This is a genomic window from Paucidesulfovibrio longus DSM 6739, from assembly GCF_000420485.1.
GTDB classification, from domain to species: domain Bacteria; phylum Desulfobacterota; class Desulfovibrionia; order Desulfovibrionales; family Desulfovibrionaceae; genus Paucidesulfovibrio; species Paucidesulfovibrio longus.
Map to the genome: position 1 here is coordinate 1 of NZ_ATVA01000015.1, position 56,078 is coordinate 56,078.

The 56,078-nt window shown below is 62.8% G+C and carries 57 protein-coding genes and 1 tRNA gene (1 of these 58 running past the window's edge); 32 read left to right on the top strand and 26 right to left on the bottom strand.

What is annotated here, in order from left to right; genetic code table 11:
- Positions 1–14: 14 nt before the first annotated feature.
- The 10 genes from G452_RS21955 (at position 15) to G452_RS19195 (ending at position 7,188) form a co-directional block, all read left to right on the top strand.
- Positions 15–176: an integrase core domain-containing protein gene (locus G452_RS21955; protein WP_081650419.1), complete on the top strand. Its 162-nt coding sequence runs from the start codon at positions 15–17 to the stop codon at positions 174–176.
- A gap of 275 nt (positions 177–451) precedes the next feature.
- Positions 452–1,066, top strand: a complete 615-nt coding sequence (gene rdgC / locus G452_RS0111050) for a recombination-associated protein RdgC (protein WP_022662323.1) — start codon at positions 452–454, stop codon at positions 1,064–1,066.
- Between the two features lie 9 nt (positions 1,067–1,075).
- On the top strand, positions 1,076–1,603 hold the full coding sequence (locus G452_RS0111055; RefSeq protein WP_022662324.1) for an SH2 domain-containing protein: 528 nt from the start codon (positions 1,076–1,078) through the stop codon (positions 1,601–1,603).
- A 2-nt stretch (positions 1,604–1,605) separates the two neighbouring features.
- Entirely contained in the window at positions 1,606–2,169 is a 564-nt protein-coding gene (locus tag G452_RS0111060; protein ID WP_022662325.1) for a GDSL-type esterase/lipase family protein, read from the top strand.
- 94 nt (positions 2,170–2,263) lie between these two features.
- Positions 2,264–2,893, top strand: coding sequence for a hypothetical protein (locus G452_RS0111065; RefSeq protein WP_022662326.1), 630 nt, complete (start codon positions 2,264–2,266; stop codon positions 2,891–2,893).
- Positions 2,894–2,933: 40 nt separating this feature from the next.
- On the top strand, positions 2,934–4,628 hold the full coding sequence (locus tag G452_RS0111070) for a YcaO-like family protein (RefSeq protein WP_022662327.1): 1,695 nt from the start codon (positions 2,934–2,936) through the stop codon (positions 4,626–4,628).
- A gap of 276 nt (positions 4,629–4,904) precedes the next feature.
- Positions 4,905–4,992 (top strand) — tRNA-Leu (locus G452_RS0111075).
- Between the two features lie 16 nt (positions 4,993–5,008).
- The gene (locus G452_RS21500) at positions 5,009–5,683 is read left to right on the top strand and encodes a hypothetical protein (protein ID WP_155887680.1); all 675 of its coding nucleotides are present in this window, start codon (positions 5,009–5,011) and stop codon (positions 5,681–5,683) included.
- 423 nt (positions 5,684–6,106) lie between these two features.
- Positions 6,107–6,544 carry a DsrE/DsrF/DrsH-like family protein gene (locus G452_RS0111080; protein WP_022662328.1) on the top strand — a complete coding sequence of 146 codons (438 nt, stop codon included), beginning with the start codon at positions 6,107–6,109 and terminating at the stop codon, positions 6,542–6,544.
- A gap of 119 nt (positions 6,545–6,663) precedes the next feature.
- Positions 6,664–7,188: an OmpA family protein gene (locus G452_RS19195; protein WP_022662329.1), complete on the top strand. Its 525-nt coding sequence runs from the start codon at positions 6,664–6,666 to the stop codon at positions 7,186–7,188.
- A 129-nt stretch (positions 7,189–7,317) separates the two neighbouring features.
- Here the strand turns inward: G452_RS19195 and G452_RS0111090 are convergent, their stop codons facing one another.
- From G452_RS0111090 to G452_RS0111120, 7 genes are read right to left on the bottom strand one after another with little or no spacing between them, the layout of a single operon-like run.
- Positions 7,318–7,746, bottom strand: a complete 429-nt coding sequence (locus G452_RS0111090) for a response regulator (protein ID WP_022662330.1) — start codon at positions 7,744–7,746, stop codon at positions 7,318–7,320.
- Positions 7,747–7,778: 32 nt separating this feature from the next.
- The gene (locus G452_RS20655; RefSeq protein WP_155887681.1) at positions 7,779–8,456 is read right to left on the bottom strand and encodes a sensor histidine kinase; all 678 of its coding nucleotides are present in this window, start codon (positions 8,454–8,456) and stop codon (positions 7,779–7,781) included.
- A gap of 29 nt (positions 8,457–8,485) precedes the next feature.
- Complete coding sequence (locus tag G452_RS0111100; protein WP_022662332.1) at positions 8,486–8,836, bottom strand: response regulator transcription factor; 351 nt, start codon at positions 8,834–8,836, stop codon at positions 8,486–8,488.
- A 4-nt stretch (positions 8,837–8,840) separates the two neighbouring features.
- The gene (locus tag G452_RS0111105) at positions 8,841–10,559 is read right to left on the bottom strand and encodes a sensor histidine kinase (protein WP_040368652.1); all 1,719 of its coding nucleotides are present in this window, start codon (positions 10,557–10,559) and stop codon (positions 8,841–8,843) included.
- Between the two features lie 25 nt (positions 10,560–10,584).
- Positions 10,585–11,805, bottom strand: a complete 1,221-nt coding sequence (locus G452_RS0111110) for a response regulator (protein WP_022662334.1) — start codon at positions 11,803–11,805, stop codon at positions 10,585–10,587.
- A gap of 24 nt (positions 11,806–11,829) precedes the next feature.
- On the bottom strand, positions 11,830–13,956 hold the full coding sequence (locus tag G452_RS0111115) for a SulP family inorganic anion transporter (protein ID WP_022662335.1): 2,127 nt from the start codon (positions 13,954–13,956) through the stop codon (positions 11,830–11,832).
- Positions 13,957–13,963: 7 nt separating this feature from the next.
- Positions 13,964–14,554, bottom strand: coding sequence for a TetR/AcrR family transcriptional regulator (locus G452_RS0111120; protein ID WP_022662336.1), 591 nt, complete (start codon positions 14,552–14,554; stop codon positions 13,964–13,966).
- Positions 14,555–14,716: 162 nt separating this feature from the next.
- Between G452_RS0111120 and G452_RS0111125 the strand changes: the two genes are divergently transcribed.
- On the top strand, positions 14,717–16,081 hold the full coding sequence (locus G452_RS0111125) for a sensor domain-containing phosphodiesterase (protein ID WP_081650585.1): 1,365 nt from the start codon (positions 14,717–14,719) through the stop codon (positions 16,079–16,081).
- 68 nt (positions 16,082–16,149) lie between these two features.
- Here the strand turns inward: G452_RS0111125 and G452_RS0111130 are convergent, their stop codons facing one another.
- The 3 genes from G452_RS0111130 to G452_RS0111140 form a co-directional block, all read right to left on the bottom strand.
- Positions 16,150–16,584: a flagellar protein FlaG gene (locus G452_RS0111130; protein WP_022662338.1), complete on the bottom strand. Its 435-nt coding sequence runs from the start codon at positions 16,582–16,584 to the stop codon at positions 16,150–16,152.
- Positions 16,585–16,742: 158 nt separating this feature from the next.
- Positions 16,743–17,846: an AI-2E family transporter gene (locus G452_RS0111135; RefSeq protein ID WP_022662339.1), complete on the bottom strand. Its 1,104-nt coding sequence runs from the start codon at positions 17,844–17,846 to the stop codon at positions 16,743–16,745.
- 24 nt (positions 17,847–17,870) lie between these two features.
- Positions 17,871–18,080: a hypothetical protein gene (locus tag G452_RS0111140; protein WP_027189200.1), complete on the bottom strand. Its 210-nt coding sequence runs from the start codon at positions 18,078–18,080 to the stop codon at positions 17,871–17,873.
- Positions 18,081–18,242: 162 nt separating this feature from the next.
- Here G452_RS0111140 and G452_RS0111145 point away from each other — a divergent pair, with 162 nt between their 5' ends.
- The 7 genes from G452_RS0111145 to G452_RS20660 all read left to right on the top strand — a co-directional run bounded on the left by G452_RS0111145 (position 18,243) and on the right by G452_RS20660 (position 23,632).
- Entirely contained in the window at positions 18,243–19,232 is a 990-nt protein-coding gene (locus tag G452_RS0111145) for a hypothetical protein (RefSeq protein ID WP_022662341.1), read from the top strand.
- A complete protein-coding gene (locus tag G452_RS0111150) occupies positions 19,229–19,621 on the top strand; it encodes a Rid family detoxifying hydrolase (RefSeq protein WP_022662342.1) in 393 nt (130 codons plus the stop codon). The genes G452_RS0111145 and G452_RS0111150 overlap by 4 nt, the downstream gene beginning before the upstream one ends.
- Positions 19,622–19,843: 222 nt before the next feature.
- Positions 19,844–20,644: a 2-amino-3,7-dideoxy-D-threo-hept-6-ulosonate synthase gene (locus G452_RS0111160; RefSeq protein WP_022662343.1), complete on the top strand. Its 801-nt coding sequence runs from the start codon at positions 19,844–19,846 to the stop codon at positions 20,642–20,644.
- Between the two features lie 340 nt (positions 20,645–20,984).
- Positions 20,985–21,365 (top strand): chemotaxis response regulator CheY, encoded by a 381-nt coding sequence (locus G452_RS0111165; RefSeq protein WP_022662344.1) that lies wholly within the window; start codon positions 20,985–20,987, stop codon positions 21,363–21,365.
- Between the two features lie 212 nt (positions 21,366–21,577).
- Complete coding sequence (locus G452_RS0111170) at positions 21,578–22,021, top strand: hypothetical protein (protein ID WP_022662345.1); 444 nt, start codon at positions 21,578–21,580, stop codon at positions 22,019–22,021.
- Positions 22,022–22,031: 10 nt separating this feature from the next.
- Positions 22,032–22,340: an SHOCT domain-containing protein gene (locus G452_RS0111175; RefSeq protein ID WP_022662346.1), complete on the top strand. Its 309-nt coding sequence runs from the start codon at positions 22,032–22,034 to the stop codon at positions 22,338–22,340.
- Positions 22,341–22,342: 2 nt separating this feature from the next.
- Positions 22,343–23,632, top strand: coding sequence for an HD-GYP domain-containing protein (locus G452_RS20660; protein WP_022662347.1), 1,290 nt, complete (start codon positions 22,343–22,345; stop codon positions 23,630–23,632).
- Here G452_RS20660 and G452_RS0111185 read toward each other — a convergent pair.
- From G452_RS0111185 to G452_RS0111195, 3 genes are all read right to left on the bottom strand, one after another.
- Positions 23,601–23,957 carry a hypothetical protein gene (locus G452_RS0111185; RefSeq protein WP_022662348.1) on the bottom strand — a complete coding sequence of 119 codons (357 nt, stop codon included), beginning with the start codon at positions 23,955–23,957 and terminating at the stop codon, positions 23,601–23,603. The genes G452_RS20660 and G452_RS0111185 overlap by 32 nt on opposite strands.
- Positions 23,954–24,565, bottom strand: a complete 612-nt coding sequence (locus G452_RS0111190; RefSeq protein WP_022662349.1) for a hypothetical protein — start codon at positions 24,563–24,565, stop codon at positions 23,954–23,956. Before G452_RS0111190 ends, G452_RS0111185 begins: the two co-directional genes overlap by 4 nt.
- An 84-nt stretch (positions 24,566–24,649) precedes the next feature.
- Complete coding sequence (locus tag G452_RS0111195; protein WP_022662350.1) at positions 24,650–26,230, bottom strand: glycosyltransferase family 9 protein; 1,581 nt, start codon at positions 26,228–26,230, stop codon at positions 24,650–24,652.
- 321 nt (positions 26,231–26,551) lie between these two features.
- On the opposite strand from G452_RS0111195, the gene acs reads away from it, so the two are divergent.
- From acs to G452_RS0111235, 8 genes are all read left to right on the top strand, one after another.
- The gene (gene acs, locus G452_RS0111200; RefSeq protein WP_022662351.1) at positions 26,552–28,534 is read left to right on the top strand and encodes an acetate--CoA ligase; all 1,983 of its coding nucleotides are present in this window, start codon (positions 26,552–26,554) and stop codon (positions 28,532–28,534) included.
- A gap of 75 nt (positions 28,535–28,609) precedes the next feature.
- Positions 28,610–28,861, top strand: a complete 252-nt coding sequence (locus G452_RS0111205; protein ID WP_022662352.1) for a DUF4212 domain-containing protein — start codon at positions 28,610–28,612, stop codon at positions 28,859–28,861.
- A 42-nt stretch (positions 28,862–28,903) separates the two neighbouring features.
- Positions 28,904–30,712 (top strand): sodium:solute symporter family protein, encoded by a 1,809-nt coding sequence (locus G452_RS0111210; protein WP_022662353.1) that lies wholly within the window; start codon positions 28,904–28,906, stop codon positions 30,710–30,712.
- Between the two features lie 104 nt (positions 30,713–30,816).
- Positions 30,817–32,736: a putative nucleotidyltransferase substrate binding domain-containing protein gene (locus G452_RS0111215; RefSeq protein ID WP_022662354.1), complete on the top strand. Its 1,920-nt coding sequence runs from the start codon at positions 30,817–30,819 to the stop codon at positions 32,734–32,736.
- A 75-nt stretch (positions 32,737–32,811) separates the two neighbouring features.
- Positions 32,812–33,537, top strand: coding sequence for a 3'-5' exonuclease (locus G452_RS0111220; protein ID WP_022662355.1), 726 nt, complete (start codon positions 32,812–32,814; stop codon positions 33,535–33,537).
- A gap of 13 nt (positions 33,538–33,550) precedes the next feature.
- A complete protein-coding gene (locus G452_RS0111225; protein ID WP_022662356.1) occupies positions 33,551–33,943 on the top strand; it encodes a hypothetical protein in 393 nt (130 codons plus the stop codon).
- 99 nt (positions 33,944–34,042) lie between these two features.
- Positions 34,043–34,393 carry a hypothetical protein gene (locus G452_RS0111230; RefSeq protein WP_022662357.1) on the top strand — a complete coding sequence of 117 codons (351 nt, stop codon included), beginning with the start codon at positions 34,043–34,045 and terminating at the stop codon, positions 34,391–34,393.
- Positions 34,394–34,471: 78 nt separating this feature from the next.
- A complete protein-coding gene (locus tag G452_RS0111235) occupies positions 34,472–37,054 on the top strand; it encodes a TIGR03960 family B12-binding radical SAM protein (RefSeq protein ID WP_022662358.1) in 2,583 nt (860 codons plus the stop codon).
- Between the two features lie 89 nt (positions 37,055–37,143).
- Here the strand turns inward: G452_RS0111235 and G452_RS0111240 are convergent, their stop codons facing one another.
- The 4 genes from G452_RS0111240 to G452_RS0111255 all read right to left on the bottom strand — a co-directional run bounded on the left by G452_RS0111240 (position 37,144) and on the right by G452_RS0111255 (position 41,122).
- A complete protein-coding gene (locus tag G452_RS0111240; RefSeq protein WP_022662359.1) occupies positions 37,144–37,557 on the bottom strand; it encodes a hypothetical protein in 414 nt (137 codons plus the stop codon).
- Positions 37,557–39,266 (bottom strand): FAD-dependent oxidoreductase, encoded by a 1,710-nt coding sequence (locus tag G452_RS0111245; RefSeq protein ID WP_022662360.1) that lies wholly within the window; start codon positions 39,264–39,266, stop codon positions 37,557–37,559. The genes G452_RS0111240 and G452_RS0111245 overlap by 1 nt, the downstream gene beginning before the upstream one ends.
- Positions 39,267–39,364: 98 nt before the next feature.
- A complete protein-coding gene (locus G452_RS0111250) occupies positions 39,365–40,552 on the bottom strand; it encodes an aminotransferase-like domain-containing protein (protein ID WP_022662361.1) in 1,188 nt (395 codons plus the stop codon).
- A gap of 225 nt (positions 40,553–40,777) precedes the next feature.
- Entirely contained in the window at positions 40,778–41,122 is a 345-nt protein-coding gene (locus G452_RS0111255) for a DVU0772 family protein (protein WP_022662362.1), read from the bottom strand.
- Positions 41,123–41,376: 254 nt separating this feature from the next.
- Here G452_RS0111255 and G452_RS21510 point away from each other — a divergent pair, with 254 nt between their 5' ends.
- Positions 41,377–41,616 carry a hypothetical protein gene (locus G452_RS21510; protein WP_155887686.1) on the top strand — a complete coding sequence of 80 codons (240 nt, stop codon included), beginning with the start codon at positions 41,377–41,379 and terminating at the stop codon, positions 41,614–41,616.
- A 242-nt stretch (positions 41,617–41,858) separates the two neighbouring features.
- On the opposite strand, the gene G452_RS21745 is transcribed toward G452_RS21510, so the two are convergent.
- The 6 genes from G452_RS21745 to G452_RS0111285 form a co-directional block, all read right to left on the bottom strand.
- Complete coding sequence (locus tag G452_RS21745; protein ID WP_022662363.1) at positions 41,859–42,029, bottom strand: hypothetical protein; 171 nt, start codon at positions 42,027–42,029, stop codon at positions 41,859–41,861.
- Between the two features lie 88 nt (positions 42,030–42,117).
- Positions 42,118–42,669, bottom strand: coding sequence for a Fe-S-containing hydro-lyase (locus G452_RS0111265; protein ID WP_022662364.1), 552 nt, complete (start codon positions 42,667–42,669; stop codon positions 42,118–42,120).
- A complete protein-coding gene (locus G452_RS0111270; protein ID WP_022662365.1) occupies positions 42,669–43,505 on the bottom strand; it encodes a fumarate hydratase in 837 nt (278 codons plus the stop codon). The genes G452_RS0111265 and G452_RS0111270 overlap by 1 nt, the downstream gene beginning before the upstream one ends.
- A gap of 15 nt (positions 43,506–43,520) precedes the next feature.
- On the bottom strand, positions 43,521–44,273 hold the full coding sequence (locus G452_RS0111275) for a fumarate reductase iron-sulfur subunit (protein ID WP_022662366.1): 753 nt from the start codon (positions 44,271–44,273) through the stop codon (positions 43,521–43,523).
- Positions 44,274–46,163, bottom strand: coding sequence for a fumarate reductase flavoprotein subunit (locus G452_RS0111280; protein WP_022662367.1), 1,890 nt, complete (start codon positions 46,161–46,163; stop codon positions 44,274–44,276).
- A 10-nt stretch (positions 46,164–46,173) separates the two neighbouring features.
- Complete coding sequence (locus tag G452_RS0111285) at positions 46,174–46,830, bottom strand: fumarate reductase (protein WP_022662368.1); 657 nt, start codon at positions 46,828–46,830, stop codon at positions 46,174–46,176.
- 206 nt (positions 46,831–47,036) lie between these two features.
- Between G452_RS0111285 and G452_RS0111290 the strand changes: the two genes are divergently transcribed.
- Both G452_RS0111290 and G452_RS0111295 read left to right on the top strand, forming a co-directional pair.
- Positions 47,037–49,712 (top strand): M16 family metallopeptidase, encoded by a 2,676-nt coding sequence (locus tag G452_RS0111290; RefSeq protein ID WP_022662369.1) that lies wholly within the window; start codon positions 47,037–47,039, stop codon positions 49,710–49,712.
- A 181-nt stretch (positions 49,713–49,893) separates the two neighbouring features.
- On the top strand, positions 49,894–50,229 hold the full coding sequence (locus tag G452_RS0111295) for a hypothetical protein (protein ID WP_022662370.1): 336 nt from the start codon (positions 49,894–49,896) through the stop codon (positions 50,227–50,229).
- A 6-nt stretch (positions 50,230–50,235) separates the two neighbouring features.
- Here the strand turns inward: G452_RS0111295 and G452_RS20665 are convergent, their stop codons facing one another.
- Genes G452_RS20665 through G452_RS20670 form a run of 3 tightly spaced genes read right to left on the bottom strand, consistent with a single transcriptional unit; the run spans position 50,236 to position 52,869 of the window.
- Positions 50,236–51,642, bottom strand: a complete 1,407-nt coding sequence (locus tag G452_RS20665; protein ID WP_162141303.1) for a sensor histidine kinase — start codon at positions 51,640–51,642, stop codon at positions 50,236–50,238.
- A 56-nt stretch (positions 51,643–51,698) separates the two neighbouring features.
- The gene (locus G452_RS19215; RefSeq protein WP_022662372.1) at positions 51,699–52,394 is read right to left on the bottom strand and encodes a cobalamin B12-binding domain-containing protein; all 696 of its coding nucleotides are present in this window, start codon (positions 52,392–52,394) and stop codon (positions 51,699–51,701) included.
- Positions 52,384–52,869, bottom strand: coding sequence for a hypothetical protein (locus G452_RS20670; RefSeq protein ID WP_022662373.1), 486 nt, complete (start codon positions 52,867–52,869; stop codon positions 52,384–52,386). The genes G452_RS19215 and G452_RS20670 overlap by 11 nt, the downstream gene beginning before the upstream one ends.
- 142 nt (positions 52,870–53,011) lie before the next feature.
- Between G452_RS20670 and G452_RS0111315 the strand changes: the two genes are divergently transcribed.
- From G452_RS0111315 to G452_RS0111325, 3 genes are all read left to right on the top strand, one after another.
- Positions 53,012–53,797: a LytR/AlgR family response regulator transcription factor gene (locus G452_RS0111315; RefSeq protein WP_022662374.1), complete on the top strand. Its 786-nt coding sequence runs from the start codon at positions 53,012–53,014 to the stop codon at positions 53,795–53,797.
- Positions 53,798–53,828: 31 nt separating this feature from the next.
- Entirely contained in the window at positions 53,829–55,577 is a 1,749-nt protein-coding gene (locus tag G452_RS19225; RefSeq protein ID WP_022662375.1) for a LytS/YhcK type 5TM receptor domain-containing protein, read from the top strand.
- Positions 55,578–55,739: 162 nt separating this feature from the next.
- A protein-coding gene (locus G452_RS0111325; RefSeq protein WP_022662376.1) for a carbon starvation CstA family protein crosses the window boundary here: on the top strand, positions 55,740–56,078 show its beginning. Its footprint extends 1,083 nt past the window's final position; 339 of the gene's 1,422 nt are visible here — the first part of the coding sequence; it begins with the start codon at positions 55,740–55,742; its stop codon lies off the right edge, out of view.

A 56,078-nucleotide genomic window follows, 5' to 3' on the forward strand; every position in this document is an offset into this window, starting at 1 on the left:
GGCTGTGGTGGACGGTGAAATACGAAGATGTTTACCCCAAGGCGTATTCCGATGGGATCGAGCTATATCATGGCCTGACACGGTATTTTCACTACTACAATGAGGAACGCAGACATTCGTCGTTGGACAAGAGGACTCCAGCGGATGTATACAGGGGCAGTTTCAATGTTCATTGACTTGGCTCGTATCCGTTGTTCCGCTCCGCCCTCGGCCCTTCGGGCCGCCCCTACGGGGACGGGCTACGCTCCACAACGGATACGGCAAATCGCCTCCTCGGAGGCTCGAACTCGGACGCCGGGCTCCACCTTAAAATGACCGCTCAGTGGTCCAAAGGATGGGGGAAGGCGCATTACGATGCTCCGAATCGAAACGCAAGACCACCAGAGCCCTTTACAGGACCACGTTTTGAATCTACCCATACCGGACCATCCCGAAACAAGGAGGAAACGTTTTGGGCATCCTTTCGGCAAGCACGGGCCTGACCCGTTACCGCATCATGGACGACGTCACCAACGAGCTGCTGCGCGACGTTCCGGCACGGCTCAAGCAATATCGCTTCGTGGACATAGACGACTCCGCCGAGGAACGCTCCTTCGGCTGGACCAACATCGACGACATGCTCGACGTGGACTGGCGCCAGTCGCCCCCGGAGAAAGCGAGCTACATCGCGTTCACCCTGCGCCTGGAAACCCGCCGCGTCCAGCCCGCCGTCTTCAAGAAGCATTTCCAGATCGCCCTGAAGAAGGATCTGGCCCAGGCCAAGGAACAGGGCAAGACCTTCGTTTCGCGCGCGCGAAAGCAGGAGATCAAGGAGCAGGTCATGCTCCGGCTGCGGGCACGCTCCCTGCCCATTCCCGCCGTCTTCGACGTGGTCTGGAACACCCAGAACCACCACCTCTATCTGGACACGACCAACGCCAAGGCGCGGGCCTTGTTCGAGGACCACTTCTTCGCCACCTTCGAGCTGCGCCTGGAGCCGCTGACGCCCTTTTTCCTGGCCATGGACCAGCTCGGCGAAGACGCGGCCAAAGCGCTCGAAGACCTCGAACCTTCCATCTTTATTTAAGGATTCGCCATGGACCTGCAACTCGTTGAACGCGAGAACCGCATCATCGGCCAGGAATTCCTGACCTGGCTTTGGTTTTATTCGGAAACCACCGGAGGAAACTTCACCACCTCCGGCGGGAAAGGCTTCGGCATCACCGTGGAACAGCGCATCTCCGTGCAAGGCGGCGAGGGCGAAAACCTGGCCACGGCCACGGTCAGCAGTCCCCTCGGCGAGCTGACCGAGGCTTTCAGCGGTCTGCGCATCGGCAAGAAGGTCAACAAGGCCCAATTGCGCCTGGAAAGCGACGGCGAAACCTGGATGGTCACGATCAAGGCCGAGGATTTCTGCCTCAGCGGACTGAAAACTCCCAAAATCGAAACCAGCCACGGCAAGGACGACGAAGATCCCGACGGTGCGTTCCTGGAAAAGATTTTTCTCATCGAAAATTGCCTGGAAATGCTCGATGCGGCCTTTGCTCGCTTTTTGTCCATCCGGCTCAGCAAGGACTGGCCCGATGAAATCAAGGGACTTTCCGGCTGGGTCGCAGGAAGATAACCATGAGCGGCTCATTCTGCATCGCCTGCTTCGGCGACAGCCTGACCGAGGGATTCGGCCTGCGCGCCAGCCAGGCCCTGCCCAGCGTGCTCGAAAGCCTGCTCCGGGATCGCGGGTTTGATGTCCGCTGCCACAACTTCGGCGTTTCCGGAGACACCGCGGGCGATGGCCTCCAGCGGCTCAAAAAGGTGCTCCAGGCCAAACCCGATCTCTGCATCGTGGCTTTCGGGGCCAACGACTTCTTCCTCGGCCTGGAACCCGGCCAGACCGATGACGACCTTGCGGCCATTCTGGAAGGACTCGCCGCCTGCAAGATTCCGGCGCTGCTGGCCGGGGTGCGCTGCCTGGCCGAGTTCGGCGAAGAATACAAGCGCGAGTTCGACATGATCTTTCCGCACCTGGCGGAACGCTTCGGCGTGGCGCTCCTGCCCGACCTCCTTTCGCTCTACCTGCGCGACCCCATGAAGGTGCTCATCGACCAGATCCATCCCAACGAGCAAGGCGTGCGCAGTATGGCCGAAGCGCTGGCCCCCCTGGTCGAGGCGGAGTTGGCGAAACGAAGGTGAGGCCGGGGGTGGCGGTTGCGCCGGGCGGATATTGACCCAGCATCCAGAAATAGCTACCCAAACGAAACAGTCGTCAGCCCGAGGAGGGGAATCCGTGTCCAGAGCGGACCGTTTTTTCATCTTCTTCTGCACCAGTCCCCTGCTCAAGGCCGCAAGCTGCTTTCCGCTCCTCGGCGCGGCCTGGCTCACGGGTTCCTGGTTCGGGCTGCTTCTGCTTCTGCTCGTCCCGCTGGCGGACTGCCATGGTGCGCGACTCATCCGCGGCATCTACCACCCTTCGCTGAAAGAAGACCTCCAGGAAAGCCTGACCGCCGCCTGCCAGAGCGCCTGCGCCATCCATCCGGGCGAACACCACTACGTCTTCCCGGAGACTTCCGGCACTGTCGGGCATTGGCTGCTGCACGGACTGCCGGACAGCATGAAGCTGACCGTGCTCGCGCCCAAGCGGGATTACGCGGTCATGGCCAAACGCGAAGGCCGCATCTTTCCCCCGCGCCAATTTCTGCCGCCGGAGTTCGACACCAGCGATCTCGGCTGCGTGGAAATATACTACCGGGACATCGAGATGGTGGAACTGGAAAACGGAACCATGCGCCTGCACACCCAGGGCGGCAGAGAACACGAATTTCCGGCCAAGGACGGCCCGGCTTCCGAGGCCGCGCTCTACCTGCGCCAGCGCCTGCGGGACTACAAGACCCGTTCCGGCGACGCCTTTTCCGCATGAACCCCGCGAACAGCCGCGCGCAAGCCTGTGAGGATTTCAGATGCTTTATGAGTTGAAACTGATGGACACCGTGGCCGGAGTGGGCTGCTTTTCCGCCATGCCCGGACCGAACCTGAGCCTGAACCAGGTGCTCGACCACCTGCGCGCCGCGCCCTTCGACGACTTCATGCACCACTTCGCCCTCCAGCAGCTCGGCAAGCTGCGCACGCGCAAGGTCGAGCAGTACATCGAAGCGGCCTGCGCGGCTCCGGACAAGGATCCCGCGCTGGCGGCGCTGCTCTATGAAGCCTGCCTGTCCCATTTCCGCTTCGCGCACCTGCGCGAGCGCATGGACGGCCTGGACCTGGCCATGCTGGCCCGCAACTCGCCCAGCGTGACCATCCGCTCGCACCTGCTCAAGGATCAGAAACTGCACCGGGAGTGGGCCAAGCGCTTCGCGGCGGAGAGCATGGACCATACGCCCCTGCCGAAACCGGATCAGGCCGGAATGCCCCTGCCCTACTCCGAAGAGGAACTGCGCCCCGCCCGGAAAAGCGTCGGTGCATCGGAGGTGCGCGCCGCCCTCGTGGACCGGCTTCCACCGGCCAAGGCGCGCAAGCCCGCCTTGGAAACGGCGCTCGACGCCCTGGAAAAGCTGGACAGGGCCGGAGCGTTCGCCACGCCGGAGATGCAGCACAAGGCCTGCCTGAGCCCCTTTGCCCGGCTCCGGCACTGGATGTTCAAGCTCAGCGTCCGCAACGGCCGCAACGAATACACCTTCAACGGCATGCAGACGAGCTACGGCAGAGGTTTCGACGCGGATTCCACGCGCGCATCCTACTCCATGGAGGTCGCCGAGCGCTTTTCCTCCTACGCATCCATCGGCCGCAAGAGCATCGGCGGCATCAGCGGCCCCGCCGACCTCTTCCAGGGCACCCTGGACCAGGCCCGCGCCGCAGGGCACGCCCTGGACCTCACGGCCCTGCGCACGGAAGTGCCCTACCAGGGGCAAAGCCTCTGCTGGATGCCGGGCGAATGCGCCACGCCCCAGGGGCCGACAGCGACCCGCATCCCCGTGCAGCTGGTCTATCTTTTCTGCAACCTCGACGAGCAGAATCTCTTCAGCGCGCTCGGCTCCACGGGCCTGGCTTCCGGCAACACCGTGAGCGAGGCGCGCGTCGCCGCCCTCTGCGAGGTCGTCGAGAGGGACGCGGACGCGGTCCAGCCCCTGGACATGCGCGACTGCTTCCGCATCGAGACGGACGACCCCAAGGTTCGCAAGCATCTCGACGCGCTGGCGGAATGCGGCATCCACGTCTGGTTCCAGGACATGACGTCGGAATTGGGCGTGCCCTGCTACAAATCCATCGTCCTCGGCATCCGGGGCGACGTGAACCAGGGCATGGGCTGCGGCCTGGACGGCAAACGGGCGCTGCTTTCGGCGCTGACGGAAACGCCTTACCCCTTCCCCGGCCCGGCCACGAGCCCCGCGCCGGATGGCCTGCCCCTGCGCAGGCTGGAAGACCTGCCCGACCTTTCCACGGGCAGCGCCGACGGCGACCTGATGGTGCTGGAACAAACGCTGCTGGCCAACGGCTACACCCCGCACTACGCCGACCTGACGCGCAAAGACCTGGACATCCCGGTCTGCCGGGCCGTTGTGCCGGGCCTGGAAATCGTCAGCGACTTCGACAGGTTCACGCGACTCAGCCCGCGCCTGTTCCGCAACTACCTGCGGCTCTTCGACAAGCCCTAGCCCCAAGGGGCAAACGGATTGACGCGGCCCGCACGGGCCGCTACACAGACTCACCCGTGCCCGGGTGGCGGAACTGGTAGACGCAAGGGACTTAAAACAATTTATGTCTACTATCCGCTAGCGCAATATATTCGCAGCACACAGGGGGTATCTATCTAAAATGTAGATACTCCCTAATTTGACAAATAATTACGACAGCGTAAGCATTGACTTCAGATTCATCAATGTTGCAGAATTGTTGCCGCAACAAGAAGATTTCTGTCGATATTTGATAGGGCCGGAGTGGTGGAACGGCAGACACAGGGGGCTTAAAACCCCTAGACCAGTAATGGTCGTGCGGGTTCAAATCCCGCCTCCGGTACCAAACAAAAATAAGAGCTATGTCTAACAACACGTGGGTTGCTGCTCCTGTCTGGAAAGATTGGCGAATATTAATGAGAACACTTTATTGTTCTCGCATTGCCTTCGATGCTGAAATCAGCAAGTGGAAAGCTCCTTCCGTCGAGTACGACGGCAAAACGCTCATACGTTTTTCTGATGGTCTATCCAATTACGAAACAGAACTAGATGAGCATATAGCGACCCTTTCTGATGGGGCATTTTTTTATTCCATGATTCTTTTGAGAGCGGTATCTCTACTTGAAAGTCATTCAAAACTCGTTTTGTACATAATTAACAATGGTAAATGGGATTTGTTTGAAAGGAATATTTCTGAACACGAGCATGAAGAGATTGATCAACTCAGGCTAGAAAATGGGATTGCAGTGTGGGGGACACAATTATTAGCTTCTGTCGGGCAATCATGGGATAAGGTCTACAAAAATCAAGCAGGCCTTGAAGAAGTTGTCCACATTAGAAATGCCATCGCGCATGGGTACAATACGTTTACTCCTAACCTATACAAAAAAATTACGAACGTAGCCCCAAGCTTCCCATTCAATGAAAATGATCATATTCAAATCACACATGATTTATTAAGAGAGTATACTGGCAGGATTAAATCACTACTCCGAATATTATGTGACGGAGTTTACCACACTAACAAATCACTTTAGAAAACATCTACGCTCTCAAAGTAGCCTTTTCCAGGCAAGAGACATTCATAGATATTGATATATCACAACTGCACATGTTGCAGTATTTGTTGCGGAAACCACAGACATTGCGCAACACACAAAATGCAAACCCATTGTAATTAAAGACAATATTTCACCCTCAACAGACTTAAAATCCCTCGGTGCTTGCACTGTACGGGTTCAATTCCCGTCCCGGGTACCAACCCTTCGAGCCTGTCCGGCTTGCCGGAATAGAAAAGCGGCCTTGACCTGCACGCGCGTGCATGGATCAAGGCCGCTTTCGTGTCCAATGCGCTTCGCAACGTTATTCCGCGTCCTCATCCCTTGAACAAACCGGAGCCGGGATGTAGGAAATAGGATCAGAGTTCCGCTTTGTCGGCAAAACAACCTGCGAGGTGCAAAATGGAAAAGGAAAAGGCCGGATTCGTCTGCGTCAAGGACACCCTCGACGGCGCGTACCCTTCCCTGGTGCTGGGCATCAACGCCGCCCGCATGGGCATGGAAAGCAAGATTTTCTATTCCTTCATGGGCCTGAACCTCGTCATTGAAGGCGGATTCGACCGCGCCAAGTATTTCCCCGAAGGCGCCATGGGCATCATTCCCGGCATGGCCAGCCTCGCGACCGGCATGATGAAGCGCAAGATCGAGAAGGCGAACATCCCCAGCCTGGCGGAATTGCAGGAAATGGCCCAGATCGAAGGGGTGGAGCTCATCGCCTGCAAAATGACCATCGACATGATGGAACTGGACGAAAGCAGGCTCATCCCGGACGTCAAGGTCTGGACCGCGGAGGACTTCATGCGCTTCGCCAAAGAGTGCAAGGTCTGCCTGTTCACCTGAGCAGGCGCTGTTGCCCACGAACGACGCGAAGGCGAACGGCAGGCGTCCGGGGCACGCCCCCCTCATTGCCGTTTCCCGTTGACCGGAGTACAAGGCCGGAAACCTCAACGGAGCGTACCATGCCGAGCCCGCGCCCCTTCAGAAGCTGCACCGATCCCGTATCCCGATTCGCGCTGCTTGTTTTTCTCGCAGCCGCCCTGCTCTTCTCCGCCTGCGCCATGCCCCTGGTCAGCGCAGTGAAAAAACTCGACGGCCAGGCCGAGCGCATTCGCGCGGAACTCTTCAACAAGGGCTCCGTCAACCTGGATATCCGCTTCGCCAGCGGCAAGGCCGAGATTCTTCCGATCTCCATTCCCCTGCTCAACGACGCGGCCAAAGCGCTCCAGGACATCGACAAGGACGACTACCTGCTCCAGATCATCGGCCACACGGACACGAGCGGCCCGTCGAGCTACAACGAGCAGCTCTCCCTGGAGCGTGCCCGGGCCGTGCTCGCCTATCTCCGCGACCAGAAGGACGTACCCTGGTGGTTCATGGTGCCGGTCGGCAGGGGCGAGTCCGAACCGCGCGTCAGCCCCGAGACCTCGGCAGCGGACCGCGCCGCCAACCGTCGCGTCGAATTGCGTTTGGTCCGCAAGGACTGACCCCACATAAAAAAAAAGGGACCGCGCGAAACGCGGCCCCTGATCCTGCGATTCGTGCGCGGCAGACGCACAAAACCCAACAGGAAGGACACCCTCTTGAGCGGAGCGGAAAACCCGCTCCGGGAGCTGCTACCAGCCCTTCGTATTCATGATTTCCTTGATCTTCTCTTCGGTCATCTTCTCCACGAGCACGATCTTGCGGGCCTGGGCCTTCTTGATCTTCTCGGTGAGGGCATTGATGTCCGCGGGCTTCTCCATGAAGTCCATGGCGCCGAGCTTCATGGCTTCCACGCCCTTTTCCAGCGTGGCGTGCCCCGTGAGCAGGATCACCTGCATCTCCGGGTGCTTCTCGCGAATGAACTTGAGCAGTTCAATGCCGTTCATGTCCGGCATCTGGAGATCGAGCACGATGGCGTCGTAGGAGTCCTCATCCACGGCCTTGAGCGCCGAAGCGGGGTTGTCGGCGGTGGACACGTTCATTCCGCGCATGGACATGCGCTCGGACAGATTTTCCAGGAACTCGGTTTCGTCGTCGACGAGCAGTACCTTTTCAGACATGGCAAATCTCCTTGATGAAGAAATGATGGTTGCTATATATGACCGTTCGCGTCGGGGAGCGCCCTGGGCAGGCGCACGACCACGATTCCGGCCTCGTCTCCCGGCTCCACGCTTGCGGCGAGGCGTCGGGTCAGGCGTTCAAGGCTATCCGGCAGCACAGCGGGCAGGCTCGCTCCCGTCAGCGTCACTTGCGCCCCGTCCGCCGGGGCTTCGGAAACCGGAGCGGCGCGCAGCGTGAACGTGGCCCCGCTCTCCGCGCCTTCCAGCGCCAGCATCAGGACGCCGTGCAAGAGCCTGCCAAGAGAATACGGGTCGGTGCGGATCGTTGCTGAACGGCTCTCGCCCAGTTCGAGCTGCACGCTCTTGGCTGCCGCTGCGCGGCGGGAGAGCTTGACGATCAGTTCCATTCCCGAGGCAAGATCCACGTCGCGTACGTCCTCGTCCACGCTGTGGGCAAAGGCGTTCATGTTCTTGACGATCTCGTCGCCGCGACGAATCTGTCCCAGAATGCTCTGCGCCACGCTCTGCAGCCGCTCCGGGTCGAGCGGGCGGCCCTTGGCCGCCAGCAGGCAAAGATCGTCGAGGAGCCCGGCCCCCTCATGGATCACGGCGAAAACGTTCTTGATCTCGTGGGAAACCGATGCGCTGACGCGGCCGAAGAACTTCAGTTCCTCGCGGTCCGCGTTGTCGTGTTGCATGTTCGGGGACACGGTGCGCTCCTTTGCCGCCGCCGGCGGCACTATTCAGCGGCCTCGCGGATCTTGGACACGAGATCCTCGATCCGGACCGGCTTGATCAGATAGGACTCCGCCTCTGCGGACCCCAGCTTGAAATCCTCTTCGGAGCCGTGCCCCGAAAGAAAGATAAACTTCATGGCGGCATCCAGCTCGGAAAGACGGCGACGAAGCTCCAGGCCGCCGATGCGGGGCATCTTCATGTCCAGTACGGCCACGTCGTAATGCTTGGCAACGGCCATCTTCATGGCCTGCTCCCCGGTTTCCGCCCAGTCCGCCTCCATGCCGCGCATGGCAAGGCGCTCGGCCATGGCAGAAACCAATTCCGCCTCGTCGTCTACCAGCAATATCCTCATGATCTCAAGCCCCCTTGATCTGCGCACGCAACGGCAGGGTGATGGTGAATGTCGTGCCTTTGCCCACCTCGCTCTCCACGGACATCTCGCCGCCGAGTTCCTGAACGAGTCCGTAGGTTATGGACAGGCCGAGCCCTGTGCCGCCGCGCTTCTTCTTCGTCGAGAAGAAGGGTTCGAAAATTCTCTTGCGGTCTGCCTCCGGAATGCCGCAGCCATTGTCGGACACGGCGAATAGCAGGGCGTCCTTGCCCTGGCGCCGCGCGGCGATGGAGAGTTTCCCGCCGTCGCTCATGGCCTGGAAGGCGTTGTTGACCAGATTCAGGAAAATCTGCTGCAACTTGCCCCGGTCCGACTCGAACTCCGGCAGATCGTCCGCGATGTCCAGCCCGATGGCGATGCTCCGATATTCGGCTTCCTTGTGCAGAAAGCTGAGCACCTCCTCGGTCAGGTCGCGGAAGCGGATCTTCTCGATCTGCACGTCGATGTGCCGCGCGAAGCCCAAAAGCCGCTTGGTGATCGCGCCGCAACGCTCAACGGACTTGATGATCGAATCGATGGTGGCGATGAGCCGTTCGTCGTGCTGGTATTCCTTCTTGTACGTGAAGAGGTCGCGGACCAGTCCGGCCTTTTCGTTGATGATCGCAAGCGGGTTGTTGATCTCGTGGGCCACTCCCGCCGCGAGTCGTCCTATGGAGGCCATGCGGTTGGTGTGCTCCATATGGTGCAGGGTCCGGGCGCGCGTCTGGTCCGCGATGTAGATCTTGCCGACCATGTAGGTGGCCACGCCCACGATGACCAGCATGATCAGGACGATGCTGACCACGAGCATCCAAAGCAGCTCGATGCGTATGGTCTGCCAGGGCTTCATCAGCTCCGCCGTGGGCTTCACGAGCAGCAGGATGAACGGCGTGTCCGTGATGTAGGCGTAGCCCACGATGAATTCCCGATCCGACTGGTCGCGGGTGATCAGGACATGCGTGGTGTCGGAATATTCGGGGATTTGCAGCGTGGTGCGCGAAAGCACCGGACCGTTCCAGCGGGAGGGAGTCTGCAGCACGCCGTCGGCGTCCACCAGAAACGCGTCCCCTCCGCCGGAAAGGTCCAGTCCGCCGAGGATGTTGTTGAACTGCTCCGTGTCCAAGGTGGCCCGGAGCACGTACTGTTCGCCGTCCACAAGACACCTGATGGCCACGATCAGGTGCGGCACGTCGCGATAGCCCAGGAAAACGCCGCTGGTGAAGGCCCCCTTCTCCAGGGTCCGCCGGAGCCAAGGCTGATTGCTGTAGTCTCTGCCCTGGAGCTGGTACGGTCCCACGTAGGCCACCTGCTTTCCGTGACCGTCGATGAGCCCCAGGTCCACGAACCCGCTGAAGCTGCCCATGAGCGCGTCCAGCACGCGCGCGAGCCGTTGCTGGTCCCGCAGGCCGCCCACATCCTCCTGGAGCACGATGTATTCCAGGGCGTTTTTGCGCTCATCCAGGAAGTAGCTCACGGCGCGGCGCGTGTTGGAGGTGGTCCTGGCCGCGCGCAGCAGGTTTTCGGACTCCAGGGAGGAGCGGGTCACGTTGTAGTCGATGAGCGTCATGACGATGAGCGGCACCAGCGCCACCACCGCGAGCAGGCCGATGGCCAGCCGCCAGATGCGGTGGTAGTTGAACAGGCTCTTGTATGGCCCGGCGTCGGGATCGGTGTCCCAGAATTCCGGAATGAGCCGGCGCAGCATCGTCAGGATCTTCACGACGGATACCTCAGCCTTCGTTGCGGCGGATTTTGTCGTTGGCGGCCTTGAGCGTCTCGCTGAGCACATCGATGTCCACGGGCTTGTGCAGATAGGCGAACGCCCCCAGGTCCATGCAGACCTTGCGGTCCTGCTCCGAGCCGTGGCCGGTGAGGATGATGACCTCGATCTGCGGCCTGGTCTCCTTGACGCGGCGCAGCACCTCGATGCCGTCGATGCCGGGCATCTTCAGGTCGAGAATCATGACTTCGGGTTCGTCGTCCTTGACCAGATCCAGCGCGGCTTCGCCGTCGTAGACCACTGCGGAGCCCATGTCGCGGAGCATGAGCCTCTCCGACAAAGTTTGCACGAATTCGCGCTCGTCGTCCACGAGAAGCACCTTGGAGGGCACCTCGAAGTCCACTTTGCGGTAGATGTCGGCCTGGTGAAAGCCCTTGCCGACACGGGACTCCACATTGCGAACCCCTTCCACGGCGCCGACGATCTCCTTGAGTTCGCGCTCCAGCCGCTCGAGCATGAGCACGTTCTTGTTGATGGTCAGGACGATCTTTCCGTGGTTGGCGGCGACCTCCACGTTGTGCCCCTCGCTGGCGAGCACGGTTTCCACCTTGGCCGCCAGCAGGAAGTCCTCCACGGCATCGCGCGAGGAGTGCGTGACCTTCACGGCCTCGTTGGCGGCCTGCTCGACGATGAGGTCGGCGGTTTCCTGGATGCCGGTCTTGGGCACGGGCACGACCATGTCGTAGATCGAAGGATCCCAGGGATCCTTGACTCCCTTGAGGGTCTTGACCCAGGCGGCGCGGTCCTCGTCGTCCTTGCGGATCAGCTTGTGCGCGTGCTTCTCGGCGAAGCCCTCCTCCTTTTCAGCCAGGGCCAGACGGTGCTTGATCTCGGCGATCAGGCAGACGCGCAGCAGGTGGCTGATGCTGCCGGGAGGCAGCTGGGAAGCGTAGCCGGAAAAGAGCAGCTTGTCGGAATCCAGAAGCTTCTGCGCCATGGCCAGCCGCAGCCAGGCCACGGAACGCTCCTTTTCATGGCTGAACTTGTTGAAGACCGATGTTCCGGCCTGGAAGGCGCGGGCGATCTTCTCCTCGGCCATGCCCGAAAGCCGGGCGGCGTCGGCCACGATTTCCTGATCGGTGACGAGCCTATAGCCGGTGGCGTCCAGTACCCGCTTGACCACAACGCCCGCTTCGCAAAACAGGCCGTTGAATACGGTGATTACGGACATGTATCTTCTCCCTTTTTGGTCCCGCTAGGCGAGACGGCAGAAAGTGGTCAGGGGGCAGGCATCCTCCCGCCCTTCCTTGTGCGCGTGCTCATGGGTGGCGCAAAGCGCGCTCTCCATGTTGGCGAAGACGTTCTCCTCGCCGATCTTCTCCAGCATGTGCGTGCGACGAAGCACGTCCATGACGGCCTCGTTTACGCCGGAAAGGCAGATGCCCAGGCCGTTGCTGCGCACGCGGTCGACGATCAGCGAAAGCGCCTCCTCGCCGGAGGCGTCCATATCATTGATGCCGTTGGCCACGATGATGATCTGCTTCAACTCGGGCATGCTCATCATGCGGTCGGTGATCTGGTCTTCCAGGAAGCTCGCGTTGGCGAAGAACAGCGGTCCGTCGAAACGGACCACGGCGATGTGCTCGCATTCCTTGAGGCCGTGCACGCTCGCGGCGCGCAGCGACTTGTCCGCCGAACGGGAGAGCGAGACGACGCGGGGACGCATGCTCTTGTAGAGAAACACGCCGAGGGAAAGGACCACGCCGACCATGATGCCCTTGTCCAGGTGCGGCGCGAAGGCCAGCGTGCAGACGAAAGTCAGGATGGAGATGGCGCCGTCGTACCACTGGGCCTTCCAGGCGTGAATGAAGCCGGAGGCGTTGATCAGGCCGATGACGGCCATCATGATGACCGCGGCCAGGACCGCCTGGGGCAGATGGTAGAGCAGCGGCGTGAAGAAGAGCAGCGCGATGACCACGGTCAGGGAGGTGAACACGCTGGACATGCCGGTGAGCGCCCCCGCCTGGAGGTTGACCGCCGAACGGGAGAAGGAGCCCGATGCCGGGTAGCTCTTGCCGCACGCGCCGATCATGTTGGCCAGCCCCTGGCCGATCAGCTCCTGGTTCGGGTCCAGGCGCTGGCCGGTCTTGGCGGCCATGGCCTTGGCGATGGAAATGGCCTCCATGAAGCCCAGGAGCGAGATGATCGCGGCAAAGGGCAGGAGGTGCAACATGACCTTCATGTCGATCTTGGGGACGGAAATGGTCGGGATGCCCGAAGGAACGGTGCCGACGACGGCGCCGCCGCCCATCATCTTCAAGGCGTTCGGGTCCAGGGCCTTGTTGCCGACCTTGATCCGCCACGTGCGGCCGTCCGAGGTCATGCCGGCGGGCACTTGATCCTGGGGATAAAACTCCAAACCGCCGTCGGCCGTCTCCACTCCGGCGAGCAGCAGCCCGCGAAGCTGCGCGCGGCTCATCGCGGCCTGCTCCTTGAGCCGGGCGATGCGCACGCCGAGCACGTCGAGGTCGTGCCTCTCATCCAAAAGCGCGACCGGATCGCCGGTTTCCTTGGCGGCCTCGAGGCGCTTGGTCAGCTGGGTCCGCTGCGCGGCCAGATCGTCCATGCCCTGTATGGCGGCGTTGAAGGAAACCACGGCGTCGTGCGCAAGGGGCAGCTTGACGGATTCCAGCGAGGCACTGGTGTCGTGGTTGAAGCCCAGGCCCCAGGACAGGCCCGTGGTGATCACGACGGCGACGAGCACGTTGGGAATCCGAGGATTGACGCGTTTGAGTCCGGCCATGATCCCGAACGCGAGCGCGCCCATGGCCAGCGTGGGCCAGTGGGTGTACTGCAACGCGCTCTGAACGACCCGGATGATCGTCTCGTAATGGTGCGAGGCGCTGTCCACATAGACCCCGAACATCTTGGAGAGCTGCGACGAGGCGATGATGATGGCCGCGGCGTTGGTGAAGCCGTTGACCACCGGGTGGGAAAGGAAGTTGACCACCAGGCCGAGACGCAGGACGCCCAGCGAGAACTGGAACGCGCCGACCATGAGCGCCAGAAGGATGGCGTAGGCGATGTACCCTTCGCTGCCCGCCGTGGCCAGCGGCTCCAGGGAGGCCGCCGTCATCAGCGAGACCACGGCCACGGGGCCTGTGGCCAGCTGCCGGCTGGAGCCGAACAGGGCCGCGATCAGCGGCGGCAGGAAGGAGGCGTACAAACCATAGTAGGCGGGCATTCCCGCCAGCTGGGCATACGCCATGGATTGCGGAATGAGCACGAGAGCCACCGTCAGCCCCGCAAGGGCGTCGGCCCGCAGCTTGGTGGCGTCATACCCCTTGAACCAGCCGATAAATGGGAAAAATTTTGTCAACATCCAGCCCCTACCTCACGTTAGCCTGCAACATTCTGCGGCACGACTGAAGCAACTCGTTGAACAGCGCGCCAGCATCATACAGATTGTAGTTCTTGAACCGCACCAGGCCGTCAACCATCGTATAAATGATCAGCGCGGATTTCCGGGGATGAACCTCGGTGGAGATGGAGCCGTCCCGGCGCCCCTCGGCCACTCCCCGTTCAAAGAAATCCACAAGACAATTGTAGATCGCTTCCAGATGCTCCCGGAACTCCAGATTCGTCTCTGCGAACTTGTAGAGATCGTGGCGATGCAGAAGCAAAAAGTGGTCTTCCATCAACCCTGCGAGATAAAGAAAAAAGGACACCGTCTCTTCCACCATGGCCATGCCGGATTCAAAGCCGCGATCCCTGTAGAAGTCCTCGAACTGATTGACGATGGTTTCGCGGGTGCGTTCCAGGATGGTCAGCAGAAGCCCTTCCTTGCTCTTGAAATGGTAGAAGATGGTTCCTTCCGCCGCTCCGGTGAGCCGGGAAATCTCCTGCACGGACGTTCCCGCGAACCCCTTGTTCGCGAAGAGCACCGTGGCGATCTTGAGAATGGCTTCCTTTTTCTTCATGCGCTTCCTGTTTCAACCTGAACTGATTGATCACTCAGTTTTCATTTTTCTAGTCACAACTCGGCAAAATGTCAAAAAAAGACCGAAAACTGAGTATTCGCTCAGTTTTCGGCAAATCCTGCTGATATTTTTTGTGATTCCATTCACAACTTCGGAGAGCCCATGCGCTTATCGAATATTTTTTTTATGGACCCGCCCACTCCGGGCTACTTCCTTCTTCCTCTTGGCGGGCAAACCCGATACATTCTGGCCATGAACGATCTGCAGCGGCCGCAGGCGGCCGTTCCATCTGATGAACCCACGCATTGCGTGCCGCAAGACATCGAAGACATCCTCTCCAAGGGAGAGGTGCAGACCTTTTTCCAGCCCCTTGTCTCCGTTTCGGACCGTGGGGTGCTTGGATTCGAGGCCTACGCGCGCGGAGTCGTTTCCGATCGGAACGCGATCATCAAGCCTCAGGTGCTCTTCGACGCCTGCCACTCTCTGGACACCCAGCTCAAGATCGACCGCATCTGTCGCCAAAGCGCCCTGGAAAAATTCCAAGGCATTTATGCGAAGCACAAGAACATCCTGCTGTTTCTGAACGTCAACGCAACGGCCCTGAAATCCGATCAGACAAAGCTGGGATCTCTGGAATCCGAAGTCCAAAAACTGGGCTACAACCCGAAACACGTAATCATCGAATTGCAGGCGAACAGCATAACAATCGAAGATCACGGAAAATTCCTGGATCGTTATCGTGACGGGGGATTCGCGTTCTGCTTGGACGACTTCCATTCCGCGGACCTGGAAAAGCTGCATCTTGTGCGGCCGAGCTTCGTCAAGCTCGGCCGGGAGAGCTTCACCCGTCTGGCCGAAGTCTCGTATCAGCGGGAACTTCTGACTTCCCTGCGCCGCTTCGCCGGGGACATGGGCTGCCGCGTCGCGGCCAAGGGCGTCGAGACGCAGGAGGAAGCCTTCTTGCTGCTCGACAACCACATTCAGCTACAACAAGGCTTTTTCTTCACGAAGAAGAAGGAGGATACGGGACAGGACGCCAGCCAGATATTTCAGGAAAAGATCCAGGAACTGCATTCACGATACAAGGAGCGCGTCGGGCAGAGCATTCGGGAGAAGAAGCTGCTTTTCGAAGGATACAACCAGACCATGGTCCGGATCTTGGCAAGATTCGAAAAAACCGCGTTGCGGCAATATGCCGAAGCGGCGCAAAACGCCCTCGCGTCCGCGCCCGAAGCGCTGGCGGTGTTCATCCTCGACGAGCATGGCAGGGAGGTCGGCAGCAGGCTCGTGCGCGTTCCCTCTCAGGACGGCAAAACGGTGCTGCGCGAGGTTCGCGGCGCGCAAGACCACTCCATCGAGGATTACTTCCTGCACCTGCAGATGGGATTCGAGCGTTATGTCACCCACCCCTTTATCTCCCCTCTCGACAGAAAACGGCATTGCCTGATATCGCGACGCTTCTTCAACGTCGAGGGGCGCTCTCTCGTGCTCTGCGTGGAATTTCCGGCGTCTTCCGCCTCGGACTAACCCGCATACGGCAAAAAAAAACGGCGACCCTCGCGGATCGCCGGATGCCCCCCCAAACCGACCGGAAATCAGATCGGCTTGTCCATCAACGTCCCGGCCAGCGCACCGGCCAGGTCGCCGTTGAAATCCTTGATATGCGAGGAAAGTCGAAGCATTTCGTCTTCCGGGATCTTCCGGATGATCTTGTCGGTCTTGGGGTCGCGCACCTCGACCTGAACGCCCTCGGCGTCATCGTTGATCTTGAAGCGCAAGGACACCCCATGCATTTCCAGCTTGCTTTCCGCGGAGTCCAGCATCTGTCGAACCGTATCCCGGTGCAGCCCCTCGGTTCGCTCGGATTCTTCCTTCCGGCCTGCCGGGACGGACGGAGCATCGTCCGCTGACCTGCGGTTGCGAAGAAGCGATTGCGTCTTCACGTCCGGGCGCTCGGTCTGCTCCGAGCCGCGCGAAACGCCGCTCCCGGCATAACTCGCCGACGCCTCGATGTTTTGTTGCAGGTCCATAGCCGATCCTCCAGGTTGTCGCCCAATAAATTTTCCCTTTACGTCTGCCTCATCGGCAAGTGCTGAACAAAACTTTAGGTTGCACCGCAAGAATGTGAAACCCGACCCGCAGACGAACTGCGGATCGGGTTCTGCAACAATGGAAGCAAGCAAGGGAATCAGCAGTTGGAATCCTGGTCCTGCAACGCTTCCTGATACTCTTCGCTGTAGATCTGCAACATCACCATCACGAAAGAGAGAATCAGAGGGCCGTACAGAATGCCCTTGAACCCGAAGACGGAGACCGCGCCGAGGATCGCCAGGAAGATGTAAAAGGGAGATACCTTTTGGGCTCCCCGCAGCAGCCAGGGGCGAAGAAAGGTGTCGATGTTCACGACCACCCCGATGCACCAGACGAAAAGGAACACGGCCCAGCCCCATTCGTCGCTGATGCCCAGATAGATGACGGCGGGCCACCAGATCAGGCTGGACCCCACCACGGGAATCAAGGCGGCGAAGGCCATCATGGTCCCCCAGAACAGGCCGGGAAACCCGACCACTGCGAATCCGATTCCGCCGGCGAGCCCCTGGAGCGCGGCCACGAAAAGACTGCCGAGAAGGACGCTGCGCGAAACGCGCTGGAGGCTGTCGATGATGATGTCCTCCTGGTAGGGCTTGAGCGGGCAAAGGTACTTGAGCCGCTGGACCATGCCGGGTCCGTCCAGGAGAAAGAAGAAGACCATGAAGACGAGCAGCAGGAACTGGAGCAGCAAGCCCACTGCGTCGCGCAGCAAGCCCTTGCTGAGGTCCAGAAGATACTGCGCGAACTGTTCGGAATATCCGAGCAGCTTGGTCTGGATGTCGAGGTGCTCGATCTTGACGAACGGCAGGTTGAGCTTGAGCCAGTCCATGTACCCGGCCATGGCCCCGTCTCCGAGCCAACGGTTGAAATCCGTGTTCACGGTCCATTGGTGAATGGCCCGCAGAGAGTTCGCGCCCTGCACCGCCAGGCCAGAAACGAGGAAGAACAAGGGCACGATGATCAGAAAGCAGACGCACAGGGTCGTGAGCGCGGCGGCCAGCCCCCGGCTGCCGCCCATCTTGCGCATCAGCCAAAGGAACGGGGGATAGGCGATGATCGTGGTCACCGCGGCGAAGATGATCGTATGCAGAAAGGGCGAGATGATCCGGAAGGTCAGAACCAGCGCGAAGAGTAAAAGGACCAGGAGGAAAAAGGAATAAATCCGGCCGCCGAAAAAAGGTTTCGGATCCTGTTGTTCCACAGCGTCACTCCCGCGCCGCGCGCGTCATTCGTCGTCTTTCCTGTCGCCGGGCTTGCGCTTGCCGTCCATGCGGTCATGAAAGGACAGGCTCGCCAGGCAACCGCAAAGCATGCCCAGGGCCACGGCCTTGGCAAGCGGGATCAGTCCGGTCCAGCCGACCACGGCTCCCAGGGAACCGCCCAAAAAAATACCCTTGACCATGACTTCCATGGTCTTCCAGCTCTTGTCCGCCATGCATCCTTCCTTGAAGAGGTGTTCCGCGAGGGCCGCACGGATTTCCTTGTGGCACAAAACTTCCCGCCCCACAAGCAGGACCGCTCTTCCCTTTCGGAGGAAAAGCGAATAGTTTCTGCGCTCCGGCGTTCCGCGCCCAACCCCCTACCCGCAGAAACGATCATGTTCCAACGCCTGCTCGAAAAACTTCTCGCCGTGTTCAAGGACGGCACCGCGGCCACCCTGACCCTCTTCAAGGTCATGACCCCCATCGTGCTCGCCGTGCGGCTGCTCCAGGAATTCGACCTGATCTCCTTGCTGGCCAAGCCCCTGGGCCCGGCCATGCGGCTCGTGGGCCTGCCCGCGGAAATGGGCCTGGTCTGGGCCACGGCGCTGCTGAACAACATCTACTCCGCCATGATCGTGTTCCTTTCGCTGCTCAAGGACACGCCCGTGACCTCGGCGCAGGCCACTGTTCTCGGCGTCATGGTGCTCATCGCCCACGGCCTGCCCGTGGAGCTGTCCATCGCCCGCAAGTCCGGCCCCAGGATGCTCTTCCAGGCCGTGAGCCGCGTGGGCAGCGCGCTGCTGCTCGGCTGGATGCTCAGCACGGTCTACGGACGCTTCGACCTGCTCCAGGGTCCGGCCGCCGTGCTTCTCCAGCCGGAAGTCGGCACAGGCCCCGCCCCCTGGGGATCTTGGCTGCTGGACCAGCTCGTCAATTTCGCGTCCATCTACGCGATCATCCTCAGCCTGCTGGGGCTCATGCGCCTTCTGGAGGCCGTCGGCGTCATCGGGTTGATGAACCGCATGCTCCGGCCCGTTCTCCGGATCATCGGCATCGGCCCCAAGGCTTCGGCCATCACGGTCATCGGACTGACGCTCGGCATATCCTACGGCGGCGGGCTGATCATCCACGGCGCGCGTTCCGGTGAAATCGACCGCCGCGACATCTTCTATTCGCTGACGCTCATGGGCATCACCCACAGCCTGATCGAGGACACCCTGCTGCTGGTCATGCTCGGCGGCGATCTTTCCGGGCTGCTCTGGGCGCGGCTCGCCTTTTCCCTCGTTTTCGTGGCCCTGCTCGTGCAACTGGCGCGGCGACTTCCGGGACGGTTCTGCGACCGTTTCCTCTGGGGCCCGCCCGAAACCAATGGAGGACAGCAATGAACAACGTCGAGACCTTCCATACCGACGCGGCCCCCGCCGCCGTCGGCCCCTATTCCCAGGCCGCAGGACTCTGCCAGCTCCTCTTCGTCAGCGGCCAGCTCGGCCTGGAACCCGGCAGCGGAAATTTCGCGGGCGGGCCGGAAGACTTCGCCGCCCAGTCGCGGCAGGCGCTGAAGAACCTCACCGCCATCCTGGAAGCGGGCGGCTCTGCCCTCGACCGTGTCCTTTCCGTGGACGTCTTCCTCACGGACATGTCCCGCTTCGCCGAATTCAACGCCATCTACGAGGAGTTCTTTTCCAGCCACAAACCCGCGCGGGCCGCGATCGAAGTGGCGGGGCTGCCCAAGGGCGGCCTGGTCGAGGTCAAGTGCATCGCCGCAAGGTCGTAACTTGACAGACTCTGAAATCGAAGAGTAAAGGAAAGCCATGAACACCCGAATCCGCAACGCCTTCTTTTTCAGCTTTTTCTTTTTTAGGTGCGCCTGCGGCCTCGGGGTGAGTTTGTAACTTTTCAAAACAGATCGCCTCAAGGGCCGCGGGTGTACCCGCGGCCCTTTTCTTTTCCATGGGCAGCGGGACACCGGCGGGCCGGGGCGGCAAGGAGAATCGCCATGCTGCTGGGAAAAGCCGTCCGAATGGAACGCATCATGAACAGGGACAACGGCAGGATCATCGTCGTCCCCCTGGACCACGGCGTCACCGTGGGCCCCATCTACGGACTCGTGGACCTGCGCTCCACGGTCAACCAGGTCGCCGAAGGCGGCGCCAACGCCGTGCTCATGCACAAGGGCCTGCCGCGCTGCTCGCACCGGGGCAAGGGCCGCGACATCGGCCTGATCATCCACCTCTCCGGCTCCACGGCCATGTCGCCGATTCCCAACGCCAAATCCATGGTCGGAACCGTGGAGGACGCCATCAAGCTCGGCGCGGACGCGGTCAGCATCCACGTCAACCTGGGCGACGAAACCGAAAAGAACATGCTTGCGGATCTGGGAGCGCTCTGCTCGCGGGCCGGCGATTGGGGCATGCCCGTGCTGGCGATGATGTACGCCCGCGGACCCAAGATAAAGGATGAATACGATCCGGGCGTGGTGGCCCATTGCGCCCGCGTGGGCATGGAACTCGGCGCGGACATCGTCAAGGTCAACTACACGGGCAGCCCGGAAACCTTCCGGAACGTCACGGAAGCCTGCTGCGTCCCCGTGGTCATTGCGGGCGGACCCAAAATGGACAACGACCGCGACCTCGTGCAGATGGTCCACGATTCGGTCCAGGCCGGAGGAGCGGGCCTTTCCGTGGGACGCAACATCTTCCAGCACGCCGACCCCACCAAGCTGGTGCGCTCGTTGAGCAAGGTCGTCCACCACGACTGGAACGTGGACCAGGCCATGGAGCTGATGAACGAGCCTTAGCCTTCCGGCGGCGGAAGCGTGGCGGCGAGGGATCGGCGGCGTCCGAATCCTGGCGGGGAAAAGGATTCCGAAGCTCCGACACCTTGCGAAACGCGCCTCCTTTCCCGCAAACTTCCCGACGCAGCGGCCCGGCAAGAGATTGCCGGGCCGCTGGAAGCTGTATCTCTCGGCATTCGTTCCTCAATTCAGGACAATACGCGCTTCTTGCCGTTTTTTTCCGGTTCGCCCATTGCAATCCACAAGGTAATTATCTAAATACCAGAGAATATTCGGGCGTTTTTCGTCCGATACGGGCACGAAGATCCGGAATCGCCGAGATCAAGAAGGGAGGACCAACGATATGGCCGCAGATAAAAGCATGCGAATTCTGGTGGTTGACGACTTCTCCACCATGCGCAAAATCATCAAGAACATCCTGCGCCAGCTCGGATTCGAAAACGTTGTCGAAGCGGACGACGGCACCACCGCCTGGGAAACGCTGAACAAAGACAACATCGATTTTATTGTTTCCGACTGGAACATGCCCAAGATGACGGGCATCGAACTGCTCCGCAAGGTCCGAGGCAGCGAGGAGTATGCAGACGTACCCTTCCTGATGGTCACGGCCGAAGCGCAGCAGGAAAACATCATCGAAGCGGTGCAAGCCAAGGTTTCCAACTACATCGTCAAACCCTTCACTCCGGAAACCCTGGGCGACAAGATCAACAAGATTTTCAATTGACCGCCCGAAGGGAGCACGGCCCGCCGTGCTCCCTTCTTCTTTGCACTTCCCCCCTCGCCTTTTCACACTTGTGCAGCAAAGTGCACTTTTTTCGCTTGCCTTGTGCAGACGATATTTTCAACCAGCTTCAAATACACGCTTTTTCAAAACGGCACGGTCCCTGCTTGCTATCGAACTGTAGCGATTTACGCTGCACAACGGAGCAACAAAGCATGACCAGACCGCACCCCCTTCTCCTGACCGCCGCCCTTTTGGCCGTGCTGTGCGCGGCGGCGGCCGCCCATGCGCAGGACGGAGACGCTCCCGCATCCTGGACCGCCCTCTTCGGAGTCCACAGTGCGACCTGCTCGGGGGGCGACCTGCCCGAAGAGCAGCGGCGGCAGTTCATGGCTCTGCTTGTGCAGCACCAGCAGCGCCTGGGAGAACTCGGTCGGCAGCTTTATTCCCGTCAGCTCGAATACGACGCCCTTTCGGACACGGGCGAGGAAGAAAAGCCCGGACAATTGAAGGAGCTGCAAAAGGAGATGCAGCAACTTCGAAAGGTCATGGTCGACGAGGACAACACCTTTGCCCAGGCAGCCAGGAAGCGTTTCGGACTCAACATTTCAGGCGGCCTGCACTGCGCGGCCTCCTCGGATATTTCCGCCAACAAGTAAGGAGAGGATCATGTCATTGAGCGCAACTTTTTCCAATTTCGCCTGCGGCCCCTGGAGTCAGGGCGGTTTCGGGCATGGAGGTTTCGGGCACGGAGGCTTCGGCATGGGCTCGGGCGCATGGTTCGGAGGCTTCCACTTCCCCTTCGGCCTGCTGACCCTGGCCCTGCTCGGCTTCGCCGCCTTCTGGCTGATTTCCCGCAACCGCACCCCTGTCCGCCAGGAAAGCGCCTCCCCGCTCGAAATCCTCAAGCGTCGCTACGCTTCCGGGGAAATCGACCGGGAGGAATTCCTGCGCCAGAGCGCCGACATCAACGCCTGATCATGTCACGGATTCAATTTCGCGCCGCCGCGCCCCTGCTGCTTCTGGGGTCGGCGGCGCTGCTCATCGGCGTCCTGGTCAGCGGCATCCTCTCCTTCGGGCACAGGGTCACGACATACTACACGCCCAGCATCCTGACGTTTCAGGATCTCCTGCGCAGCATCGACCACCTTAGCGACTCCCTGCGGCGCGGCCACGGATATCTGGAACCGGACCACCCGGCCCTGCTGCATTTCCGCGACGCCCTGGAGCAAGCCGAGTCCATGCACGCCGGGGAGGAAACCCACGCAGTGGTCCCGCAGGACGCCCAGGACTTCCTGCCGCTGGCGCGAACCCTCTACGAGCGGCTTGATTCGGGAAACGGCCTCACCGACCCGGAACTCCTCGCCCGCCTGCGCGACCGGACGGACCGCCACCTGATCCGGCACGAGTCGGAACTGGACAGAGCCATGCTCAAAATCGGCGTTTTGTCCGTATCCACGGGCGCACTCTGTCTTTTCCTGATCGGCCTCGGCATCTGGGGGAGCCTGCGGGAACGCCGCCACTCCCGCCTGCGCCAGCAACAGGCCGAATCCACTTCGGCGCTCCTGGCGCTGGTCCGGTCCCTGGATGCCCGCGATCCTTACACCCGCGGCCATTCAGACCGCGTCACGGAATACGCCCTCGAACTCGGACGCAGGCTTGGACTTTCCCATTCCCAGCTGGACACGCTCAAGCTGGCCTCCCGGCTGCACGACATCGGCAAGATCGGCCTGCCCGACGCCGTGCTGCTCAAGGAAGGCGGCCTGAACGACGAGGAATATGAAATCATGCGCAGGCACCCGGCCATCGGCGCCGGCATGCTCGCGCCGTTTCCCCGGCTCGCGGACGTGGCCCACATCGTCCTGCACCACCACGAACGCTGGGACGGCAAAGGATACCCCTCCCGCCAGTCCGGGGATGAGATTCCCCAGCTCGCGCAGATCATCTCCATTGCCGACGCCTACGACGCCATGACGTCCTCGCGGCCCTACCGCAATGCGCTGGGACGGGAAGAAGCCATGGCCGAAATCTTTCGTTGTGCGGGGAGTCAATGGTCCGAGCCGTTGGCGCGGATGTTTCTGGAGCTGCTCGAAGAGGGGCTCGGCGGGCGGAAACCAGATATTGCGGACGCCTGCATCGCGGACGATCACGCCGAAGCCGAGGGCCAGACAGAAAGCGCAACGCAAACGGCCCGAAGCGCTTGTCCGCTCCGGGCCGTCCGACGCCTGTCCGTTTCGCTCAGCTCTTTCGATCCACGAAACGCGACATAGCCGCGCCGACCTTTTGTGGGCGGTGCGCCCCGTAAGCCGCGTACACCTTGCGCTTGCCGTGGACCTCGCGCAATTCGTCCCGAATCTTCTCGCGCTGCCTGCGGGCTTCGCCCACGACGCCCTCGTGCAGCTGGCGAAGCCGCTCCAGCGCCTTGCTCATCTCAGCCGCCACAGAGGGATCGCGCAGAATCCAGCTCTCGCGGACCAGCCGGGCACGGTCGCGCGCGAGTTCCAGCGCGCCCTCCTCGTCGCCGTCCTTGAGCAGGCGCAGTTCCTCGCGCGCGGCCTCCATGGCCTGTTCGAGCAAGTCCAGGGCCGTGCTCACGCGGTGGCTCCGGCCCCGACCTCGATGTCGAAACGGATCGTGCCGATGACCGCCTCCCACTTGGACACGGCGGGCAGGAATTCGTATTCGAGCAGATCGGCCAGCAGCACCCAGTCCTCGTTGGCGAGCACTTCGGTCATCTCGGTGAACAACGCGGAAAGATCCTTGCTGGCATCCACGAACTCCGGATTGCTGCGCAGGCCGAACTCCTCGCGCAGGGTGGAGATCATGCCCAGGAAGCTGCGCACCACGTCGAGCAGATCCTGATAGGTCTCCAGGGCCTCGGCGTCGTCGGCCTGCCGGAAAAGCTCGGCCACTTCGCGGCCGCCTTTGCCCATGAGGGTGACGACCTTGTAAAGCTCCTGGGTGATGTCCACTGCCATTTCCACCACGGGCACGCTCAGGATCTCGACCTTTTCGATCTCCTGGGACTCGATGTCCTCGGCCTGGTGGGGATAGATTTCGGAAAACGGCTGACCGTTGAGCAGCACGTCCGTGACGATGCGGTCCTGCAAAGCGTCGTTTTCCAGTACGTTTTCGAGAATCTGCTCCAGGTTCTCGAAATCCTTCAGGGCCAGTTCGCTCTGGCGGCCGTCGATAACGATCATGGGGTTCTCCTTTCCCTTGGCGGTTGAGCTGAATTTTTTTCCGTCAGTATCTCACGCCGCCAGACATTCAATAACCGTGCCGGGTCATTGCAGGGCTCGGAGCAAAGCCTCCATGAGCGAGCGGTAGCGACCGGCCAGGGCCACGATGCTGTCCAGCCTGTCCCCTTGCGCCTGCGACTCGAATCCCCAGAGCAAGCCCACGACTTCCAGGTCCGGATCGGCCTCGAGCACGCCCCGAAGCCGCTGCCAGGTGGCCAGAAACTTGTTCTTCATGGCCTGCATGGGGTGGGCCGCGAGCACCTCCGCCTGACGTTCCAGCAGAAAAAGAAGTTCCCGTGCTTCCCCCAGAATGCCGCGCAGCCGCTCGGCGCGTTCCGGGCTGAGTCCGTGCGCCTCTTCCACGCCCTCCAGCGGCTCACCGTCAAAGAGTCGACGGTAATACCGCCGTTGCAGAGCGATCCAGCGCGTCCTGTCGCAGGAGGCGTGCCCGGAAAGAGATACAAAATCCATCAACCCGTCTGCTCCGCGCACGCTCCGCCAGGCCCGCGTCCCGGCGTTGTCCCGAGCCTCGCCCGTCGCCGTCCCAGCGACAAAGCCATGCACGGCCTCGGCGCGCACGGCCCACCGGCAACGGTGATCGTTCGGGCAGGCCGCGCCAAAAGCGCAGGGATGACAATCGAGATCCGGCTCGAAGCAGAGGCTGCCCTCGCGGTACGGTCCGGTGTCGAAGGGCTGGGCCGTGGCCAGGAAAACAGCGGCCACGGGCGTTCCCAAACCCGCCGCCAGATGCATGGTCCCGGTATCGTTGGTCAGCAGCAGGTCGAGCCGGGTGAGCACGGCCCCCAGCAGCGGAAGCGACGTGCGGCCCATGAGGTTGACGGCCGGGCCGTCGTATTCGGCCAGAAAACGTTGGCCCAGCGCCGCCTCCGCTTCCGTGCCCAGCAGCACGGGCACCAGGCCCTCTTGCAGGGCGAAAAGCCGCGCCGCCTCCACGAAACGCGACACGGGCCAGCGCCGACGCTCCTCGCTGGCGCCGAGCTGCACGCCGAGCCAGCCGGAAAGTTCCGCGCCGTCGGGCAGGGCCTCCGAGAGCAGCGCCTCGGCCTCGGCCAGCAGCCCGGATTCCTCGTCCTCCGTGTCCGATCCCGGCAGGCGCAGGTCCGGGGAGGCGTCCTCGTGCCGCAGGCCCGCGGCCCGGCGAAAAAGATCCACCACGTTGAAGGGGCTTGCGCCCCGATTGCCGGAAGCCAGCTGGAGAAACGCGCTCCAGGAGGACGTGTCCGCATTGAAGCCGTGCTCGTCCACGCCGAAGCCGCGCACGCTGCCGGGACCGAGGTCCAAGGCCAGGGAGCGGGCCAGCAGCCGCGCAGGCAGCGACGGGGTCAGGTTGACGATCAGATCCGGCCCGAAGACGTCCGCGACCTCGCGGCGGATGTCCGCGAAGCCGTGGACCGCCTCGCGCCAGTCGCGGTCCAGGGCGGCCAGCAGACGGGAACCGGGGAAGGCCGCGACCCATTCCACGCCCCGGAGCAAGGCCGCCGCCGAAGAAAAATTGTCCAGACAGAGCAGCCCCACCCTGCAACCGGCGGCGGCGAATCCGGAAATCACGGGCTGGGTCTGGATCAGATCCCCGAAGCGGGTCAGGTTCAATATCAATATCTTCATGGCTCCGGTTCATACCCCGAACCGAAAGTCCGCGCCAGCCCGGATTCCTGCGCGGCTCCGCTTTGCCGCGTCCGGCCAGTGGTGTATAGGAGGATATTGATCGGCCTGCGCCCTCCATCAACGGGCGGCTGTGCCCATGAACGGCAAACAGGTTTCGCCGAGCGGGCATCTTCCGGACGCGAAATGCGCCCGGCGGGGCAGGAACGCCGTTCACCGAAAATGAGGTGCGCCTTTTCGCGGGATGTTGCTAAAAGCGGCCATGGACGGTCCACAACCCGCAAGGGACATTGTTTCAAACTCGTACGAGGAGGAGACGTCGCAATGAGTGATGAGAAAATCCAAAGCCTGAGCCACGAGTCCCGTATCTTCCAGCCCCCGGCGAACAAGAACGCCGCGGTGGGCAGCATGGATGAATACGAACGGATCTACAAACGTTCCATCGAGGACATGGAAGGATTCTGGGCCGAGCGCGCCGGGGAGCTTCTGACCTGGGACAAGCCCTGGGACAGCGTCCTGGACTGGAACTTCGACACTCCCGACATCAAATGGTTCTCCGGCGGCCACCTCAACGTGGCCTACAACTGCCTGGACCGCCACCTGGAAAACGGCCGCCGCAACAAGGCCGCCCTGATCTGGCAGGGGGAGAAGGACTCGGACGTCAAGGTCTACACCTACCAGATGCTCCATGACGAGGTCTGCAAATTCGCCAACGTGCTCAAGAAAAAGGGCATCAAAAAAGGCGACCGGGTTTCCATCTATCTGCCCATGATCCCGGAGCTGGCAGTGGCCATGCTCGCCTGCGCCCGCATCGGCGCGCCCCATTCCATCATTTTCGCGGGCTTTTCGGCCAACGCCCTGCGCGACCGCATCAACGACTGCGGCTCCAAGGTGCACATCACCGGAACGGGCGTGAACCGGGCGGGACGCAAGATTCCCCTGAAGCCGAACACCGACGAAGCGCTCAAGGAATGCCCGGACCTGGAACAGGTCATCGTGGTCAATTCCGCGGACGGCTACGAGGCTTCCATGGTCGAGGGACGCGACTCCTGGTGGCACGAGGAGATGGCCGCCGAGGACGTGCGCGGCGGCTGCCCCTGCGAGAGCATGGAAGCCGAGGATCCGTTGTTCATCCTCTACACCTCCGGCTCCACGGGCAAGCCCAAGGGCGTCTTCCACACCCAGGGCGGCTACCTGACCTACGCCGCGCACACCTGCCAGTGGGTCTTCGACCTCAAGGACGACGACGTGCACTGGTGCACCGCCGACATCGGCTGGGTCACGGGCCATTCCTACATCGTCTACGGGCCGCTCGCCCTGGGCGCGACCTCGCTGATGTTCGAAGGCGTTCCGACCTACCCGAACCCGGACCGCTTCTGGCAGATCTGCGAAAAATTCAAGGTCAACATCTTCTACACCGCGCCCACGGTCATCCGCGCGCTGATGCGCGAAGGAGAGCAGTGGACCACCAACCACGACCTCTCCAGCCTGCGCGTGCTCGGCACGGTGGGCGAGCCCATCAACCCGGAAGCCTGGATGTGGTATTACAACCAGATCGGCAAATCCAAGCTGCCCATCGTGGACACCTGGTGGCAGACCGAAACCGGCGGGCACGTCATCTCCGGCCTGCCCTACGCCACGCCCATGAAGCCCGGCGCCGCCTCTCGGCCGCTGCCCGGCATCGACGCGGCCATCGTGGACAAGGAAGGCAAGGAAGTCGGCCCCAACGAAGGCGGCTTCCTGGTCATCCGCAAACCCTGGCCCGGCATGCTCCGGGGCGTCTGGAACAATCCGGACCGCTTCAAGTCCACCTACTTCGCGGGCTTCCCCGGAACCTATGAATCCGGCGACGGCGCCCGGCGCGACGAAGACGGCTACTTCTGGATCATGGGCCGCGTGGACGACGTGATCAACGTTTCGGGCCACCGCCTGGGCACGGCGGAAATCGAATCCGCGCTCGTGGCGCACCCGGCCGTCTCGGAAGCGGCCGTCGTGGGCATGCCCCACGAGATCAAGGGCCAGTCCATCTACGCCTACGTCACGCTCAAGGGCGACGTGGACGAGTCGGACGAACTGAAGAAGGAACTGGTCAAATACGTGCGCAAGGAGATCGGACCGCTGGCATCGCCCGAGGTGCTCCAATTCGCTCCCGGCCTGCCCAAGACCCGCTCCGGCAAGATCATGCGCCGCATCCTGCGCAAGATCGCCGAGGGCGACACGTCCAACCTGGGCGACACCTCGACCCTGGCCGATCCGGGCGTGGTGCAGGATCTCATCGAGGGCAACGCGGACCTGATGCACCGCTAGACGGACCGCTGCGTACGAAGGGGACAAGGCCCCGCAACCGCGGGGCCATCATCACAACCCACAAGGGGGGATATTATGCAAGACAAAATGCGGCAGTACTGGAAGACGAACCTGAGGTACATGGTCGTTCTTCTCGCAATCTGGGCACTTGTCTCCTACGTATGCTCAATCCTGCTCGTCGAGCAGCTCAACGCATTTCATCTCGGAGGCTTCCCGCTGGGCTTCTGGTTCGCCCAGCAAGGTTCCATCTACGTATTCGTGGCGGAAATCTTCATCTACTACTTCTTGATGCAGCGCCTCGACCGCCGATTCGACGTTCACGAATAAGCGTGTAGGCACACACACGTCTCAAGCAAAAAGGAGCCTCCGATGAGCATACTTACCTGGACCTACATCATGGTCGGCGTGACCTTCGGGATCTATCTGACCATCGCCTGGCTCTCGCGGGTGAAAGACGCGAAGGGCTTTTACGTCGCGGGCGGCGGCGTCCCCGCCATCGCCAACGGACTGGCCACGGCCGCGGACTGGATGAGCGCCGCGTCGTTCATCTCCATGGCCGGAATGATTTCCTTCATGGGCTACAACGGCAGCGTCTATCTCATGGGCTGGACCGGCGGCTACGTGCTGCTCGCCCTGCTGCTCGCGCCCTATCTGCGCAAATTCGGCAAATTCACCGTGCCGGACTTCGTGGGCGACCGCTACTACTCCAACACGGCCCGCGTGGTCGCGCTCGTCTGCGCCATCTTCGTCTCCCTGACCTACGTGGCAGGCCAGATGCGCGGCGTGGGCGTGGTCTTCTCCCGCTTCCTGGAAGTGGACGTGAACACCGGCGTGCTCATCGGCATGGCCATCGTGTTCTTCTACGCGGCCCTGGGCGGCATGAAGGGCATCACCTGGACCCAGGTGGCGCAGTACTGCGTGCTCATCCTGGCCTTCCTCATCCCGGCGATTGCCATTTCCATGAAGGTCACGGGCTCGCCCATCCCGCAGATCGGCTTCGGCGGCAGCATCGCCGCAGGCCCGGACTCCGGCCAGCTCCTGCTCCAGAAGCTCGACGAGATCGGCGTGGCCCTCGGATTCGGCGGATACACCTCGCCCTTCGCAGGCCTGTCCATGCTCAACGTCTTCTGCATCACCATGGCGCTGATGGTCGGCACCGCGGGTCTGCCCCACGTGATCATCCGCTTCTACACCGTGCCCAGCGTCCGCGCCGCCCGTCTTTCCGCGGGCTACGCCCTGCTGTTCATCGCCATCCTCTACACCACGGCCCCGGCCGTCGCCAGCTTCGCGCGCTACAACATGATCCAGACCCTGGCGGAGGTGGACTACAAGGCCGACTCGCCCTCTCCGCTGCCGACTTGGTTCCAGAACTGGTCGCCCACGGGCCTCGTGGCCTGGGTGGACAAGAACGATGACGGCAAGGTCCAGTTCTACGGCCCCGGCAAGGGCGGCGGCGCAGCCATCGAAGGCAAGCCCGAATTGGTCGCCGACAAGACCAACAAGTACGGCATGGCCCAAATATCCAACACGCTCACGGACAACGCCAACGAGCTTTACGTGGACCGCGACATCATCGTGCTGGCCAACCCCGAAATCGCCATGCTCCCGGCCTGGGTCATCGCCCTGGTGGCGGCGGGCGGACTCGCCGCGGCCCTGTCCACGGCTTCCGGACTGCTTCTGGTCATCGCCTCGGCCATCTCCCACGACCTCTACTTCCGGATCATCAACCGCCAGGCCTCGGAAAAGCAGCGCCTGCTGGTGGGCCGGATCATGATCGGCGTGGCCGTCTGCATCGCGGGCTACTTCGGCATCAACCCGCCGGGCTTCGTGGCCCAGGTGGTGGCCCTGGCCTTCGGACTCGGCGCGGCCTCCTTCTTCCCGATCATCGTGCTCGGCATCTTCTGGAAGCGGACCACGCGGGAAGGCGCCATCGCGGGCATGATCGCGGGCATCGGCTTCACCATGCTCTACATCATCCAGTGTACCCCGGCCTTCATGGGCATGAAGCCCTGGCTTCTGGACATCCAGTCCACGGGCATCGGCACGGTGGGCATGCTCATCAACTTCGCCGTGACGGTGGGCGTTTCGCTGGTCACCCCGGCGCCGCCCCAGGAAATCCAGGACATGGTCGAAAGCGTGCGCATCCCCCGCGGGGCGGGAGCGGCCACGGATCACTAGAACTCACCCAGGGAAGCCCGCAAGGGCTTCCCTTTTTTTTCCAGCCCGGGCTATCCGGGAATATGGGTCGAAGCCCGGACCGAACAAACGACCAGGGGAAGAACATGGCCACTCTGCCTGGGGAAAACCCTTCCGTCGTCATCGACTTTCTGCAACGCACCCTGCCCTTCAGCCAGCTGAAACGAAGCGACCTTGCCGCGCTGGCCCGGCACTGCACGGTGGACTTCCACCCCTCCGGCAAGAAGCTGCTCATCCAGGGCGTCACCCGCGTCCGCGAGCTGCTCGTGGTCCAGAAAGGCGGGGTCAAGCTGACCCTGCGCGACGCGGAAGGCCAGGAAACCCTGCTCGACTATCGCGGCGAAGGCGGCTGCGTCGGCGAACTGGCCCTGATCCAGGACCGCCCGGCCCAGGTGGACGCCTCCACCGTGGAAGACACTTTTTTCCTCGTCATCGACGGCGCGGCCTTTCTCGCCCTGCTCAAGACCCAGCCCCTGGTGGCGGAATTCTTCCTGCGTGAATTTTCCGAGAACTACCTGCCCCGCGTTTTCGCGGAAATGCGCGGCCGCCATGCGTCCCTGACCTGCGACAGCGGCCTCTACCTGTTCAGCGCCCGCGTGGGCGAAATGATCGGCCGGGGACTCGTAAGCACGGATTACGGCGAATCCATCCAGATGGCCGCCTGGAAAATGTCCAAGCACAGCGTGGGCTCGCTGCTCGTGCGCGAACCTTCGGGCGAGGTCGCGGGCATCGTCACGGACAAGGATCTGCGCAAGGCCGTGGCCCTGGGCATGGACTACTCCGCCCCCATAGAGACGATCATGTCCACGCCCGTGGCCACCGTGGACGAGGGCGAGGTCTGCTTCGACGCCCTGCTGAAGATGATGACCCGGCAGATTCACCACCTCGCCGTGACGCGACAGGGCGTTGTCGCCGGGGTGGTCACGTCCCACGACATCATGGTCCTGCAAGGCAAGTCGCCCATGGCGCTCTTCCGCGACATCCAGGCCCAGGAACATCCCGAAGGCCTGCACCCCCTGAGCGCCAAGGTGCCCCAGGTGCTGCGCACCCTCGTGGAGGAAGGCGCCCGCGCCGGGCACATCACCAGGATGATCACGGTCATCAACGACCTGATCCTTGAAAAGCTGCTCAAGCTGCTGCTCAAGGAAATGGGGCCGCCGCCCGCGCCCTTCTGCTGGCTGCTCATGGGCAGCGAGGGCAGGCGGGAGCAAACCATCGCCACGGATCAAGACAATGCCCTGATCTACAAGGATCTCGGCGACGACATCCTGATGCGCGCAGCGAACATCTACTTCACTGCCTTTTGCGAACGCGCCATCAACCATCTGGTGCTCTGCGGCTATCCACCCTGCCAGGGCGGCATCATGGCTTCGAACCCGAAATGGCGGCAACCCTACGCTGTCTGGCGCGACCATTTCGAACGCTGGATCATGGTTCCCGAGCCCAAGGAGGTGCTCAACGCCACGATCTTCTTCGACTTCCGCCCCGCATTCGGCAACGAGGAATTCGCCGAGGAACTGCGCCGCCACATCGCCCGCCACGCCCCGCGCCAGGAGGTCTTCCTGCGCCACCTGGCGGCGGACTGCCTGAACACGCGCCCGCCCCTCTCCTTCTTCCGCAACTTCGTGGTGGAAAAAAGCGGCGAGCACAAAAACCGGCTCGACATCAAGCGGCGCGGCCTGGTGCCCTTCGTGGACTTTGCGCGCGTCCTGGCGCTCAAGCACGGCATCAAGGAAACCAACACGCTGGGTCGGCTGCGCCAGCTTCAGGAAGGCGGCCACATTCCGGACGAACTGCACAAGGACGCCGCCGAAGCCTTTGAATTTCTGCTACAGCTCCGGCTCGTGCACCAGCTCGGCCAGGTCGAGGAAGGCCGCCAGCCCGACAACCACATTGCGCCTTCCGAGCTTTCGGAGCTGGAACGACAGACCCTCAAGGAGTCCTTCGGCGTCATCGGCAGGCTGCAATCCTTTCTGCGCGACATGTTTCGGCTGAACATCGTCTAGGAGCGGCGCATGCCTGGGAAACCGCCTCGAAAATCACTCTCCGCAAGGCTGACGGCACTGCCCCGGACGGCGCTCATGGCTCTTTTCGGGCCTCTTCTCGGCCCCTTCCTGGATCTGAGCGACAAGGCCAGCCTGGAATCGCTGGAGGAAAGCCGACGCATCTTCCGCCGACTGGACCAGGACCGGCTCCTGGAGGAATACGAATTCGTCGTGGTGGACACGGAATTGACCGGCCTCTCGCTGCGCAACGATGAAATCGTGTCCATCGGCGCCGTGGTCATCCGCGAAATGCGCATCCAGCCTGAAGAAACATATTTCACGCTCATCCGGCCGGACATGGACCTTCCCAAACTGTCCACCCTGATCCACCAGATCACGCCGGGGGAAGTGGCCGACGCCCCCACGCTGGAAGAGGCCCTGCCCGAATTCGTGGAGTTCTGCAAAGGCAGGCTCATCGTGGGCCATCACGTGGGCCTGGACATCAGTTTTCTCAACCGCGCCCTGCGCAGGATCTACGGCGCGGGACTGAACTCGCCCTGCCTCGACACCATGCGGCTGGCGCAGGCATACGAGGAAGCGCTCTGGGAAGGCTTCTACGACCAGTTCAACATGAAGGTATCCTACCATCTGCCGGACCTGGCCGAAGCCTTCGGCCTGCCTGCGTTCAAGGCGCATCATGCCCTTTCGGACGCATTTCAGACCGCCTATCTCTTCCTTTTTCTGGCCCGCAAGCTTACAAAGGGCAATATCCGCACGCTCAAAGACCTGCACGCCGCGGCCAAGCCGCGCCGCTTTCTCTAACAAGGGGACCGCCATGAAAATCTACTTCGTCCTGCTCTGCGTTCTTTTTGCCTCCAGCAGCTTCCTGCGGCTCTGGAACATCTGGCTCGGCGCGCCCGCCGTGCTCGTGGTCTCCCACCTTGCGGACGTGATTCTCTTCGCCCTTTGCCTGCGCGTCTGCTACGGCGCGGCCTGGAACCGCCGCTTCTTCGAGCCGCCCCAGGTGCGCATGATCTACTGGGGCACCATGCTCCTGGGGCTGGTTTCCGTTCTTCTGCGCGGCCTGGGTCCGCAGGCCGGCCTGCCCTTCGAGGCGGCGGCCCTGCCCGATCTGCTGCTCTGGTTCCTTTCCTACGCCCTCTTTGCCGCGCCCGCCGTGCTGCTCGACTACAGCCTGCGCAAGGGCGGAAACGACTGCCGAGGATAGGGAACGCCGCCGAGCCGGGCGCCTGCGCAGTCGGACGGTTGACAGGAGGGAGACGAGCCCCTATCTCTAACCTCCTTACGAAAAACAAGGAGACCTTTCATGGCCTACGACATTCGACTCGCAAAATTGGTGACCGGCGACCTGGTCGTCGGCAAATGGGACGCGGACGGAGACAAGATCACCGATCCCGCCCTCTTGCAGACCGTCCCCACCCAGCAGGGCGTCCAGATGATGCTTCTGCCTTTCGGCTATCCTTTCGAGAACGACATGACCGGCGAAGTTTCCACCAAGCACGTCATGTACGAATACAAGACCTTCCCGGAAGAGCTGAAGACCCGCTACCTCGAAGCCAGCAGCAACCTGACCCTTTCCACGCCCGGCGACCTGCGCAACCTCGAAAAACTGGTCACACCCGGCAGCGGCGACATTTCCAGCCTGCTCAAAAAATAAGGGAACCCTCCCGAAATCCATGGGGACGGCAGGCCGGAGCCGAATCGGAACGGCCCGCACGTCCCCTTTTTTATTATTATGAAAGAACTGCTGCCCCTGCTTCCCAAGCCCAGCCGCTACCTCGGCTCCGAATGGGGAACGATCCGCAAGACGCCCGACCAGACGCGCGTGCGGGCCGCCCTCGCCTTTCCCGACCTCTATGAGGTGGGCATGTCCTACATGGGGCAGCGCATCCTGTACGAAGCGGTGAACCGCTGCGAGGGACTCGCGGCCGAACGGGTCTATTCGCCCTGCCGCGAGGCGGCCGCCGTCCTGCGGGAGCATGCCGCGCCCCTGGCCACCATGGAGAGCGACATCCCCCTCGGCGAACTGGACGCGGTGGCTTTCAGCCTGACGCACGAGCTGTGCTACACCAACGTCCTCTTCATGCTCGACCTCGCGGGCATTCCGCTGCGGGCCGCGGAGCGCGACGAATCGCATCCGTTGATCGTGGCCGGAGGCGGCGCCTGCTTCAACGCCGAGCCCCTGGCCGACTTCATGGACGTCATGGTCATCGGCGACGGCGAGGAAGCCCTGCCCGACCTGCTGCTGCGGCTGGCCGACGCCAAGGACAACAGCCTGTCGAAAATGGACTTTCTGCTCTCGCTGCGGGGGTTGCCCGGCGTGTACGTGCCGTCCTTTTTCGAGGGACGCGGCGCGGGCGCGCCCAGGCCGCTCCACGAGAACTACGTCCGCGTGGGCAAGGCCATCGTGGACGATCTCGACCGCACTCCCTTTCCCACGCGCACGCCCGTGCCCTTCGGCGCGGTGCACGACCGCCTGACCCTGGAAATCGCGCGGGGCTGCACGCGCGGCTGCCGCTTCTGCCAGGCGGGCATGCTCTACCGCCCGGTGCGCGAGCGCGGGCTGGATACGCTGGGCGGACTGCTGACCAAAGGCCTTGCGGAAACAGGCTGGGAAGAGACGTCGTTCCTGTCCCTCTCCACGGGCGACTATTCGGCCCTGGACGCACTCTTCACCGAATCCTTCGACCGCTGCGCCGCCGAGCAGGTGGCCATCTCCCTGCCTTCGCTCCGCGTCGGCTCACTCTCCCCCGCGATCATGGCCCGCATGGCCAGCATCCGGCGCACGGGAGCGACCATCGCGCCCGAGGCGGGCAGCCAGCGCCTGCGCGACGTGATCAACAAGGGCGTGGACGAGGAAGGCCTGCTGGAACACGTGCGGCGGCTGTTCGAGAACGGCTGGCAGTCGGTGAAGCTCTATTTCATGATCGGCCTGCCCACCGAGACCAAGGAAGACCTGGACGCCATCCTGGACCTCTGCCGCAAGGTGCGCGGCGCGGCCGGACCGGGCATCAAGCGCCTTCAGGTCACGGCGGCGGTATCGCCCTTCGTGCCCAAGCCGCACACCCCGTTCCAGTGGGACCGCCAACTGACGCTGGAGGAAATGCGCGAGCGCATCGGCTACCTGCGCAGCCTGTTCCGTTATGAGAAGCGCATCACGCTCAAGCACCACGTCGCGGAGATGAGCTATCTGGAAGGCGTGTTCTCGCGCGGCGACCGCCGTCTCGGCCCCGTTTTGGAAACCGCCTACCGCAAGGGCGCGCTCTTCTCCAGCTGGAAGGACGAGCTGAACCTGCAAGACTACCTGGACGCCCTGGCCGAGCACGGCCTGAACCCGGACGACTTTCTGGCCGCGCGCGATCCGCAGGGCGAACTGCCCTGGGAACACCTCGACTCCGGCGTGAGCCGCCGTTTCCTGCTCGCGGAAAGGGAGCGGGCGCTCTCCGGCAAGATTACCCCGGACTGCCGCTACCATGCCTGCCGCAACTGCGGCGTCTGCAACCACGAGGGCCGCGCAACGGGGCTCGCCGCCGAAGCCCACAAGGAAATCCATCCCCGGCTGGTGTTCAGCGAACGCGACCAGGAACCGGGCGATTCGTCCCCGTCCGAGCCGTTCACGCCGCCGGAGGTGGAAGAGGATCTGTCGGCCAAGGGAACGCACGTGCGGCTCTGGCTGCACAAGACCGGACCGGCCTCGTTCCTGAGCCAGCTGGAACTCCAGGCCATCTTCGAGCGCGCCTTCCGCCGCGCGGGCATTCCGCTGAGCTTTTCCGCGGGCTTCCATCCCATGCCGCGCCTGTCATTTGGCCGGGCGCTCTCCGTGGGCGTCGAGAGCCGCGCCGAATGGGTCAACGTCTACATCCGCAAGCCCCTTTCGCCCGAGGAGATCTTCAAGCGCCTCGTGGGCCAGCTTCCGGGCGGCATGTGCGTCACCCGCGTCGAGCCGCTGGACATGGGCCGCAAGCAGGAGCAGCCCGGCTTCGAGGTCTGGAGCGTCGTCTTCATCGGCGACGACGCCCAGGAGCGGCAAAGCCGCTGGCTGGCGCTCATGGACGCGGACGAGGTCGTTGTGGAGCGCAAGAACCGCAAAGGCGTGAAGCGCACGGACGTGCGGCCCCTGATGCTCTGGATGGTCGAAGAGCCGGATGTCGCCGAAGGCGAATCCGGAGTGCGCATCGGCTTCGACTGGTCCGATGGCTACGCGAACCCGCTGACCATCCTCAAGGACATCGAACCTGAAAAAGATCTTATCGTCGCTCCGGGAAGCACCCGGCTGATGAAGCTCGAACAGAGCTTCACCGCGCCGCCGCGCCCCTGACGCGCATGCCCCGGCAAACGAAAAGCCCCCTCGCGGATATCCGGGAGGGGGCTTTCTTCATTGCGGAAACGGAATGGACGCGGGACGGCTCAGTCCTCCACCGTGACCTTGACGCGCTTGTAGGTTTCCAGCGGCCCGCCGCCTTTGGCCTGAATGCGCACCACGATGGTGCTCTCGCCAGCTGCAAGAGGCATGAACACATAGCGGGCGCGAAAGCCGTCCTCCAGGACGGAATCCAGCCGGAACATGGCCGGATCGAACGCGGTTCCGGCGAACTCGTAGCCCGAAAGGCCGGGATCGCGCATGTCCAGCACCAGCGGCTCGCCCAGGCCGACCGTTTCGGCAAAGGCCTGCTCGCCGTCGGCCTCGACCTTGACCGGCCCTGGATCGCCGCCCGCCCAGGTCGGGACCATTCCGCACCCCGCCGCCGCCAGGAGCGCCAGAAGCGCGGCAAGGCCAAGCACGGCCCGCGCGGCGGAGCGCTTCGCAGCTTGCGCCGCCACTAGAGCTCCAGGCCCCACTTCTTCAGCCCGGCCATGCCGCCCTGAAGATTGAGCACGTCCGCGAAGCCCTGGTCCATGAGCGTGATCTGCGCCTCGTAGGAGCGCGCTCCGGTGTTGCAGACGAGCACGATGCGCTTGTCGCGGGGCAGCTCGGCAATGCGCTCGGCCAGCTTGCCCTGCGGAATGTTGTGCCATTTCTCCAGGCGTTCCACGTATTGTCCGGCGTCCGCGGCCTCGCGGCAATCCAGGAAGTAGCATTCGCCCTGGTCGGATTCCCAGCATTCGGCGAACTCGTCCGGCAGGATGCCCACGTTGCGGCCTTCGAGCACGTTGTCGGCCACGTTGCCCAGGGAGTTGAGCACGTCCATGGCCGAGGCGAAAGGCGGGGAATAGGCCAGCTCCATGGTGGAAAGGTCGTCCACTGTGGGCTTGCGGGGCAGGAGCGCGGCCACGGCGTTGACGCGGCCGACCATGGCGTCGCCCGAACCGGCGAAGCCCTGGATGCCGAGCACGCGGCGGGTTCCTTTTTCCACCACCAGCTCCAGGGTCATCAGCTCCTTGGTGGGATAGAAATGCGCCCGGTCGAGCTGAATCTGGAAGACGCTGACCGCGTCGAGTCCGGCCCGCCTGGCCGCGGCCAGGGACATGCCCGTGCCCGCCACGGAGGTCTCGAAAAGCTTGACCACGAAGGAGCCCACCGCACCGGGAAAGGTCTTGCCGCGCCCGGCCAGGTTGTCGCCGATGATCCGGCCCTGGCGGTTGGACATGGACCCCAGGGGCAGGAAGAACGGCTGGCCCGAAACGAGGTGCTTGACCACGACGCAGTCGCCGCCCGCAAAGATGTCCGGGTCCGAGGTGCGCATCTGCTCGTCCACGAGGATGCCGCCGCGCTCGCTGCACGCCAGGCCGCAGTCGCGCGCGAGCTTGTCGCTCGGCACGACGCCCGCCGCCAGGATCACGAGATCGGCCTCCAGCTCTCCCGCCGAGGTAACGACCTTGGCGACGCGCTCGCCGCCCTCGGCGGGCTCAATGCGCTGCACGGTTTGTCCGAGCTGGAATTCGACGCCCTGCTCCTCCATGTGCCGCCGGGCCATGCGCGCGATGGTCGGGCTGACGAGTCCGGGCAGGATCTGGTCGGTGATCTCCACCACCGTGGTTTCCACGCCCCACATGTCCGTGAGCGCCTCGGCCATCTCCAGGCCGATGAAGCCAGCGCCCACGATCACGGCCTTGGAAACCTCGCCCCTGGTCACGGCCGCGCGGATCTTCTCCGCATCGTTGAGATCCGCGACCACGTGCACGCCTTCCAGCTCGGCTCCGGGCAGGGGCAGGCGGCGGGGCGAACTGCCCGTGGCGATGACCAGCTTGTCGTAGGAAAGGGTTTCCTGCTCGCCGCTGTCCAGCCGCTCCACGAGCACCTGTTTCTTCTCGCGGTCAATGGACAGGGCACGGGTCCGGGGCTGCATGTCCACCCCTTTGACCTCTTTGAAGAACTTCTCGTCGCGGGTCATGTGGAAGCTGGTGTTGCACAGTTCCTTCACATCCGAGACGTCGCCGGAAACGTAGTAGGGAATGCCGCAGCCGCCATAGGAAAAGCAGCTGTTCTGGTCGATCATGGTCACGGTGGAGCCCGGCTCGAGCCGCTTGAAGCGGCAGGCCGCCTTGGGACCAAGGGCCACCGCGCCGATGATGAGCACGTGTTGAGACATGATTGCGCACCTCGCGTTAGAACTTGAAATCGACGGGGGTATAGCCGGGCGCGCGGTTCTGCGCAACCCGGCTCGCCCTTCCGATGCGAAGGAGCGGCCTATTGGCCGAGAAATTCCCGCAGGGCCGAACCGAGGCGGGACACTCCTTCTTCGATCATTTCTTCGGAAGCGTTGGAGAAGTTCAACCGCAGCGTATTCTCGCCGCGTCCCTCCTCAACGTAGAACGGCTTGCCGGGGACAAAGGCCACCTTGCGCTCCACGGCCTTGTCGATGAGCTTCATGGAGGAATAGCCTTCGGGCAGCGTGACCCAAAGGAACATGCCGCCTTCGGGATCGGAGATGGTCACGCCCTCGGGGAAATGCCGCTGGATGGCGTCCACCATGACCCGGCTCTGCTTGCCGTACCGCTCGCGGATCATGGCGATGTGCGCGTCCATGTCGTAATGCTTGAGCAGCTCGATCATGATCCGCTGGGTCAGGGACGGGGTGTGCAGGTCCGAAGCCTGCTTGACGCGGATGAGCGCGTCGCGCACGCCGCCGCTCGCCACGATCCAGCCGATGCGGAACCCCGGAGTCGCGATCTTGGAGAAGGAGCCCATGAGGATGGAGCGCCCCTTGGTGAAGGTATAGACCGAGGGCAGGTGTTCGCCCTTGAAGCGCAGCTCGCCGTAGGGGTCGTCCTCCACGAAAAGCAGGTCGCGCCGAAGGCAAAGCTCGGCCACGGCCTGCCGCTTTTCCAGGGAATAGGACATGCCCGACGGGTTCTGAAAGTTGGGCACGGCGTAGAAAAGCTTGGCCGGGCCTTGATCGAGCAGGCTTTCCAGCGCGGCGAGATCCGGACCGTCCGTGTGCAGCGGAATGGTCCTGAAGGTCGGCTCGAAAACGGAAAAGGACTGGATTGCGCCGAGATAGGCGGGACGTTCCAGCACCACGGCATCGCCCTTGTCCAGAAAGACCTTGGCCACGAGATCGACGCACTGCTGCGAACCCGTGGTGATCAGGATGTCGTCCGGTTCCAGCCGGAGTCCCATGCGCGTGAAATAGCGCTCGGCGATCCAGGCGCGCAGCTCCGGGTCGCCTTCCGTGGTCGAATACTGGAGCGCGTTCACGGGCTTGTCCGCGAGAGCGCGGCGGGCGGCCTCGGAAATAGCCTCGTAGGGGAAACATTCGGGATTGGGGAGGCCGCCGGCGAACGAGATGATCGAGGGGTCGGCCGTGACCTTGAGGATTTCGCGGATGAAGGAGCGGTGCACGCTGGACATGCGCCGCGCGAATTTGTCTTCCATATTCATCTCCTTGGATCGCGAACGCTACCCCGTCACGATGGCGAAGGCAAGAGGCTCCCGTCCGAGGGAGCGGACAAATTCTGATGAATATGATCAAGGATCATGGGCCGTTCAGCCGTGCGACAGACGGACACGCACGGCGAGGGAACGCTCGTGAAGCAGCAACGCAGAAGGCCGGACACATGCCCGGCCTTCTTGGGGGGTGAGGGAGGTATGCGGAAAGTGCTAGTTGTTGAACTGGTCGCGCAGCCAGGTACGAACCTTGTCGCTGGGGGGATATACGCCCTTCAATCCGCCAACGTGATCCCTGAAGTCTTGGGCAAGCGCCTCGGGCAGCTCCCTGGCCCAAAGCTCTCTGGCCTCTTCGGAATTGCGGCGGATGAGTATGGCCTTCGGCTTCTCGTCCCAGTTGTATACGACGAAATAATTGGAATAATCATCCTTGGACCGCACCGGCTGAAAGCGCGCTCTCCAAGAATTGTTGCCCCATTCCAAATAGAGTGTGACAGCGTCTTCGGGAGTCATGTCCCAGTCGATTTCCAGATTTCGATAGTCTCTCAGGCTTCCCATGTGTTCCTCCTGTTCAGCATCACTTTATATGAATAGTAACTAATACTATCTTATTGTCAAGCAGGATTTTTGCGAAACGCATCACCTCGGCACCCTAACCGGGCTACCTGGTTCAGCGGCCACCATTCCGCACGTCGGGACGCGCCTGCTTTCATGTCGAACGCCAGCGGTGCAAATCGAGCCGAACCATGCGAAGTTCCGCCGGGCCGGCGGTCCGCGCCGGCTGCTGCCTGTCGCGGCAATGCAGAGCTGGAATGCGGCCTGAAAGCCGGGCATCGGCCGGGAACGCATTGAGCATTGCAGCACACGGCAACACACGACAGCACATGGCGGCAAGTGGCGGCACATGGCGGCACATGGCGGCAAATGGCAATAACTGGCCGCAAATGCAGGCAAAAGGCGGCAAATTTCACATCGCGACGCGGCTGGCCTGGAGATTCTCGCTAACAGGAAAGGAAGCCAACCACTTTTTGGCCAACAATGATCAACACTGAACAACAACGAAATAGACAATGCTCCACCCCGCCCGGGCGGGGTGGAGCAACACGGGAGCTGTCAGTGGAGCGAGAGTGTCCGGGCAGGCAGACGCGGTCGCGGCGTGCGGCTGAGTACGGCGGCGGATCGCTGGTGGTGTTCGGCTCGGTCGATGTGCGAGCGTGAAGAAGCGGCGGTGCGGGAACGGGGAACAGGAGCGCCGGATCAGAGAGAGGCGAATGGGAGCGAAATCTGGATCGGTCTATTCCTTTTCAGGAGACCAGTTCGGATCCCGGTACTTGCCGGGATTGTAAATCCGCCAGTCCTGGCCGTCGTCGTATTTTTCGTCGGCGCCGGGAAAGGGGACGTACACGCGACCTTCGTGATTCTTGTCGGTGGCGTTGTCGCGGATGTTGTTGAAGACTTTTTCCATGGTCACTACCTCTTAAAGAAGTATTTCGGCAGGTTGCCCATTGCGGAAGGGGCCAGCGGCATCAACCGCCGGCCCCTGAATGCCCCATTTAATCCGCTGGGTCAAGCTTCGGTTTCGCGTATAATTCGCCCCCGTGGGAATCGTTGACCACAAGTAACGGGAAATCCTTGACCTTCATGGCCCGCACCGCTTCGGGTCCAAGTTCCTCGAAGGCGATGACCTTGGACTGCTCTATGCACTGGGAGAGCAGCGCGCCCGCGCCGCCCGTGGCCCCGAAGTACACGGCCGTGTGGTCCTTGAGCGCCTGCTTGACCGCGTCGTTGCGCTTGCCCTTGCCGATGGAGGCCTTGAGGCCCAGGCTGTGCAGGCGCGGCGCGTAGGTGTCCATGCGGTAGCTCGTGGTCGGACCGGCAGAGCCGATGGGACGGCCCGGAGGCGCGGGGGAAGGCCCCACATAGTAGACCACGGCGCCCTGGAGGGGAAAAGGCGTGTCTTCGCCCTTGTCCAGCAGGTCGATGATGCGCTTGTGCGCGGCGTCGCGGGCGGAGTAGATCACGCCGGAAAGCTTGACCACGTCCCCGGCCTTGAGCTGGGCCACGTCCTCGTCGGTGAGCGGGGTTTGCAGCTTGTATTCCTTCATCAGAGCACGACCTCCTCATGGCGCGCCGAGTGGCACTGCACGTTCACGGCCACGGGCAGGCTGGCGATGTGGCAGGGCTCCAGGGCGATCTTCACGGCCAGGCAGGTGGTCTTGCCGCCCATGCCCATGGGCCCCACGCCGAGCTTGTTCACGGCTTCCAGCAGCTCCTGCTCCAGCTTGGCGACTTCCGGATCGGGATGCACGTCGTCCAGCTCGCGGAACAGGGCGCGCTTGGCGATCTTGGCCGAATGGTCGAAGGAGCCGCCCACCCCGATGCCCAGGATCGTCGGCGGGCAGGGGTTGGGACCGGCCTCGGCCACCCGCTGGATCACGAATTTCTTGATGCCCTCCCAGCCCTGGGCCGGGGAGAGCATGGTCACGCGGGACATGTTTTCGCTGCCGCCGCCCTTGGCCATGTAGATGATCCGCAGCTTGTCGCCGGGCACCACGTCGATGTGGATCACGGCGGGCGTATTGTCGCCGACGTTCTTGCGGGTCAACGGATGGCAGGTGGACTTGCGCAGGTAGCCTTCCTCGTAGCCCTTGCGGACGCCCGCGTTGATGGCTTCCTTGAGGTTGCCCTCCACGAAGACCTCCTCGCCCATCTCCACGAAAAACACGGCCAGCCCGGTGTCCTGACACAGGGGCAGCTTGGTGTTCATGGCCAGGTCGGCGTTTTCCAGAAGCTGCCGGAAGATTTCCTTGGCGGCCGGAGCGTCCTCCTCGGCGTAGGCCGCCTCGAAGGCGCGGCGCACGTCGTCCGGGAGCTTGGTGTTGGCGGAAACGCACATCGCGGCCACGGCCTCGACGATGTCCGCCGTCTTGATCTTGCGCATGTTTTCTCCTCCGCCCTACTTTTTGCAGCTCTTGCAGCTGAACAGGCTCTTGATGGCGGTGATGCCCATCTTGCGCCGCAAAAACGCCAGCTGGTCCTGCAGGGGCAGATGCTTGGGGCAGACATCCTCGCAGGCCAGCAGGCCCATGCAGCCGAAGATGCCGTTGTCGTTGCCCACGATCTCGTAATATTCCTTGTCCGTGCGCTCGTCGCGCGGGTCGATGACGAAACGGGCCACGCGGTTCAGGGCCACCGCGCCCAGGAAGTCGTCGCGCATGCGGGCCGTGCCGCAGGCGGAAACGCAGCAGCCGCACTCCACGCAGCGATCCAGCTCGTAGATGGCTTCGGCCACGTCGTTTTCCATGCGCTCTTCTTCCGCGGCCGGGTCGAACTGCTTGCTGGTATGCACCCAGGACTCGACCTTGTTGTACATCTCGCGGAACCAGGAGCCCGTGTCCACGGAGAGGTCGCCCACCAGCCGGAAGACGGGAAGCGGCAGAAGCGTGATCTCGCTCGGCAGATCCTTGGTCTTGGTGTGGCAGGCCAGGCCGGGGCGGCCGTTGATGACCATGCCGCAGGAACCGCAAATGCCCGCCCGGCAGCAGAAATCGAACTGGAGCGAGCTGTCCTTTTCCTCACGGATGCGGTTCAGGGCGATGAACAGGGTCATGGAGTCGGTCTCCTCCAGGACGAACTCGTCCATGTGCGGGACCGATTCCGGGTTCTGGGGGTTGTACCGGAAGATGTTGAACTTCAGGAGTCTGGCCATTTACTTGTCCCCCTTCTCAGCGCTCTTCTTTCCGGACGCGCCTTCGGCGGGCTTTTCCGCCTCCTGGCCCTCCATGGGAATGATGTCCATCTTGCCGTAGCCGCGGTATCCCGGCGGCAGGTCCAGGACAGAGCTTGCCGGTTCGTACTCCAGCGTGGGCAGGTCGTCGCCCGGATTCTTCCAATAGGCCAGGGTGCGCTTGAGCCAGTCGCGGTCGTTGCGCGCCGTGTAGTCCTCGCGGTTGTGCGAGCCGCGCGATTCGGTGCGCTGGAGCGCGCCGTAGGCGACCATGAGCGCCATCTTGACCTGTCCCTCGATCTTCAGGGCCGCGGCCAGCTCCGGGTTGGCTCCCAGCCCGTCCGATGCCAGACCGACCTTGCGCGCCCGGCCCAGCACTTCCTGAAGCTCGGCAACGCAGGTCTTGAGGTCGGCGTCGTTGCGGAAGATGTTCGCGCCCCGGTTCAGGGAATCCTGCATGGCGGCGCGCACGGCGTAGACGTTTTCCTTGCCCTTGGCCCCGCCGGTAAGATCGCTGATGCGCTGGCGCTGGGCGGCCACGGCCGCGTCGATGACCGAGGAGTTGAAGGAAACCTCCGCTCCCTTGACGTATTCAACGATCTTGCGGCCCACGATGCCGCCGGCCACGACGGTTTCGGCCAGGGAGTTGCCACCCAGGCGGTTGAAGCCGTGCATGTCCCAGCAGGCGGCCTCGCCCGCGGAGAAGAGTCCCTTGAGCCCGTAGGCCGCGCCGTCCTTGTTGGTGCGCACGCCGCCCATGGAATAGTGCTGGGTGGGCCGCACCGGGATGAGCTGGTGGATGGGGTCCACGCCCAGGAAGCTCGTGCAGATCTCGTAGACCTCGCGGAGCTTGCCCGTGATGTGCTTCTCGCCCAGGTGACGGATGTCGAGCCAGAGATGGTCGCCGTAGGGGCTCTTCACGCCCTTGCCCTCGCGGATGTGATGGGTCATCCAGCGGGAGACCACGTCGCGCGAGGCCAGTTCGGCCTTTTCCGGCTCGTAGATGTGCATGAACCGCTCTTCGTTCACGTCGAGCAGTGTTCCGCCGTCGCCGCGGCAGCCCTCGGTCACGAGGATGTCCGTGGGCACGATGCCCGTGGGGTGGAACTGCACGGCCTCCATGTTGCCCATGGGCACTGCGCCGGTATTGATGGCGGCGATGTGGCCGCCGCCGTCGCAGACCACGGCATTGGTGGTGTTCGGGTAGATGCGCCCGAAGCCGCCCGTGGCGATCATGGTCGCCTTGGAGAGGTAGACGCGCAGCTCGCCGGTCTTGAGGCAGCGGACCACGGCGCCGTAGCACACGCCCGCGTCGTGGATCAGGGCGATGGCCTCGGTCTTGTCGTGGACCTCCACGCCGAGCTGGGCGCAGCGGTTGTCCACCGTGAAGAGCACGGAGTGGCCCGTGCCGTCCGAGACGTAGCAGGTGCGCCACTTGGCCGTGCCGCCGAAGGCGCGGGCCGTGATCAGGCCCCGGTTCTCGTCCTTCTCGACCTTCTCGAACTCCTTGCCGCCCTTGAAGTATTTGCTTTTGCCCGGAACGACGCGGTTCCAGGGCACGCCCCAGTGGGCCAGCCTGCGCATCTCGATGGGCGCGCTGTCCGCGAAGAGGCGGGCCACTTCCTGGTCGCAGCCCCAGTCGGAACCCTTGACCGTATCCTCGAAATGCACGTCCGGGCTGTCGCCCTCGCCCATGGCCGAATTGCCGAGGGCCGCCTGCATGCCGCCCTGGGCCGCGGAGGAATGGGACCGCCGGGCCGGAACCAGGCTGAGGCAGATGGCCGAGAGGCCGGCCTGACCCGCTTCGATGGCTGCCCGCTCGCCCGCGAGGCCCGCGCCGATCACAAGAACGTCTGTGTAGATGGTCTGCATGGCGTCCTCCCTAGACCTGCGCGTTGATGAACCAGAACCGGATCAGGGTCGCCAGTCCGATGCATATGAAAAGCAGGGTGAGGATGTTCTCGCCCTTGTGGAAGCCTTTGCGCCCGTCGGACTTGATGAAGCCCCACTTGACCGCGATGCGGTAGAGGCCCACGCCCACGTGCAGCTCCACCATGGGCAGGAGCAGCAGGTAGAACCCCGTCCAGAAGCCGCCCTGGATGCGCCCGGCGGATTTCGCCGCGGTGATGGGCAGGTCCGTGAGCACGACCCACATGTGGATGGAGCCCATGATCAGGATGATCATGGCCGAGACCGCCTGGACGATCCAGAGCCAGGTATCCGTGTGCCGGATCAGTTTCGCGTGGGAAAAGATGGTCTTCATGCCCTCGAAGCGGAACGGGAGCTTGCGCGCCGCGAGCAGGAAGTGGAAGAGAAAGAGCAGGAAGATCATCGGTCCGCCGACCTGCGCCATTCCCGTGCTTTCGAAGAACTCGGCGATGGCGTTCATCACGCCCGGTCCGATCAGGACACTCGCCACCAACGTCATGTGGGCCCACATGAAAAGGATCAGGCCCGCGCCGGACAGCATCTGGCAACAGTCCAGAATGCCGTCCCACTTCGACGGCCTGCCAGCGAGGATGCTGGTTTCAACGGTCATCGTACCCTCCAGGAATGAAGTGGACAGATCATGGGATAGCCTCCAAGCGGAAACGTTTACTTGTCCCCTTGTGAAGAATTTGTCAATATGCAGCGCCGTCAAAGCTTTATGACACGCGCCTTGACACCGGCTTGGACGCGTGCCTAAACCCCCTCGACAATGCCGAAACAGACCTTATGTATGGGAGAAAAAGGAGTGCGAAACTCATGTTCCGTAAATTTCTGCTCATCGGGGCGCTGCTCATGACGGCGTCGTGCTCTGGGAAAACCCCCGCCTCCCCCGCCCCCGGCGTCGAAGGCTTCGATTTTGCTCAGGCCGTGTCCCAGGCCGAGGCCCCCCTCGTGACCCGGCTCGAGAACGGCATGACCGTTCTCGTCAAGGAAGACGACCGCTTCCCCCTCGTCAACGTGCGGCTCTACGTGCACGCGGGCTCCGCCTATGAGGATCCGTCCCAGGCGGGCATCAGCCACCTGCTGGAGCACATGGTCTTCAAGGGCTCGGCCAACCGCGCTCCGGGCGAGACGGCGCGCCGCATCGAATCCGTGGGCGGCAGCCTGAACGCCGGGACCAGCTGGGACTACACCACCTATTACGTCGAGGTTCCGGACACGGAATGGAAGCTCGGCCTGGACACCGTGCGCGACCTGGCCTTCCTGGCCAACATCGACCCCAAGGAACTGGAACCGGAAAAGGAAGTGGTGCTCTCCGAGCTGGAGCGCGGCGAGGACGCCCCCGGCTCCAAGCTCTTCAAGACCCTTCAGGGCATGGTCTGGCCGGGAACGAGCTACGAGTGGCCCATCATCGGCTTCCGCGACACCGTTTCCAAGCTGCACGCCCAGGACATCAAGAACTACATCGCCCGTCTCTACCAGCCGCAATCCATGCTCCTGACCATCACGGGCAAGGTGGACGCGGCCAAGGTCATGGACGAGGTCCGCGCCACCTACGGCCAGTTCAAGAACACCCACGACGTGAAGCCCGTGACCCCGGAACCGCTGCCCACCCCCAAGGGGGCGCAGATCACGGTCATTCCCGGCAAGTGGAACAAGGTCTACCTCGGCATCGCCTTCCCCATTCCGGACATGGGCTCGGCCAAGTCCACCGGACTGGAAGTGCTCGGCCAGCTTCTGGGAGGCGACGACACCTCCCTGCTCTACCGCACCTTCAAGTACGACAAGCGGCTCGTGGACGACATCTCGGCCTACGCCATGACCCTGGACCGGGTCGGCATGTTCTACGTTTCGGCCACGCTGGACGTGGAGAACGTGGACAAGTTCTGGGCGGAGCTTCTGAACTTCTTCTCCGGCCTGGACGCCTCGGCCATTTCGGACCGCGAACTGGAGCGGGCCAAGCTGAATCTCGCCGATTCCCTGTTCCTGACCAAGGAAACCCTCTCCGGGCTGGCCTCCAAGCTCGGCATGTTCCAGTTCTTCTACGGCGGACAGAACGCGGAGCAGAACTATCTGTATGAACTCTCCCATGTGGACCGCGCCGAACTCGGCGACCTGATGGCCGAATTCCTGCGGCCCGACAGGCTCTCCGGCGTGCTGCTCACCCCGGAAGGCTCGGAGATCAGCGCCGCCGCCCTGAAGACGGGCGTGGAGATGCGCTGGCCCGGCCCGGAAAAGGGCAAGATCGCCCAGGCCGCGCCCGAAGAGGGCCAGGTGCGCGAAATCGCATTGCCGGGCGGCAGCAGCCTCGTGCTCCTGCCGGACCATACCCTGCCCTACACGGCTCTCTCCGTGTACTGGCCGGGCGGCGACGGCTCCCTGACCCCGGACGAACAGGGCCTGTCCATGCTCACGGCCATGGCCCTGACGCGGGGCACCCCGAAGATGACCGCCACCCAGATCGAGGACTATCTCTCGGACAGGGCGGCCAGCGCGGCGGCCACCGCGGGCCGCGACACCTTCGCCTTCAACGCCAAGTATCCCTCCTGGTTCGCGGGCGACCTGCTGCCTCTCTTCGAGGACATGCTCACCTCGCCCACCTGGCCGCTGAAGGAGATCGACAGGGCCAAGCAGGACCAGATCGCAACCATCAAGCTCCGCGAGGACAAGCCCCTGGGGCTGGCCTTCCGGCACATCTTCCCCTTCCTCTACCAGGACGGTCCCTACGGCTATCTCCACGCGGGCGAAGCCGAGGCGGTCAGGCACTTCAGCCCGGACGCGGTCAAGGAATACTGGGAGCGCCAGTCGCAAAAGCCCTTTGTGCTCGCCGTCTGCGGCACCTTCGACCCCAAGGCCATCGAGGCGTTCGCCTCGCGGCTGGCCACGGAAATGACCAGGCCCGGCCAGGAGTATACCTACGCCAAGCCGCGCTGGGGCGTTGAGAAGCAGGCCGCCCTGCACCTGCCCGACCGCAACCAGGCCCACCTGCTGACCATCTTCCCCACGCCGGGCACCGAAGACCTGGAAGCCAGCGCGGGGCTGACCCTGCTGCGCGCGGCGCTCTCGGGCCAGAGCGGGCTGCTCTTCCGCGACCTGCGCGACAAGCAGGGCCTCGGCTACACGGTCACGGCCATGCTCTGGCAGGCGCCCAAGACCGGGTTCCTGGCCTTCTACATCGGCACGGAGCCGGAAAAGGTCGCGCAGGCGGAAAACGGATTCGAGAAGACCGTGAAGATGCTCCGGGAAGCGCCCCTGCCCGAAGACGAGCTGGAACGCGCCAAGAACGTCATCAACGGCGAATACTACCAGGATCACCAGACCTTGCTCTCGCGCAGCAGGCAGGCCGCCAACCTGCTCGTGCAGGGCCTGGACCGCGACATGGAGAAGCAGCTCATCGACAAGGCCAAGACCCTCGGCCCCAAGGACCTTCAGGAACTGGCCCGCAAATACCTGATCTGGGACCAGGCCTACAGCATGACGGTCAACCCCTGACCATCGCGCGACGCGAAACAGACCAAGGCGGGAGGCACGGCTTCCCGCCTTTTTTTGCGCGTCCGGTCCAACGGCCGGAACGGAAAACTCGCGCCCCGGAGGGGGAGATGCGCCGAGGGCTTGCGCCGCCGGGGTTTCTTGCGGTACAAGTTCCGATCATCTGAAACGGCAGGAGAAAACGATGCCCCTCATATTCGGCGCGCCCAAAAAGGGAACCCGCTCCCAGGACGACAGGCAGGACCAGCGCATCGCCGTGGCGCGCGAACAGTATCTGGCCGGAAGAGTCAAGATCGTGACCACCGACGAAATGCCCAATCGTCAGGTTCAGGGCACCTTCGGGCTGCTCGTCTGCCGTTCCTTCACCTTCGACAACGCCTTTTACGGCCTCGTGGCCCAGGCCATGGACGTGAATGCCGACGCGGTGCTGGCCTACCGCGAATCCGTAAGCTTCCACCCCGAAGGGGACCGCTACTACTCCTGCTACGGCACGGCCGTTCGGCTCAAGCCCGACAAGTGATCAGGATCAGGACAACCGAATCGTCACCGCCGTTCCTGTCCGCTCGTCCGTTCGCATGGCGATGTCGCCGCCGAGGGTCCGGGCGATGAGCCGGGCGGAATAGGTACCGATCCCCGTGCCGTAGCGCTTGCCCGCGGTCACGAATTTCTCGAAGAAACGATCGCGGATCTGCTCCGGCACCGCCCCCTGATTCAGGATGCGGATCAGGGTTCCCGTCTCCGATTGTTCCAGCTCCACACGTACGATGCCCCCTGCCGGGGACGCCTCCACGGCGTTGGTCACGAGGTTGCCCAGCATCGAATAGCAAAGCGCCTCGTCCGCGCAAACCACGGCCTTGTCGCCTTTTTCCAGGGGCCGGCCGTTCAGGGACACGTCCATTCCCAGTTGGCGCGCGGAGGCGAGCGGTTCGCGCTCGTTCAGGGTCCGCAGCACCAGCGGCACGAGATCCACGTCCCCGGTCTCCAGGACGTAGGTTCCCCGCTCCATCTTGTAGAGGTCCAGCGAACGGTTGACCATGTTCAGGATGCGGAATCCCGCGTCCTGGATCATCCCCATCAGCTCGCGCTCCTTTTCCGGAACCTCCTTGCTCTCGCGCAGCATTCCGGAAAGGCCGATGATCCCTCCCAGCGGGGATTTGATGTCATGCTTGGCGATGCGGTCCATCTCCTCGCGCACCTCCTCCAGCCGATTTCTGGCGGTGACGTCGCGCATGGAAACCAGGAAAGCCGTCTCCCCCTCCCACTCTATTTCCGTGGCGCGCAGCTCCATGTTCACACGGTCGTCTCCGAGCATGCAGACCTCGCCGGATTCGCTCACGCATTCCCGGATCATGGGCAACCATCGCTCTCCCAATTCGGGACAACCGTCGAACAGCGACAAGGCCGCCTGGTTGGCGAAGCGAACGCAGCCGCTTCGCAGCACCACGAACAACGCCTCTGGAACCGCGTTGATGATCGAACGAATCCGCCGCTCCTGGGCCTCGATCTGAAAATTCTTGAGCGTCAGTTCCCGGCGGGCGTTCACGAGTTCATTGTTCAGGCTCATGAAATCGGCATAGCGGGCGTCGTCGCTGCTTCGAAGCTGGGCGCACTCTTTCTGCGAGGCGCGCAGACGCTCGGACTGCTCGTTGAGCATCCGCAGCAGCTCGTCATACAGCTGGAACAATTGGTGCGGCGACCTGGAAACAATGCAAAAGACCCGCTCCTCCGAAAAGAAGCCGAAAAAACTCATGGCCTCCGGCCCCTTTTCCAGAAGCACGTTCAATTCCCAGGATAGCGCGGCCCCGTGCGTGGTCACGGCCTTGAGAAACGCGCGATACTTCTCCCGCGAGGCGACGTCGAGCAAGTCTTCGAACCGACTCGGAAGCGCGGCCCGGTCAAACAGCCCAAGATCGTCGGCGAGCACGTCTTTCACACGGCCTTCCCCATCGCAGCAAAAGACCACGCCGCCTTGCGTCTCTCCTCGGAACATCAGGCGCCCCCTCCCACGAGCCTCGCCCCCACCCGGACCGCATGGAGAGCGTTCCGGGCCGTGGCGTCCCCGCCGACGTCGGCCAGCAGTCCCGGACTGAGCTGAAAGGGCAGGCCGCCGACCAGAATCCGCACCCGTCCGTTCAGGTCCGAAGCCTTCACGGCGGCCACCAGCCGGCGCACGAGGTGGACGTTGTAGGTCATGGTCACGGATATTCCCAGCAGCTCGGCCCGGCTCTCCCGGAGCGACGCGATCACGGCGTCGTCAGGCGTGTTCGCTCCGAGAAAGAAGGTATTCCACCCTTCCATCTCGAAAAAATCGCAGACCACCCGCATGCCCAGTTCGTGGAGTTCCCCTCCGACGCAGCACCCGACCATGGTCCGACCGATTTTCGGGCTGGCGGCGATGTACGGGAAGAGCTGGGAGATGATCAGCTGGGTGGCGGCGGTGCAGTAGTGCTCCGCGGCGACGGAAATCTCGTCGGCCTGCCAGAGCCTGCCGATTTCGTATTGCACGGGCTGGAACACGCCGAGGTAGATGTCCCGAATGTCCGTGCCCCTCGCCACGGCGTCGAGAATCAACTCCGACGCGGCGCGGCGCTCTCCGTCCAGCAGCAGATGAAAATATTTGTGCGCCAGCTCCCGAACGGACAGATCGTCATGCTGATCCAGAATGGAATTCGTTTCACGCCTCATGCGCTTCATCCTTCGGCAAGAACGCGCCCGCCCCGAAATCGAACCGCTCCCGCGCCAACGCGAAGCGGTCCACGTTTCGCAGCAACGCCTCGTAGAACGGCGCGATTTCGGCAAAGGATGTCAGCGTCAGACGGCGGCGGAGGATGTCGAGGCATTCCGGGAGCATGGCCTTCCAATACTCCGCGCGCACGCCCCGGCCCATGTAGGTGGCGAACACCCAGGTCACGGTCTCGACGAAGCTTCGCACGTCGTATAGCTGGAACACGGAATCCATATAACGGAAATGATTCGCAAGATTGTCCTGCATCATTGCTGAAAGATGTTCGGGATAATAGGCGGATCGCGCGCCTCGCTCGGCCATGACCGCTTCCAGCTCGGCCTGCACGCTCCCCCGCGCCGCGGCGTATTCCAGCGCCGCCTCCGCTCCAGGCTGGCGCAGCACTCCGAATTCCTTCAACAACATCTCGTCCGGCATGTCGCTCCTCCTTCAATGCCGAGATTATACTACCTATTATCAATTATCGCAGCAAGACTCTCGAACAAAGGTACAATTGACAACCCGGCCAGCTCTACATACTTTCCCTTCCCCATCGATCACCCTTTCCGGGACAGCAACTATGCCGGACGCAAAACACATCCGCACCGTCATCGTGGACGACGAACCGCCCGCTCTGGGCCAGCTGGAATATCTGCTTTCCAGGTTCGAGGACGTCGAGCTTGCCGCAGCCGTGGATTCCGGACCGGACGCGCCCGAAATCATCCTGCGCGAACAACCCGACCTCGTATTCCTGGACATCGAGATGCCCGGCAAGAACGGCTTCCAGGTGCTCAAGGAAGTCATGAGCATGGCGAAACCGCCGCTGGTGGTCTTTGCCACGGCCTTTGACGAGCACGCCATTCGCGCTTTCGAGGAAAACACCGTGGATTACGTGCTCAAGCCCATTTCCGTGCAGCGCCTGGAGAAAACCCTGGAAAGGGTCCGCGCGCTGCTCGAACGCCCCCGCCAGGACGCCCCGGACAGGAGCCTGGAGGCGCTGCTTGCCAAAATGGGCCTGGGGCCGGGCATGGTCCGCATCCAGGCCGAAGACGCGGGCAGGAACATCCTGCTGACCCCGGACGAAGTTCTCTATTTCAGCTGCCAGGACCGCCGCGTTGTCGCGCACACTCCGGACAACGCCTACAGCTGCCCCAGCGAGGCCACCCTTGAGAAGATCGAGGAACGCCTAGCCGGAGCAGGCTTCTTTCGGGCAAACCGCTCAGAGCTGATCAACCTCGACTACGTGCGCGGCTATTCCCCCTGGCTCAACGGCAAGTACGTGATCACCATGCGGCATCGCGAAGCCGTGGAAATCGTGCTCAGCAAGAGCCGGGTCAAGGATTTCAAAACCCTCCTCGGCATCTGACCGCCCTCGCCCCCCCAACAAGGCAAGCACCGTGAAAGCCCTCGAAATCGTCATCATCCTTGCGGAACGCTTCGGCCTGCTGGCCGGGGCCGTGTTTCTCCTGCTCACCTTCGCGCCGGTACGCAAATTCGGCTTCGCCCGGCGGCAGAACAAGAACAAGACCCTGATCCTCATCCTCTTTTTCGGGGCCTTCGGCATCGTCGGCACCTACACGGGCAACTCCGTGTTCCAGTCCGTGGCCAACCTGAGGGCCATGGCCGTAATCACGGGCGGCCTTTTCGGCGGGCCGGTCGTGGGCATCGGCGCGGGACTCATCGCGGGCCTGCACCGGGTGCTTTTCGACCTGCACGGCTTCAGCGCCGTTCCCTGCGGTCTGGCGACCTTCCTCGAAGGCGCGACAGCGGGCTACATCTCCTACCGCATCGGCCAGCGGGCCATGACCTGGCAGATCGCCGCGCCCCTGGCCATCGTGGGCGAATCCTGCCACATGCTTCTCGTCCTGGCACTGTCCCGCCCCTTCAGCGAGGCGCTGCGGCTCGTGGAGGTCATCGCTCCGCCCATGATCATCATCAACGCCCTGGGCGCGGCCCTTTTCGTGGAACTGATCAACGTCTTCTTCCAGGACCGGGAAAAACGGGAATCCCTGCACGCGCAACAGATTCTGGACATCGCGAACATGACCGTGAGCCACCTGCGTTCCGGCCTCAATCTCGAATCGGCCCGGCAGACCGCCCTGATCCTGCATACCCACGTGCGCCTCGCGGCCGTGGCCATCACGGACACGCGCAACGTGCTCGCCCACGTGGGCGAGGGGGACGACCACCACCTGCCCGCCTCGCCCATCAAGACCGAAGCCACGCGCGAGGTGCTGCGCACCGGCGGACCCCGCTTCATCACGGACCGAGGCGGCATCGGCTGCGACGTGGCCGACTGCCCGCACACCAGCGCCATCATCGTGCCCCTGACCAAGGCCGGGCTGATCGTGGGCACGCTCAAATTCTACGGCAGCGAGACGACCCCCCTGAACAACACGCTCTACGAGCTGGGCAAGGGCCTGGGCAACCTATTTTCCACCCAGCTGGAGCTGGAGGATCTGCGCATCAAGGAACACATGCTCGCCCATGCCGAAATCCGCAGGCTCCAGGCCCAGATCAACCCGCACTTCCTCTTCAACTCCCTGAACACCATCAGCGCCTTCTGCCGCACCAACGCGGAAAAGGCCCAGGAGCTGATGACCGATCTTTCCTTATACATGCGCAAAAACCTGGACTCTAGCCGGGGATTCATTCCCCTTTCGGACGAATTGGCCCAGGTCCGCTCCTACCTGACCATCGAGAAGGCCCGTTTCGGCGAGCGCATCAACGTGGAATGGTGCATCGACGAGACGCTGACCAGCTGGCCCATCCCGCCGCTGATCATCCAGCCTCTGGTGGAGAACTGCATCCGTCACGGCTTCACCAACAAGGTTCGCGGCGCCCTGGTGATCATCCGGGCGGAGAAACGGGACGGCCTGCTGCACGTGGCCGTGGAGGACAACGGCGGCGGCATGGACGAGGCCAAGGTCCGCTCGCTGCTCAAGAAGTCCGAGCTGGAATCCTGCCGCGAGGGCATCGGCGTTCGCAACTGCGCGCAGCGCCTGGAGCAGATCTACGGACCGGAATACTCTCTGAGCATCAGCAGCACGCCGGGCCAGGGCACGCTCGTGAGCTTCGCCATCCCTCCCCGCCCCATGCGCGCCGCCATGGACCCAGCGCAGGACCGCTCCGCACCGACGGCCTGAAGCGCTTCGGCCTTCCGGGGCCGGAACGATTCGTCGGACGTCGAAGGCATTTCAGGCAAGGAAACGGTCATCTGAAGCGGACCGCATTGCAGCGGTCAAGACCAGGATCTAGACCTCCCGAAAAGAACCATGGGTTCTCCATCAATCTTTCGGAGGTTAGACATGCTCTTCTTTCTCTTTTGCGTCGGCCTGCTCATCGCGGGCTACTTCACCTACGGCGTCTTCGTCGAAAAGGTCTTCGGCATCGAGCCGAACCGGACCACCCCGGCGTATGCCCTGGAAGACGGCATCGACTACACGCCCATGCCGAAATGGAAGCTGATCTTCATCCAGGTGCTGGACATCGCCGGCATCGGCCCCATCTTCGGTCCCATCCTGGGCGCGCTCTACGGCCCCGTCGCCCTGATCTGGATCGTCATCGGCTGCATCTTCGCAGGCGCGGTCCACGACTACTTCTCCGGCATGCTCTCCGTGCGCAACAAGGGCGCGAGCATCCCCGAG

Bases quoted from the DNA above. Each gene is read 5' to 3' on its own strand.
- G452_RS0111070 (WP_022662327.1), top strand. From the start codon at position 2,934: ATGCTTTATGAGTTGAAACTGATGGACACCGTGGCCGGAGTGGGCTGC.
- G452_RS0111150 (WP_022662342.1), top strand. From the start codon at position 19,229: ATGAACAACGTCGAGACCTTCCATACCGACGCGGCCCCCGCCGCCGTC.
- G452_RS0111145 (WP_022662341.1), top strand. From the start codon at position 18,243: ATGTTCCAACGCCTGCTCGAAAAACTTCTCGCCGTGTTCAAGGACGGC.
- G452_RS0111235 (WP_022662358.1), top strand. From the start codon at position 34,472: ATGAAAGAACTGCTGCCCCTGCTTCCCAAGCCCAGCCGCTACCTCGGC.
- G452_RS0111105 (WP_040368652.1), bottom strand. From the start codon at position 10,559: ATGCTGCGCCGGCTCATTCCGGAATTCTGGGACACCGATCCCGACGCC.
- G452_RS0111190 (WP_022662349.1), bottom strand. From the start codon at position 24,565: ATGATCGTTATCGACGGCCGCCAGAGCGAACTGGCCCTGAAGGATTTC.
- G452_RS0111090 (WP_022662330.1), bottom strand. From the start codon at position 7,746: ATGTCTGAAAAGGTACTGCTCGTCGACGACGAAACCGAGTTCCTGGAA.
- G452_RS0111290 (WP_022662369.1), top strand. From the start codon at position 47,037: ATGTTCCGTAAATTTCTGCTCATCGGGGCGCTGCTCATGACGGCGTCG.
- G452_RS20660 (WP_022662347.1), top strand. From the start codon at position 22,343: ATGTCACGGATTCAATTTCGCGCCGCCGCGCCCCTGCTGCTTCTGGGG.
- G452_RS0111210 (WP_022662353.1), top strand. From the start codon at position 28,904: ATGAGCATACTTACCTGGACCTACATCATGGTCGGCGTGACCTTCGGG.
- G452_RS0111270 (WP_022662365.1), bottom strand. From the start codon at position 43,505: ATGCGCAAGATCAAGACGGCGGACATCGTCGAGGCCGTGGCCGCGATG.
- G452_RS0111125 (WP_081650585.1), top strand. From the start codon at position 14,717: ATGCGCTTATCGAATATTTTTTTTATGGACCCGCCCACTCCGGGCTAC.
- G452_RS0111255 (WP_022662362.1), bottom strand. From the start codon at position 41,122: ATGGGAAGCCTGAGAGACTATCGAAATCTGGAAATCGACTGGGACATG.
- G452_RS19215 (WP_022662372.1), bottom strand. From the start codon at position 52,394: ATGAGGCGTGAAACGAATTCCATTCTGGATCAGCATGACGATCTGTCC.
- G452_RS0111140 (WP_027189200.1), bottom strand. From the start codon at position 18,080: ATGGCGGACAAGAGCTGGAAGACCATGGAAGTCATGGTCAAGGGTATT.
- G452_RS20670 (WP_022662373.1), bottom strand. From the start codon at position 52,869: ATGCCGGACGAGATGTTGTTGAAGGAATTCGGAGTGCTGCGCCAGCCT.
- G452_RS0111060 (WP_022662325.1), top strand. From the start codon at position 1,606: ATGAGCGGCTCATTCTGCATCGCCTGCTTCGGCGACAGCCTGACCGAG.
- G452_RS0111110 (WP_022662334.1), bottom strand. From the start codon at position 11,805: ATGTCCGTAATCACCGTATTCAACGGCCTGTTTTGCGAAGCGGGCGTT.
- G452_RS0111295 (WP_022662370.1), top strand. From the start codon at position 49,894: ATGCCCCTCATATTCGGCGCGCCCAAAAAGGGAACCCGCTCCCAGGAC.
- G452_RS0111285 (WP_022662368.1), bottom strand. From the start codon at position 46,830: ATGACCGTTGAAACCAGCATCCTCGCTGGCAGGCCGTCGAAGTGGGAC.
- G452_RS0111120 (WP_022662336.1), bottom strand. From the start codon at position 14,554: ATGAAGAAAAAGGAAGCCATTCTCAAGATCGCCACGGTGCTCTTCGCG.
- G452_RS0111165 (WP_022662344.1), top strand. From the start codon at position 20,985: ATGGCCGCAGATAAAAGCATGCGAATTCTGGTGGTTGACGACTTCTCC.
- G452_RS19195 (WP_022662329.1), top strand. From the start codon at position 6,664: ATGCCGAGCCCGCGCCCCTTCAGAAGCTGCACCGATCCCGTATCCCGA.
- G452_RS0111245 (WP_022662360.1), bottom strand. From the start codon at position 39,266: ATGTCTCAACACGTGCTCATCATCGGCGCGGTGGCCCTTGGTCCCAAG.
- G452_RS0111115 (WP_022662335.1), bottom strand. From the start codon at position 13,956: ATGTTGACAAAATTTTTCCCATTTATCGGCTGGTTCAAGGGGTATGAC.
- G452_RS0111230 (WP_022662357.1), top strand. From the start codon at position 34,043: ATGGCCTACGACATTCGACTCGCAAAATTGGTGACCGGCGACCTGGTC.
- G452_RS0111220 (WP_022662355.1), top strand. From the start codon at position 32,812: ATGGCTCTTTTCGGGCCTCTTCTCGGCCCCTTCCTGGATCTGAGCGAC.
- G452_RS0111080 (WP_022662328.1), top strand. From the start codon at position 6,107: ATGGAAAAGGAAAAGGCCGGATTCGTCTGCGTCAAGGACACCCTCGAC.
- G452_RS0111055 (WP_022662324.1), top strand. From the start codon at position 1,076: ATGGACCTGCAACTCGTTGAACGCGAGAACCGCATCATCGGCCAGGAA.
- G452_RS0111215 (WP_022662354.1), top strand. From the start codon at position 30,817: ATGGCCACTCTGCCTGGGGAAAACCCTTCCGTCGTCATCGACTTTCTG.
- G452_RS0111195 (WP_022662350.1), bottom strand. From the start codon at position 26,230: ATGAAGATATTGATATTGAACCTGACCCGCTTCGGGGATCTGATCCAG.
- G452_RS0111315 (WP_022662374.1), top strand. From the start codon at position 53,012: ATGCCGGACGCAAAACACATCCGCACCGTCATCGTGGACGACGAACCG.
- G452_RS0111250 (WP_022662361.1), bottom strand. From the start codon at position 40,552: ATGGAAGACAAATTCGCGCGGCGCATGTCCAGCGTGCACCGCTCCTTC.
- G452_RS0111100 (WP_022662332.1), bottom strand. From the start codon at position 8,836: ATGAGGATATTGCTGGTAGACGACGAGGCGGAATTGGTTTCTGCCATG.
- G452_RS0111175 (WP_022662346.1), top strand. From the start codon at position 22,032: ATGTCATTGAGCGCAACTTTTTCCAATTTCGCCTGCGGCCCCTGGAGT.
- G452_RS0111160 (WP_022662343.1), top strand. From the start codon at position 19,844: ATGCTGCTGGGAAAAGCCGTCCGAATGGAACGCATCATGAACAGGGAC.
- G452_RS0111280 (WP_022662367.1), bottom strand. From the start codon at position 46,163: ATGCAGACCATCTACACAGACGTTCTTGTGATCGGCGCGGGCCTCGCG.
- G452_RS0111130 (WP_022662338.1), bottom strand. From the start codon at position 16,584: ATGGACCTGCAACAAAACATCGAGGCGTCGGCGAGTTATGCCGGGAGC.
- G452_RS21500 (WP_155887680.1), top strand. From the start codon at position 5,009: ATGTCTAACAACACGTGGGTTGCTGCTCCTGTCTGGAAAGATTGGCGA.
- G452_RS0111225 (WP_022662356.1), top strand. From the start codon at position 33,551: ATGAAAATCTACTTCGTCCTGCTCTGCGTTCTTTTTGCCTCCAGCAGC.
- G452_RS21510 (WP_155887686.1), top strand. From the start codon at position 41,377: ATGCGGCCTGAAAGCCGGGCATCGGCCGGGAACGCATTGAGCATTGCA.
- G452_RS21745 (WP_022662363.1), bottom strand. From the start codon at position 42,029: ATGGAAAAAGTCTTCAACAACATCCGCGACAACGCCACCGACAAGAAT.
- G452_RS0111275 (WP_022662366.1), bottom strand. From the start codon at position 44,273: ATGGCCAGACTCCTGAAGTTCAACATCTTCCGGTACAACCCCCAGAAC.
- acs (WP_022662351.1), top strand. From the start codon at position 26,552: ATGAGTGATGAGAAAATCCAAAGCCTGAGCCACGAGTCCCGTATCTTC.
- G452_RS0111170 (WP_022662345.1), top strand. From the start codon at position 21,578: ATGACCAGACCGCACCCCCTTCTCCTGACCGCCGCCCTTTTGGCCGTG.
- G452_RS0111265 (WP_022662364.1), bottom strand. From the start codon at position 42,669: ATGAAGGAATACAAGCTGCAAACCCCGCTCACCGACGAGGACGTGGCC.
- G452_RS0111205 (WP_022662352.1), top strand. From the start codon at position 28,610: ATGCAAGACAAAATGCGGCAGTACTGGAAGACGAACCTGAGGTACATG.